This window comes from Caulobacter sp. AP07 (assembly GCF_000281955.1).
In the GTDB taxonomy this organism is placed as follows: domain Bacteria; phylum Pseudomonadota; class Alphaproteobacteria; order Caulobacterales; family Caulobacteraceae; genus Caulobacter.
In genome coordinates this window covers 1-45233 of sequence record NZ_AKKF01000162.1, presented here as the reverse complement: position 1 = coordinate 45233, position 45233 = coordinate 1, and the positions used below count along the sequence as shown (strand labels likewise).

Here is a 45233-nt window from a genome sequence, read left to right as displayed (position 1 = left end):
GCAGCCCGCCGCCATGGCGCGCGACCAGCAGGTCCCACCCGGCGCGATTGAACGGCAGGCCGTGGGCGGTCAGCAGGTCCTCCGCCTCGTCGACATGCGCGGTCGTCACGGGGGTCAGGAACTCGGACTTCAGGATCGCCTGCAGGCCGAAGAACAGCGTGGCGTCATGGGCCCCGCCCCGGCTCTCGACGTAGGAGAACACCCGCGTCGCGCCCGGCGGGTACTGCAGGTGATGGCTGGTCTTGTAGCTGTCGGTGTTGAGGATCGGGTTGATCATGACGGAAGCTCCTTCACGTCGCTAAAGGGCGCTACGGGGTCTGTCCCCTTGGCCCGGGAAAAGGTTGGTCGCGGTCAGGCCGCGCCGAGGAAGTGCTCGAGGATGTGGAAGTGGTCCTCGAACAGGGCGCCGCGCATCCGGCGGGCCTCGGCCACCGGCGTCCAGCGGGCGCGGGCCGCGTCGTCGCCGCCACGCACCGCCGGCAGCGGTCCGGCCGGGAACTCGAAGTGGAAGGCGTGGGTGATGGTGCGGCCGCGCAGCGAACGGTCGGGGTGGTCGAACACCCCCTGGGCCTTCAGCCCGCCGCGCAGCACCGGCGCGGGCAGCTTCAGCCGGGTCTCCTCGCGCAGCTCGCGCAGGGCGGCGTCCAGCACCGTCTCGCGCGGATTGACGAAGCCGCCGGGCAGCGCCCACAGCCCCTTGCCCGGCTGGGCCTTGCGCTTGACCAGCAGCACGTGGCCGGAGTGGACGACCACGGCGTCGGCGGTGACGAAGGTCGGCGCGTAGGGCGCGACGGCCCAGGCGGCCTTGTAGGCCTCGACATGGGCGAACTCGTCGGCCACCCGGCCATAGGCCTCGGTGGTGCGGAAGGCCTGGATCATGCCCAGCACCGGCCCGGGCACATTGGCCTCCAGCAGGCGCAGCGCGCCGGGGTCGTCGGCGAACAGGTGGCGGCGCAGGTCGGTGGCCGACAGCATGGCGGTCTGGTCGACATCGATCAGCGCCCATTGCGGAAAGGCGCGCAGATAGTAGCTGGAGGCGTCCTTCTCGTGGCCGATCAGCGCGACGCTGGCGCTCGCGGCCCCGCCGTCCTGGGCGATGGCGGCGGCGACGCTGTCCTGGACGTCGGCGATCCAGGCGGTCTCGTTATAGAGGTGATCGACCAGCGGGCGGATGATCAGCCGGCCGGCGTCGGGGCCCAGCGCGGCGCGGATCATCACGGCGCGTTCTTCGAAGGTCCAGGGATTGCGGGCGCTGCGGGGGGCCTCGGCCGAGCCGATCAGCACGATCACGCGGGGCGCCTCGTCGAGCGCGCGGCGGATCACCGACAGATGCCCCAGGTGAAAGGGCTCGAACCGCCCGACATAGGCGACATAGGCGTAGCGCGTCATGAGGCTCCCTCATGCTATGAGCGTCCGGTCTCCCCGGACGTGGTCAAGCTAGAGGGACGACGTGGGGAATGCAACCCTGCCGGTCTCGAAAAGCAAAGCCATGATCGCCGTCATCCCGGACAAGCGCGCAGCGCGCCGATCCGGGACCGACGCGTGAACGCCTGCGCTTCCGGCGGTCCCGGATAACGGCTTCGCCGTTTCCGGGATGACAGACTTTCGCGGGCGACCCTGGCGTGATCAGCCCGCCAGCGCCGCCTTGATGGCGTCCAGGCCTTCCTGGGCCTTGGAGCCGTCGGGCGCGCCGCCCTGGGCGAAGTCGGCCTTGCCGCCGGCCCCCTGCCCGCCCATGGCCAGCACGGCGGCCTTGGCCAGGTCGGCGGCGCTGAACTTGCCGGTCAGGTCGGCGGTCACGGCGACGGTGACGGCGGCCTTGCCGTCGGTGGTCCCGACCAGGGCGACGACGCCGCTGGTCAGCTGCTTCTTGAACTCCTCGGCCACGCCGCGCAGCTCCTTGCCGCCGACGCCGTCGAGGACGCGGGCGATCAGGGCCGTGCCGGCCACGTCTTCCGGACCCGAAGCCGCGCCGCCGCCGCCGCCCAGGGCCAGCTGCTTCTTGGCGTCGGCCAGTTCCTTCTCGAGGCGCTTGCGGTCGGCGATCAGGGCGTCGACGCGGGCCCCAACCTCGGCCACCGGGGTCTTGAACTGGTCGGCCAGGGCCTTGGCGACGCCGGCCTGGTCGAGCAGGAAGCGGCGGGCCGCCTCGCCGGTCAGGGCCTCGATGCGGCGGATGCCGGCGGCCACGCCCTGCTCGGAGACGATCTTGAACAAGGCGATATCGCCGGTGCGGGCCACGTGGGTGCCGCCGCACAGCTCGACCGAATAGGCCTTGGCCTCATCGGTCAGCGACTTGCCCAGGGTCAGCACCCGGACGCTGTCGCCGTACTTTTCGCCGAACAGCGCCACGGCGCCGGCCTCGATGGCTTCCTGGGGAGCCATTTCCTGGGTTTCGGCCGGCACGTTCTGGCGGATCACTTCATTGACCTCGGCCTCGATGCGCTCGATTTCGTCGGCGGTCAGCGGGCCGCCGTGGCTGAAGTCGAAGCGCATGCGCTCGCCGTCGACCATCTGGCCCTTCTGGGCGACGTGCGGGCCCAGCACATGGTGCAGGGCGGCGTGCACCAGGTGGGCGGCCGAGTGGTTGGCGCGGGTGGTGGTGCGCTTGGCGGCGTCGACGCTGGCCACGACCTGGTCGCCGACCTTCAGCGGCCCGGCCAGCTCGACGCGGTGGACGTAGAGTTCGCCGGCCTGTTTCTGGGTGTCGAGCACGCGGCTTTCGGCGCCGTTGGCCTCGATCACGCCGGTGTCGCCGGCCTGGCCGCCGCTCTCGGCGTAGAAGCTGGTGCGGTCGAGCAGGACCTCGGCGCTCGCGCCGGCGGCGGCGGAGTCGACTTCCGCGCCGTCGACCAGGATGGCCTTCACCACGCCGGTGGTCTCGGTGTTGTCGTAGCCGACGAAGTTGGTCGGGCCGGTGCGTTCCTTGATCCCGAACCAGGCGGCGGCCGCGCCGGTCTGGCCGGAGCCGGCCCAGTTGGCGCGGGCCATCGTGCGCTGGCGGTCCATGGCCACGTCGAAGCCGTCGGTATCGACGGTGATGCCCCGGGCGCGCACGGCGTCCTGGGTCAGGTCCAGCGGGAAGCCGTAGGTGTCGTAGAGCTTGAAGGCGGTCTCGCCGTCCAGCACGCCGCCGGCCGACAGGTTGGCGGTGGCGTCGTCGAGCAGGCCCATGCCGCGGCCGAGGGTGACGCGGAAGCGTTCCTCCTCCTGGCGCAGGGTCTCGACGATCGAGGCCTCGGCCCGGCGCAGTTCGGGATAGGCCTGGCCCATCTCGGCCACCAGGGTCGGGGCCAGGCGGTGCATCAGGGGCTCGTTGGCGCCCAGCAGATAGGCGTGGCGCATGGCCCGGCGCATGATCCGGCGCAACACATAGCCGCGGCCTTCGTTCGAGGGGGTGACACCGTCGGCCAGCAGGAACGAGGACGAGCGCAGGTGGTCGGCGATCACCCGGTGCGACGGGGCCTGGTCGCCCTCGGCCTTGACCCCGGTCAGTTCGACGCTGGCGGCGATCAGCGCCTTGAACAGGTCGATGTCGTAGTTGTCGTGCACGCCCTGCAGGACGGCGGCGACGCGCTCCAGGCCCATGCCGGTGTCGATCGACGGCTTGGGCAGCGAGACGCGCTCGCCGCCAGCCATCTGTTCGAACTGCATGAACACCAGGTTCCAGATCTCGATGAACCGGTCGCCGTCCTCATCGGGGCTGCCGGGAGGGCCGCCGGGGATGCCTTCGCCGTGGTCGAAGAAGATCTCCGAGCACGGGCCGCAGGGACCGGTGTCGCCCATCGACCAGAAATTGTCGTTGGTCGGGATGCGGATGATGCGGCTGTCGTCCAACCCCGCGATCTTCTTCCACAAGCCGGCCGCCTCGTCGTCGGTGTGGTAGACCGTGACCAGCAGCTTGTCCTTGGGCAGGGCGAAGTCGCGGGTCAGCAGGGTCCAGGCGTGGGTGATCGCCTGTTCCTTGAAATAGTCGCCGAACGAGAAGTTGCCGAGCATCTCGAAGAAGGTGTGGTGGCGGGCGGTGTAGCCGACATTGTCCAGGTCGTTGTGCTTGCCGCCGGCCCGGACGCACTTCTGCGACGAGGTCGCGCGCGGATGCGGCGGGGTCTCGGCGCCCGTGAACACGTTCTTGAACGGCACCATGCCGGCGTTGACGAACAGCAGGGTCGGATCGTTCTGCGGCACCAGCGGCGCCGAGGGCGTGATCGCGTGATCGGCCGCGCCGAAATAATTCAGGAAGGTGCTGCGGATCTCGTTCAGGCTGGGCATCGGCGTCTCGGGTGTTCCGTACTGGGTCCGGGCGGGGTTCCGGTTGAACCGGAAGTCGGCGCTGCATAGCGCGGTTTCAAGCGGAGTGGAAACCAAGTCGGTGTTCGGCGGGGTCTAGGGGCGGCGGTGTTGGGCTGATAAGTCCTCTCCCCGTGGGAGAGGTGTCGCCGCAGGCGACGGAGAGGGGATGGTGGCTGGACGTGGCCGCACCTAGAATCGGCGGCGTGAACTCCCCCCACCGGTCGCTGCGCGACCGCCTCCCCCGGAGGGGGAGGACTTGGGCGGCTGGCTCAGCAGACCCCCTCCGTCACCCCGGACCCTGTCCGGGGTGACACCTCCCCCTGAGGGGGAGGAATAACGAAATCGGACGCCTGGCATGGGGTCCAGGCGTCCGGGGATCGCGGCCGGCCGAGGCGGTGTTACGCGGCGGGCTATGAGGCGGGGTCGCCCGCTGCGGGCGGCGGCCGCGAAACCTGTGTCAGGCGAAGGTCCGGGTGGGACCTGGGCCTATTCCTCGACGTCCTCAGGACCGCCGACCAGCAGTTCTTCCTCGATCTTCTGGGAAGATTTGCGGACGGCCGTCTCGATCTCGGCGGCCAGGTCCTTGTTGGCCTTCAGGAACTCGCGGACATTATCGCGGCCCTGGCCGATGCGCTGGCTGTTGTAGGAGAACCACGAGCCGGCCTTGTCGATCACCCCGGCCTTGACGCCCAGGTCGATGATCTCGCCCAGCTTGGAGATACCCTCGCCGTACATGATGTCGAACTCGACCTCGCGGAACGGCGGGGCGACCTTGTTCTTGACCACCTTGACCCGGACGTTGTTGCCGACGATCTCGTCGCGGTTCTTGATCGAGCCGGTGCGGCGGATGTCGAGGCGAACCGAGGCGTAGAACTTCAGGGCGTTGCCGCCGGTGGTGGTTTCCGGGCTGCCGTACATCACCCCGATCTTGTGGCGGATCTGGTTGATGAAGATGACGATGGTGTTGGTCTTGTTGATCGAGCCGGTCAGCTTGCGCAGCGCCTGGCTCATCAGGCGGGCTTGCAGGCCGGGCAGGCTGTCGCCCATCTCGCCCTCGATTTCGGCCTTGGGCGTCAGGGCCGCCACCGAGTCGACCACCACCACGTCGACAGCGCCCGAGCGCACCAGGGTGTCGGTGATCTCAAGCGCCTGCTCGCCGTTGTCGGGCTGCGACACCAGCAGGTTGTCGAGATTGACCCCCAGCTTGAAGGCGTAGCCCGGATCCAGGGCGTGTTCGGCGTCGACGAAGGCGGCGGTGCCGCCGGCCTTCTGGACCTCGGCCACCACGTGCAGAGCCAGGGTGGTCTTGCCCGAGCTTTCCGGGCCGTAGATCTCGATCACCCGGCCCTTGGGCAGGCCGCCGATGCCCAGGGCGATGTCGAGGCCGAGCGAGCCGGTGGAGACCGACTCCATCTCGACCTTGCCCTTTTCGCCGAGCTTCATCACCGAGCCCTTGCCGAACGCCCGGTCGATCTGCGCCAGCGCCGCTTCGAGAGCCCGCTGCTTGTCGCCGTCTTCTTTGCCCACGAGTTTCAAAGCCGCCTGATTGCTCATTGGAGATCCGCCCTTATCCCATGATTCCGACCGTCAGATCGGAGGTTCGCGACCGGCGCGCCCATCCGTCTGTGGAATGATTAACGAGTACATGTTTTGTTCCAGGTTCACAAGATGTTCTTTTCTTGCCCGCCTGAAGCGTTGAAACGGTTATGACGTCCCGATACGTCAAAACCGGTCGCACCATTTCCCCGGGCCTCGCGGCGCTTTCGCCGCCCGGCTCAACCGGTCCTTAACAACGCCCCGCCATGCTGCCGGCGTCTTGGGGGACTTCCGTCTTGTCGCTAGATCCGCGCCGCCTTCTGGGCCTGGCCTTCGCCAGCGCCGACCTGCTGCTGGAGGTCGAAACCGGCCAGGTGATCCTGGCGCTCGGCGCGGCCCAGCGAATCATGGGCCAGGACGAACGCACCCTGATGGGGCGAGCCTGGCGCGACCTGTTCACGCCCATCGACCGGCCGCTGGTCGATTCGGTGACCACCGCCCTGAGCGACGGCTTCCGGCGCGGCCCCATCACGGTGCGGATGGCCGGCGAGCCGCCGCGCCATGTCAGCCTGACCCTGCGCGCCCTGCCGGAGAACGGCGGCCGGATCTCGGTGTCGGTCACCTCCGCCCCGGCCCCCACGGCCGGGCTGGACGCCGACGGCCTGCGCGGCCGCGAGAACTTCGAGGACATCGCCCGCGGCCTGTTCGAGGCCGCCCGTGTCACCGGCCTGGAGCTGGAACTGGCGATGATCGAGTTCGCCGGCCTGGGATCGGTGCGCGAACAGCTGTCGCCGCGCGAGGTCCAGGCCCTGGACATCCGCCTGGCCGGCGCGGTGCGGGCCGAGTCGCACGCCGGCGGCATGGCCACCCGCCTGTCGCCCGACCGTTTCGCCCTGGTGCGGACCCGCGACGATCACAGCGAGGACATGGCCCAGCGCCTGACCCGGGCCACCGCGATCCAGGCCTCGGCCCACGTGGTGCCGCTGGACGGCGGGACCTCGGCCCGCGGCCTGCGCGCCCTGCGCTACGCCCTGGACGACTTCCTGCGCGAGGGGCTGAAGGACACCCCGCCCCTGACCCTGTCGGAGGCCATGAACCGCTCGGTCAAGCGCACCCTGTCGCGGGCCGGCGCCCTGGGCGTGGCGGTCAGCCAGCGGCGCTTCACCCTGGCCTACCAGCCGGTGGTCGACCTGACGTCGGGCCTGGCCCACCACCACGAGGCCCTGGTGCGCTTCGAGGACGGCGGCAGCCCGTTCCAGCTGATCCGCATGGCCGAGGAGTTCGACCTGATCGAGGAGCTGGACCACGCGATCGCCGAGCAGGCGGTCAAGCGCCTGGCCAGCGACCGCGCGGGGACCCTGAAGCTGGCGGTCAACGTCTCGGGCCGGACGATCGTCAACGAGACCTTCGTCTCGCACATCGCCAGCCTGCTGACCCAGCACGACATGGCCAAGGGCCGGCTGATCTTCGAGATCACCGAGACCAGCGCCATCGACGACCTGCCCCGCGCCAACCGCCATATCCAGGGCCTGCGCGGCCTGGGCTCGCTGGTCTGCCTGGACGATTTCGGGGCTGGGGCCTCGTCCTTCGCCTATCTGCAGGAACTGAGCCTGGACATCGTCAAGATCGACGGCCGCTACGTCCGCGAGCTGGCCGACAACGGCCGCGACGGGGCCATGGTGCGCCGGCTGGTCGAGCTGTGCCGCGACCTGAAGATCCGCACCGTCGCCGAGATGGTCGAGACCGCCGAGGTCGAGGACGTGGTCCGCAGGGCCGGCGTCGACTTCGCCCAGGGCTGGCTGTTCGGCAAGCCGGCGGACCAGCCGCAACCCGCGCTGAAGGTGGCGTCCTCCGTGACGCCGGCCGCGCGGCGGGCGGGGGTTTCGGAGGGCTGGGGGTAGAACCAGAACCCTTCTCCCCTTGCGGGAGAAGGTGTCGGCGTAGCCGACGGATGAGGGGTCTCTCAAACGACAAACGCCGCGACCGGCCTTTCGGCTTGTCGCGGCGTTTTCGTTCTTCAACCCCTCACCCGGCCTCCTTCGGAGGCCACCCTCTCCCGCAAGGGGAGAGGGAAACAGGCTGATTACTTCCCGGCCTTGGTCGCCGCGATGTAGTCGTCGACCACCTTGTCCAGCACGGTCAGCGGGGTCATGCCCGACAGCAGGCCCGCGTCGTGGAACTTGCGGATGTCGAACTTCTTGCCCAGCGCCTTCTTGGCCCGCTCGCGGGCCCGCAGCCAGACGATCTTGCCGATCATGTAGCTGCAGGCCTGGCCCGGCCAGACGACGTAGCGCTCGATCTCCGTGATCGTGCCGCTCTCCTCGTCGCCCATGGTCTCGGCCATGTACTTCACCGCCTGCTCACGGCTCCACTTCTTGTAGTGCATGCCGCTGTCGACCACGAGGCGGACGGCGCGGAACAGGGCGTCATGCAGCATGCCGATGTGGCCCCGCGGATCGGTCTTGTAGATGCCCATCTCGACGGCCAGCTGTTCGGAATAGAGCGCCCAGCCCTCGGTGTAGCCCGAATTGCCGATGGTCTTGCGGATCAGCGGCAGGCCCTGGGCTTCGTTCGACAGCGACAGTTGCAGGTGGTGGCCTGGAACGCCCTCATGCACCGTCAGGGTCGTCAGGGTGTATTTGGCCTGTTCCTTGGTGTCGCGCAGGTTGATCCAGTAGATGCCCGGCCGCTTGCCGTCGAGCGAGGGCGAGTTGTAGTAGCCGCCCGGGGCGCCCGCCTCGATGGCCTTGGGCACGCGACGGATTTCCAGCGGAGCCTTGGGCAGCTGACCGAAATAGGCCGGAAGTTGCTTCTCGATCCACTTGGCCTTCGTGTTGAGGTCGGCGATCAGCTGTTCCTTGGCCGCGTCGGTGTTCTCGTAGATGTCCTTGCCCAGCTCGGCCATTCGCTCGCCGACCGTGCCCTTGGTCATGCCGATGCTCTTGAAGAGCTTGTCGGCCTCGACCGAGATCGACTTCACCAGGTCCAGGCCCAGCTGATGGATCTCGTCGGGCGTGAGGGTGGCGGTCGTGTAGTTCTTCAACGACACGGCGTAGTAGTCGGCCCCGTCCTTCAGACGCCAGACGCCGGCGTCGTGGGTGGCCTTCGGCCGCACGCTTTCCAGCAGGGCGATCTGGCGCTTCAGGGCCGGCAGCACCGAGACCTCGTAGATCTTGGTCGCCTCGCCCGTCCAGTCGCCGGGGATGTTCTTTTCCTTGGTGCGGCGGGCCACCGACAGCACCAGCGGCGCCTCGGCGACGGGCGTGTTGGCGAAGGCCTTCATCTGGACCAGAGCCTTGTCGAGCACGAAGTCCGGCGGGATCACGCCGTCGGCGTAGTCGCGGGCCGCGATCGCCGCTTCCTGGTCCATCAGGCGGGCGAAGGCTTCCATCCGCGCCAGATAGGCGTCGGCGTCGGCCTTGGTCTCGATCGAATGCTGGGTGTCGAGGAAGTCGGGATAGGACTGGTACGAGCCCGTCAGCTGGCTGAGCACGTAGGGCGCGCCCGAACCGCCGCCAGCATAGCTGAACTTTTGATTTCCCTCGTCCTGCACCGCCAGGGTGAACTCGACGGTGTCGTAGTTGACGGCGTCCATGCCGGTCAGTTGCTTGCGGTCGATGGCGCGCAGGTCGGTCAGTTGCTGCTTGGTCTGGACGACGCCGGCGCCGATGGCCGCGAACGAGCGGTCGGCCAGCAGGGCCTTGGTCCAGGCCAGGTCGCCGACGTCGAGGCCCAGGCTGGTGGCCGTCTCGGGCGACTGGCGCAGCTGCTTGGCCATGATGGCGTCGAACAGGGCGGTGAGCTTGGCGACCTCGCCGCCGGCCGGCGCGGCCTGCGCGAGGGCCAGGTTCGGCGCCGCGGCGGCCAGGCCGACGGCGACGGTGGACAGCAGCATCTGACGACGGTTTTGCAAGGTGGGGTCCCCTTCCCTCAATCTGTTGGCGCAAAGGGGTAGAGGCCCTTGCCCGGCGGGGCAACGGCGCTGGGATTAATTTCCCGTCATCTTGCGACGGAGCGCATGTTTCGTGCGGCCGAAAGCCCTAGGCGCTGTGGACAGTTGGCTCAGAGGAGCAATTTCGTGTCTGCGGATATTCTGGCGCCTTGCCCCACCCACAGTCGTCATCCCCCGACTTGTTCGGGGGACCCAAGCAGAGTCTGACGCCATGTCCAGCGCCGCTTGGGTCACCCGCATAAAGCGGGTGATGACGGAATTTTTGAGTTGAAGACGCACTCCCAGGCCTGGGTCAGATAACTGTCCGCAGCGCTCAACGCAGCGTCACGAACAGCTCGTTCTCGATCACCCACTGGCCGGTGACCTTTCGCCAGGTCGCCAGATAGCTCCCGCTCTGGTCGGCGGCGCCGCGCGCCGTCCCGACCCAGGTCCCGTGCTCGGCGGCCCGCGCGCCGTCGGCGTCGAGTTCGATGCGCTGCGGGGTGCGCACATAGGCCACGAAGTCGGGGTCGGCGAACTGACCGGCGAAGGCGGCCAGCACGTCCCGCGCCCCCAGGATCAGCGAACCGTCGCCGGCGATCACCTTGATGTCGGGGCTGAAGAACGGCGCCAGGCGGCGGGCGTCCTTGCCGGCGATCAGCCGGTTGGTCAGCTTGCGGCGGGCGGCGATGGCGTCCTGCGGCGTGGTCATGGATAAACGCTCAGGCTGTATGGCTGTCAGGGCGAAGGCCGGTATAGGCTGACCGCGCCGCCCCTCGCAAACAGGATGCCGATGTCGTCGTTCCCGCCCGTCCTGACCACCCCGCGCCTGAGCCTGTCTCCTCCGGAGCTGTCGGACTTCGAGGACAGCGCCGCGCTGTGGAGCGATCCGCTGGTCACCCGGCACGTCGGCGGCCGCACTTCGACGCCGGAGGAGAGCTGGGCGCGGATGCTGCGGGCTCGGGGCCTGTGGGCGCTGCTGGGCTACGGCTATTGGGCGGTGCGCGAGACCGCCACCGGCCGCTATGTCGGCGAGGTCGGCTTCGCCGACTTCCACCGCGGGCTGGAGCCGTCGATCGACGGAATACCCGAGATGGGCTGGGTGCTGGCGACCTGGTCCCACGGCAAGGGCTTCGCCTCCGAGGCGGTGACCGCCGGCCTGGACTGGGGCGAGGCCCAATGGGGCGCCGATCCGGTGGTCTGCATCATCGACCCCGACAACGCGCCCTCGCTGAAGCTGGCCGGCCGGATGGGATTCCGCGAGGTGACGCGGACCACCTACAAGGACTCGCCGACCGTGCTGCTGCGGCGGGGCTAGCTAGACGGTCCCGGCGGCCGCGCCCTCGGCAAAGCCGCGCAGGCGATTGGCGATGACCTCGCCCACCGCCTCCACCGCCGGACGTCGCGGGAAGTGCGCGCGCCAGGCGATGCGCACCGTCCGCCCGGCTCGCGCGGACAGCGGCCGCAGCACGATCCCCGCGTCCAGCGCCGCCCCGGCCGCCAGCCCGGGAATCAGCGTCGTGCCGTAGCCGGCGGCCACCATGTTGAGCAGCGTCGGCAGGCTGGCCGCGCGCAGCGTGCCGCCCGGCGCCTCGCTCTGCCCGCAGGCCTCCATCGTCTGTTCGCGCAGGCAGTGCCCGTCCGCCAGGACCAGCATGTCCCGCGTCAGGTCCCTCTCCGCCACCACCGCGCACGCGGCGAGCGGGTGATCGGGCGGCAGCGCCGCGAGGAAGGGCTCGGCGAAGAGCGGCTGGCTCACCAGATCCGGCCCGTCCACCTCGGTGGCCAGCAGGGCGGCGTCCAGCTCGTGCGCGCGCAGCCGTCCAAGCAGGGCCGAGGTCTGGTCCTCCCACGGCTCCAGTTCCAGCGCGGGCAGCGCCTCGCGCAGCGGTGCGAAAACCAGCGGCAGCAGGTAGGGCGCCAGCGTCGGAATGATGCCGAGCCGGAACCGCCCCGCCAGCGGGTCGCGCAGGTTCCGCGCCGTGGCCAGGATCGCCTCGGTCGCCATGACCGCGGCGCGGGCGTGGCCAAGCAACTGCTGGCAGGCGAAGGTCGGCGCGACGGTCTTGCTGGTGCGCTCGAACAGCGCCACGCCCATCAGCTCCTCGAGCTTGCGGATCTGCACGGACAGCGTCGGCTGGCTGATGCCGCAGGCCCGCGCGGCGCGGCCGAAATGTTCGTGCTCGGCCACGGCCAGCAGATAGCGAAGGTCCCGGAGGTTCATCTGGTCAGCCGGCTTTCATCATAGGCCAAGCCTATCGCATCTATTGAGTTTTGGCGCTTCTCATTATCGTCGGAATGGGCAAAGACTGAGCGCGGCGATCCAACGGAGAGCGCCGCGAGGGAGAAACGGCAGGACCCAAGCCCCGACCAGAACCTCCAGCGCGCCGGCCACCGGCGACACGAGGGGCTGCGTTGGCTCCGAGCCAGCGCTCCTACCCCACCGCCAGGAAGCGTGCTCTTCTTCCAGAAGTTTCAGGGTCTCCACTCAGGGACCACGTCAATCACGGCAACCACGATCGGAGACGAAGATGGACGGCGATCTTGTCGAACCCACAACCAAGTGCCCGCTGAACCACGGCGTCCGGTTCCACACCAGCTTCGGCGGACGGTCGAACCGCGACTGGTGGCCGAACCAGCTGAACCTGAAGATCCTCCACCAGAACTCGGCGCTCTCCAGCCCGATGTCGCCGGCGTTCAGCTACGCCAAGCAGCTCGAAAAGCTGGATGTTGAGGCCCTGAAGAAGGACCTGCGGGCGCTGCAGACCGATTCCCAGGACTGGTGGCCGGCCGACTATGGCCACTACGGTCCGTTGTTCATCCGCATGGCCTGGCACAGCGCCGGCACCTATCGCATCGGTGACGGTCGCGGCGGGGCGGGCTCGGGCACGCAGCGCTTCGCGCCGCTGAACAGCTGGCCGGACAACGGCAACCTGGACAAGGCGCGCCGCCTGCTGTGGCCGATCAAGCAGAAGTACGGCAACCAGATCTCCTGGGCCGACCTGATGATCCTGGCCGCCGACGTCGGCATGGAGACCATGGGCTTCAAGACCTTCGGCTTCGGCTTCGGCCGCGAGGACGTGTGGGAACCCGAGGAAGATATCCACTGGGGCGCGGAAGACACCTGGCTGGGCGACGCGCGCTACACGGGCGAGCGCCAGCTCGACAAGCCGCTGGGCGCCGTCCAGATGGGCCTGATCTACGTCAATCCCGAAGGGCCGAACGGCAAGCCCGATCCGCTGGCGGCGGCGCACGACATCCGCGAGACCTTCGCGCGCATGGCCATGAACGACGAGGAGACGGTCGCCCTGATCGCCGGCGGCCACACCTTCGGCAAGGCCCACGGCGCGGGCGACGCGGCGCTGGTCGGGGCCGAGCCCGAAGGGGCCGGCATCGTCGAGCAGGGCCTGGGCTGGAAGAACAGCTTCGGCAGCGGCCGGGGCGGCGACGCCATCACCAGCGGCCTGGAAGGCGCCTGGACCCCGAACCCGACCAAATGGGACAATGGCTTCTTCGACACCCTGTTCGGGCACGAATGGGAACTGACCAAGAGCCCGGCCGGCGCCTATCAGTGGACGCCGAAGGATCCCGGGGCCGGCCCCCTGGCGCCCGACGCCCACGACCCGTCCAAGCAGCACGCGCCAATGATGCTGACGACGGACCTCGCCCTGCGGCTCGACCCGATCTACGGGCCGATCTCCAAGCGGTTCCACGAGAATCCGGACCAGCTCAAGGACGCCTTCGCCCGCGCCTGGTTCAAGCTGACCCACCGCGACATGGGCCCGCTGGCCCGCTACCGCGGCCCGCTGGTGCCGAAGGAAGAGCTGATCTGGCAGGATCCGCTGCCGGCCGTCGATCATCCGCTGATCGACGCGGCGGACATCCGCGACCTCAAGGCCAAGGTCCTGGCCTCGGGCCTGACCGTCCCGCAACTGGTCGCGACCGCCTGGGCCTCGGCCTCGACGTTCCGCGGTTCGGACAAGCGTGGCGGGGCGAACGGCGCGCGCATCCGCCTGGCCCCGCAGAAGGACTGGGCGGTCAACCAACCCGCCCAGCTGGCGACCGTGCTGGCCGCCCTCGAAGGCGTCCGGTCGGCGTTCAACGCGGGCCAGACCGGCGGCAAGAAAGTGTCGCTGGCCGACCTGATCGTGCTGGCCGGTTCCGCCGCCGTCGAACAGGCCGCCAAGGCCGGCGGCCATGACGTCGAGGTTGCCTTCACGCCGGGCCGCGCCGACGCCTCGCAGGACCAGACCGACGTGGCGTCCTTCGCGGTGCTCGAACCCACCGCCGACGGGTTCCGCAACTACCTGAACACGGACTCGCCGCTGACGGCCGAGGAGCTGCTGGTCGACCGGGCGCAGTTGCTGACCCTGACCGCGCCGGAGATGACGGTGCTGGTCGGCGGCCTGCGGGTGCTGGGCGCCAACACCGACCAGTCGCCGCACGGGGTCTTCACCCAGCGGCCGGGCGCCCTGACGAACGACTTCTTCGTCAACCTGGTCGACATGCGCACGGCGTGGACGGCGACCTCGGAAGAGGAAGCCGAGTTCGAGGGCCGTGACCGGACGACCGGCCAGTTGAAGTGGACGGCCACGCGCGCCGACCTGATCTTCGGGTCGAACTCCCAGCTGCGCGCCCTGGCGGAGGTCTACGCCCAGTCCGACTCGCAAGGCGCGTTCGTCAACGCCTTCGTGGCGGCCTGGACCAAGGTGATGAACGCGGACCGCTTCGACCTCGCCTGATGGGGATGGAATGACTTTGGGACGCGGCTGAAACCCGGCCGCGTCCCAGCTTCAAGGTCGGGACCAGAACGCGGCGCCGCACGACCGCGATCACTCCGACGCCTTGGGAGGACGCCTGGATGCCCCACGCGGTGGAAGCCGTGTTTCGGGAGGAACTGCGCCGTACCGGCCTGCCTGGCCACGGCGCGCTGCCGCGTCTGCTCGCCCTGTTGCGGGCCGCGCCGGAGACGCATCTCACCCTGGCGGAGGTGGCGGACATGGCCGCCGAGGCGGGGCTGGCGATGACGCAGGCCGAACTGGCCCACCACCTTGAAACCCTCGCCGACCATGGGCTCGTCGGCCGGCTGCCCACGACGACGACCGAGCTGGTCTTCGACACCGTGCCCGAGCCGCATTCCCACCTGATCTATGAAGAGTCGGCGCAGATCGTGGACCTGCACGTCTCAGCCGAAACCCTGCTGGTCATGGTCCGCCAGGCCCTGGACGAGCGGCCGGACAGCGTGGAGATCGTCGTGCGCTTCCGCCGCGATCCGATGGCGGCGGTCGAACCGGCGGCCCGGAGCGCGGTCGGCCGGCGGCGGTCGGATCCGGAGACGTGACCGGCGCGGTGCGCGCCGTGACCCCCACGCCATTGTCGTCGTCCCGCCGGCGTTGCGACCATGGGTCGCGCGTGTCTTTTGCTTCGTCAATTAATTGAGAAGCCGACGAGATCTAGAATAGCAGAGGGCTGGAGATTTTGACGACGAGATGGAAAACGACCGGAGCATCCGCCGTCTGACGGCCCTTGAGCGATCCGCCTCGACGGCCCGGGTCCTCAATCTTCTGGCGGTCCATCGCGGATTCGAGAAGAATGGCGAGGCGCCGGTGACGCCCCTGTTCAGGAACAGGCTGCTCGATCGCAGCATCATCCTGAAGCACCGCCTGAGGCCGGCGGAGTACGTACATTTCTCGACACCTCGCCCCACGGCCACCAAACTCCTGATCCCCATCGACGGAGCGGACCTGCGTGTTGGCGCTCGGACGGTGCTCATCGGCCAGAAGGACTTCGACCAGGTCGTATCGATGGTGTTCGGCGAAGACCTCAAACCGGGCTCCGCCGACCGGCAAGTGCTCGAACTGCTCGACGGCCTGCCCTCGCTGGACCCCTTTCTCCTGCGCGAGCATCTCAAAGCCCACGGCATCGAACCTGATCAGGGTTATTTCGGGATCTCCGCCGCCGACGTGCAGCGGATGTTCGACTTCGTCCGCGACGAGATCATCGCCTTGGTTGAGCTTTCCAGCTCGGAAAACCATGTCGCCCACGCGAATGCGTCTCGCCTGGTGGAAAAGCTGTTGTCCAACACTCCCGACAGCGGCTTCGAACCGCTGAAGACGACCTTGAAACTCAGCGACAAGGAATACAGCGACGGCGTGTTCTCCTGGCGCGGTTTCCTCTACTACAAATGGGTGCTCAGCGATCTGTCCAAGGCCGTGAGCCAGGTCATGGTGGAAATCGCCCAGATTCAGGGGCGCGGCCCCAAGGACATCGAGGCCGCCGCCTACATCCCCGAAGCCAAGAGACGCCTGCAGGCCACCATGAGGCGGACGTGGGCGAACGTTCAGGCGATGCTGGACGTCTATAACCGCGCCTACGCCTCCCTGACCCTGCAGGGCCAACCCGTGGCGTTCCGCGAATTCCTGCTCTCGGCGCCCGGCATGTTCGCCGATCTGGGTGAGCAGCTGGGAGCGATCCAGCACGTCGTCAGCTTCTGGCGCTACCGTTTCCCTTACGGCAAGCCCCGGATAGCTTCACCCGACGAACTCATGGACCTGTTCCTGGACTTCGAAGACAGCATGGCCTTCTCTCAGGAAGAGACGAAGATGGCCTGGGCGGGCTGACGGTCCACGCCCGCCACTCCTAGAGCATCGTGCGGAAAAGCGGACACCGGTTTTCCGCAAAAACGATGCGAAAACAAAAATCTAGAGCTACAGCAAGTCGCGCGATTCCTATATCGCGCGACTTGCTCTAAGCCGCCGCCATCTGCTGCTTGACCCGCTCGGCCAGGGTCTTGATGTCGATCGGCTTGGGCAGGAAGGTGACGCCCGTCTCGCCCTCCAGCAGGTCGCTGAACTCGGCCTCGGCATAGCCGCTGATGAACATCACCGGGGCGTTGCCCAGATAGGGACGGGCCTTCTTGAGCAGGGTCGGGCCGTCGATGCCGGGCATGATCACGTCGCTGATCAGCAGGTCGATGGTCCCGGCGTGCTCCTCGGCGATCAGCAGGGCCTCCTCGCCGTCGCAGGCTTCCAGGACCTCGTAGCCCCGGGCGCGCAGCAAGCGGGCGGCGACGCCGCGCACGGCGTCCTCGTCCTCGACGAACAGGATGCGGCCGGCGCCCGACAGGTCGCGGGGCGGACGCGGCCTGGCCGGTTCGGCGACCGCCAGGGCCGCCGCCGCGGCGGCCTGCTGGGCGGGGGTGGCCTCGTAGACCGGCAGGAAGATGCGGAAGGCCGCGCCCTCGTTCGGACGGCTGTGGACATGGATCCAGCCGTCGCTCTGCTTGACGATGCCGTAGACCGTGGCCAGGCCCAGGCCCGTGCCCTCGCCCACCGGCTTGGTGGTGAAGAACGGGTCGAAAATCTTGCCCATCACCTCGGGCGGGATGCCGGGGCCGTCGTCGCTGACCTCGATGAACGCCTGGTCGCCCAAGGCGCCGGGGAAGCCCAGGCCCTGGGCCTCTTCCTGGGTCAGGCGGGCGACGCGGATGCGCACCACGCCGCCGCCCTTGGCCGCCCGCACCGCGTCGCGGGCGTTGACGGCCAGGTTCATGACGGCGGTCTCGAGCTGGCTCTTGTCCGCCCGCACCTGCGGCAGGTCGCGGCCGTAGTCGGTGACCAGCTTGACGTCCTCGCGCAACAGGCGGCGCAGCAGGACCTCGAATTCGCTGATCAGTTCGCCCAGTTCCAGCACCTCGCGCTGCACGGTCTGCTTGCGGCTGAAAGCCAGCAGCTTGCGCACCAGGTCGGCGGCGCGGACGCCGGTCTGGCGGATCTCGTTGAGGCCCTCATAGGACGGGTCCCCGACCGGGTGGCGGTGCAGCAGTTCGTCCAGGCGCAACTGGATGGCGGTCAGCAGATTGTTGAAGTCGTGGGCCACGCCGCCGGCCAGCTGGCCGATGGCCTGCATCTTTTGAGCCTGGGCGAGCTGCAGCTCCATCTGCTTCTGCTCGGAGACGTCGATCAGATAGGCCACCAGCCGCCCTTCGGCGCGGTAGAGATAGAGGTGGGCGATGCGGGTCGGGTCGCGGGCCAGGCGCACCTCGAACGGCCCCGCCTTGCCCTCGGCCAGGCGGGCGTCGGCGTCAGCCCGCGACGGCGGGTCGATCAGGGCGCCGAACAGCGTGCCGGCCGGCACAGGACCGGCCATGGCGGTCAGGGCCGGATTGGCCTCGAGAACGCGCGAATTGAACGGGTCCAGGCCTTCCAGCAGGGCCGCTCCGAACGGCGAGGCGCCGGAGAAGGCGTCCAGGGTGCGCGGGGCCGGGGCGGCCTCCGCCACGGCCGGGGCCGGGGCGACCGCCGGCGGCGGGGCCGGCGCTTCGATCACCACGGGCAGGCGCACCAGCAGCCGGCCACCGCGCAGGCGGAAGGCCTCGGCGCGATGGGGCTGGCCGGCGAGGATCAGCACCCCGTCGGCGCGCTCGCCGCCACGGGCCTTGACCAGAGCGGCGAACAGGCCGGCCCCGGCCGCGCCCTTGGGCAGGCGGCGGGCGTCGCCCACGGTCTGGGCCCAGGCGTCGTTGGCGGCCAGCACCCGGCCGTCGGCGGCGGTCAGGGCGGCGGGTTCGGACAGGGCGTCGATGAAGGTCTCGGCGCCGTCCAGGTCCTGGTCCTGGGTCGAGGCCGAGGCGCGGATGGCCACCAGGCCCAGGATCGCCACGCCGGCGACGCCGCCCAGCAGCAACAGGCCCGCCAGGGTGGTCGGTCCGGCGCGCAGGGCGGGCGCGGCGGCGAACACGGCGGCCAGCACCAGGAACACCGCCGCGCCCCAGATCAGGAGGTCGGGGCGACGCTTGGCGCCGGGAATATCCTTTACGTCGATGTCTTTCAGGGACGCCTCGGTCATGGGGGACCGATATCCTTCTTCAGCCTTTACGGGACCTTGTCCCCTCGATTCGCGGGACAGGATACTCCTTACGCGCCTTCAGAGCGCGATCCGTGATCGATTGCCGATTCCGTGACGGAATTGAGTCGCGCCGCCTAGGCTTCCCCGCCGCTGACATTGACGCGCAGTTGGGCCAGCAGGTCGCGCAGTTGGTCCACCGCCGCGTCGCCGAGGTCGCCGCGCAGGCGGGCGTCGAAGCGCTCGGCGGTCTGGCGCAACGTCAGGAACCGGGCCCGTCCGGCCGGCGTCAGGGTCACCTGGTGCGAGCGGCGGTCGACCGGGTCGCGAGCCCGGACGATCAGCCCCTGGGCCTCCAGGCCGTTGAGGTGGTGGGTCAGGGTCGGGCCCTGGACGCCGACCGCCTGGGCCAGCTCGGACTGGCTTCGCTCGCCGCCGGGCATCAGCGACAGCAGGACCAGCCAGGTCGGCTGCGACCCGCCGGCCTCGACCATGGCGTCGTCGAACGCACGGGCGACCACCTTCGAGGTCTGGAACAGCACGAAGCCGATCGGGGGTTTGGCAGGTTTCACGACCCGATACATAGACATCGAATGATTCGATGTCTATGTATTTCGCCGCGCCAGAACGGCGCGTCGCCCTTCGCGAAAGGACCCCGCCATGACCATCGGATTGATCCTGCTGCTGTCGCTCCACGTGCTGGCCGCCATCTTCTGGGCGGGCACGACCTTCGTGCTGGCCCGGACGGGCGGAGCCGGGATCGAGGCCTTGCGCCGGCCGCAGACCGGGGCCGCGGTCGTCGCCGTCCTGACCGGCGCGGGCCTGGGCGCCTGGGTGCATGGCGGCGCCTTCGGACGCACCGAGCAGGTGCTGATGATCGCGGTCGTCGCCTCCCTGGCCGCCCTGATCGTCCAACTGCTGGACCGCGCCCATCCCGCCCGCAGCCAGCGCATCGCCGCCGGTCTGCTGATGATCGCCGTCGTCGGGATGGTGGCGGCGCGCTACGTGGCGTGACCGGCCTCAGCCGGCTCAGCCGCGCGCCTTGGCCTTCTTGTTGTTCATCACGAAGCCGATGACCTTGGCCACCGCCTCGAAATGGTCGGCCGGGATCTGCTCGTCCACCTCGACCGAGGCGTAGAGGGCGCGGGCCAGGGGCGGGTCTTCCAGCACGTAGACCCCGGCCTCCTCGGCCACGGCGCGGATCCGCAGGGCCAGGGCGTCGACGCCCTTGGCCACGCAGACCGGCGCGGCGTTCTCGCCCTGCTCGTACTTCAGCGCCACGGCGTAGTGGGTCGGGTTCATGACGACCACGGTCGCCTTGGGTACGGCCTGCATCATCCGCTGGCGCGAGCGCTGCATGCGCATCTGCTTCTGCTTGCCCTTGACGTGAGGGTCGCCCTCGGACTGCTTCATCTCGTCCTTGACGTCCTGCAGGCTCATCCGCATGCGCTTGTTGAAGCGCATGCGCTGCCAGAACCAGTCGAAGCCGGCGGTGCAGATCAGGAAGATCAGCACCGCCCAGAACAGCTTGACGCACAGCTTCATCGCCAGCGGAATGATCGCCCCGACATCCATGCCCACCAGGTTGACGAACTCGAAGGCGTGCGGCTTGACCACGAACCAGGCGATGACGCCGGTGACGATGAACTTCAGGGCCGACTTGGCGAACTGCACGAAGCCGTCGGGACCGAAGATCCGGCCCAGGCCCTTGATGATGTCCAGCTTCTTGAGGTCGGGCTTGATCTTGTCGGCCGACAGGATGAAGCCCGACTGACCGACATTGGCGGCGGCGCCCAGCAGGCCGGACACCACCATGACCATGATCACGGCCGGCAGGGCGGCCATGATCGCGGTCTTGGCGATCGCCCGGATGCCGCCCTCGACGTCCATGGTGCCGGCATGGGCCAGGAAGGGGGTCAGGGCGCCGACCAGATCGCGGGTCAGCCAGCCGCCGGCGATCACCACCACCCCGAAGGCGCCCGACAGCGAGGCCAGTTGCGAGATGTCGGCCGACTTGGGGACGTCGCCCTTGGCGCGGGCGTCCGACAGCTTCTTGGCTGTTGGTTCTTCTGTCTTTGAAGCGTCGTCCTGATCATCAGCCATGCCGACGTCCCCCTAGTTGAACACCGCCAGGAGGTCGCGGTAGCGATCACTCCAGACCATGGCGATGCCGCCGAGCGAGAGGCCCAGCAGGGAGAGGCCCAGGATGACGCTGAGCGGCGAGGTGACGAAGAAGATCTGGAACGACGGCATCACCCGGCCGACCAGGCCGGTGGCCAGGTTGAAGACGATCGAGAACACCAGCACCGGCGCGGCCAGCTGGATGCCCAGCTTGAACGACTCGGCCACCGTGCGCACCGCCAGGGCGGCGGCGTCGTTGACCGGCACGGCGCGGGTGAACGGGAAGATGTCGTAGGACTTGACGATCGCCCCGATGAACAGGTGATGCAGGTCGGTGACCATGACCAGGGTCAGGCCCAGCATCGACAGGAAGGTGGCCACCGCCGTGCTGCTGGGCGCGCCAGCCGGGTTGGCGGTCTGGGCGAAGGACAGGGTGGTCTGGATCGAGATGATTTCGCCGGCCGTGGTCAGCGAGCTCATGAACATCTTCAGCACCGCGCCGATCATCAGGCCGATCAGCACCTCGTGCAGCACCGCGCCGGCGAGGGCGCCGACGCCGACCGGGACGGCGGTGATGCTCTTGGAAACCAGCGGGGCCAGCAGCATGGCCATCAGCACGGCGAAGGACAGGCGGATGCGCGGCGGCACGACGGTCTCGCCGATGCCGGGGATCAACATGACCATCGCCCCGACCCGGGCGAAGACCAGGCCGCCGACATAGACCTGAAGAACCGTGGCGTAGCTGTCCAAGTCCCCTGCCCCTACATCCCGGCGATCTTGGCGGCGATCTCGCGCATGAAGCCCGACATCAGCGCGCCCATCAGCGGCAGGAACAGCAGCAGCGAAATGAAGATCGCCACGATCTTGGGGGCGTAGACCAGCGTGGCTTCCTGGATCTGGGTCAGGGCCTGGAACAGGCCGATGGCCACCCCGACCACCAGGCCGACGATCAGGATCGGCGCGCAGAGCTGCAGGGTGAGCCAGATCGCGTCGCGTCCGACATCCAGGACTTCGGCTCCGGTCATCGGAGAGCCTCTCATGACGCGCGCACGCGGGGTGGGAACTGATGGTCCGCACCATCGCCCGTCATGGTTAACAGCGGGTTAGGGAGAGTTAATGAGAGCTGTGGAGAAGCGTGGCGAATGGTCGCCGCCCCTTCTCCCCTTGCGGGAGAAGGTGGCCTCCGAAGGAGGTCGGATGAGGGGTCGCACAAGCCTATCCGACCAACCTTCGACGCTAACCGGCAATCGCTCGTCGACCCCTCATCCGTCGGCTTCGCCGACACCTTCTCCCGCAAGGGGAGAAGGAACGGTTTCCTTACTTCGGCTTCCGCGCCGCCTGGACCTCGATCTCGACCAGCATGCCCGGCGCCACCAGCGACGACACCTGGCTGGTGATGCGCGACGGCTTGTTGGGCTGGGCCGCGGTGCCGAAGAAGGTCTTGTAGGCCTCCATCATGCCGGCGAAATCCATCTTGCCGCCCTTGGCCGGGTCGCCGACCAGCAGGACTCGCATCATCACCACGTCGCCCATGGTCGCGCCCTGGCTCTTCAGCGCTTCCTCGATGCGGCCCAGCACGCCCATCGTCTGGGTCTTGGTGTCGCCGAAGGTGGCGGTCAGGGCCGGATCGCCCTTGTCGACGATCATCGGCGGGGTCATGCCGCTGACATAGATGGTGTCGTAGCCGGCCGGCACGGTCACCACGCTGGAGATCGCCGCGGTGGGCGCGCCGCCGCGGACGATCTCGGCGGCGTTGGCGGCGCCGGCCCCAAGGGTCAGCAAGCTGGTCAGGGCGGCGGCGGCGAGGATCAGGCGCTTCATGGGTCGTCTCCTTGAGGGCTTTGTTCTAGTGGGCCTGCAGGTTGCGAGGCTTCTTGGCGGCGTTGATCTTGGCGCGGGCGGCGACGACGTCGGCGGTGGTCACCGGCGTGCCCTTGTTGCCCCAGGACGTGCGGACATAGGTCAGCAGCGACGCCAGGTCGGCGTCGTTGAGGTCATCCTTGAACGCCGGCATGCCCGCCCGACCGGCCAGGACGGTGGTCATCATCGGCAGGGGGGCGCCCTGCACGAAGGGGTCGCCGGCCAGGGCCGGGAAGGCCCCCTTCACACCCTTGCCACTGGTCTGGTGGCAGGCGGAGCAATTGTCATTGAACAGCGACTGGGGCGTTGCGGCCTGAACCGACACGGCGAAGGCGGACGCGGCCAACAGGCCGCAAGCGAAGACGATCGAACGGCTCATGGAATCTCCCGAAACACTTCTTTCCCAGGCATAGCCCAGCCTCACGCGGCGCGCACCCGGGCGTGGATCTTGCCGATCTGCTGCCAGGCCGACTCGATGGCCCCGGCCTGCCAGCCGCCCAGATAGCTGAGGTGCTCGCCGGCCAGGTAGACCCGGCCGTCGGGCTCGCACAACACCGGATAGGCTTCCTTGCGCCCCTCCTCGCCCCACTCGGCCCAGCCGCCCAGATTGAACTCGGCCAGGTGCCAGCTGAACGAGAAGGCGGTCTCGAAGTTCTCGGCGTATTCCGGGAACACCTTCTGGCCGGCGGCCACGGCGAAGGCCGCGCGCTCGGCCGGGGGCTTGGCGCTGATCTTGGCCGCCTCGCCGCCGAACGCGTAGTAGCCCAGCAGCACGCCCTTCTGGCTCTGCCAACCGGTGGACGGCAGGGTGATGGTGTTGATGCCCGGCATGTCGTTGTAGATGTGACCGCCGTAGATGTGGTGGTTCTCTTCCCAGAACCGGGTCTTCATCTGCAGGCCGATCTTGTTGACCGGCGCGTAGGCCACGCCCGACATCGCCGCCTTGAACGGCTTGGAGAAGTCGGCGTCGATGCCCTTCAGCACGCTGAGCGGGATGGTGCAGACGCAGTAGTCGGCGGTGATGGTGTCCTGCTCGCCGAACTTGTCGGTGTAGGTGACGGTCACGCCCTTGGGGCTCTGCTTGATCTTCTGGACCACGCAGGAATAGCGGATCAGGCTGCCGACGCGCTTCTCGAAGCCCTTGGCGATCTGGTCCATGCCGCCGATCGGCTGCAGCATGGTGCGCTGCTGCTCGTAGCCGCTGACCGAGGTCAGCACGTGCCAGGCGCCCGAGTGCAGCACGTCGGTCAGGCTGTAGGGGACCGACGGCTTGCCCGGCCCCGGATCGACCCCCGCCCCCGGATGCACCGCGAAGCCGCGGCCTTCCGTGCCAGTGTAGGTCAGGTCGGTGGCCGAAAGCCGGCCCTCGTTGATCATATAGGCCACGAACAGGTCGCGGTCCTCCGCCGTCAGGGGCGCGTCGAGCTGGCCCTTCGAGGCGGCCTTGGCGATCATCTCGGCGGCGTAGCCGCGGGCGTCGGCGGCGATCTCGCCCTTGCGGATCGGCTTGCCCTTCAGCGGGCCCGAGCCCTTCTCGAAATAGACATAGGCCGCGTCGTTGTCGTTGACGAAGCTCTCCAGCAGCACGCCGAACTGCTTGGTGTAGTGCAGGGTCGAACGGTGGTGGTACGGGATCCGCCACGGGCCGTGGTTGATATAGAGGCCCTCGTCGAAGTCGCAGGTCTGGGCGTTGCCGTTGAGGTCGGTGTGCTGGAAGCCCTTGCGGGCCGTCTGGCAGCGGCCGCCGGCGAAGGACCGGGCCTCGATGACCTGCACCTCGTAGCCGGCCTTGGTCAGTTCGTAGGCCGCCGTCATGCCCGCCAGGCCGGCGCCCAGCACCACGACCTTGGTCCCCTTGCCGCCGCCTTCGAGGGTGGGGGGCGCGGCCATCGCCGAGGAGAAGCCGAAGCCCAGGGCGTCCATGCCCGCCATCGCCAAGGACACGCCGCCGAAAGCCGCCAGGCCTTCGAAAAACCGCCGCCGCGTCAGTACGCCACCCGACGCCGCCGCCGATTGATCACTCATACGACCCCCGAATTTTCCGCCGCGATATCCGCCCAGGAACCAAGCGTCCGCGTGCTGATATGTCAGGCCACGGCAGGGGTGGAACAATGCGAAAAACTCGCCAGCCTTATGAGAAGGCCCGGTATGCCGTACCCATGGGCGCCCATGATGCCGCTTGTATGAAGAGCAGGCGAGGTGAAATTTTACGGCGGAAAAGTGCGTTCCCGGCGGCGGAAAATGAAATTGACGAAAACGCAAAAAGAGCCGGGCGCGAGGCCCGGCTCTTTCTCAGGCGAAGTCCTTCCGACAGGGATCAGAAGGCGACGGTCACCCGGCCGTAGTAGTAGCCGCCGTTGATGCCGAACGGCGAGTAGGTGGGGTACTGCCCCACGCAACCACCGCCGGAGGCGATGCAGGCGCTCTGGAACGCGGCCGAGAACTTGTCCGGATACTCGTTGAACAGATTGTTGGCGCCGATCGTCGCGGTGACGCCGGCTGGCAGCTTGTAGGAGACCTCCAGATCGGTGATCGCCGCCGCGCCGATCTTGGTGTTGAGCAGCGGACCGGTGCCGGGATCCGACAGCGACGAGGATTCGCCGTAGAGGGTCTCGGTCAGGTTCACGGTCAGCGGGCCGTAGCTATAGAGCGCGTTCAGGCCGACCTTGTACTTGGGCGAGGCTTTTTCGAGCAGCGAGGCGGCGTTGCCGGCGAACAGCACCTGGCCGTTCGGGAACGGCGTGCTGGGCGTCGACAGCGAGGCCGGCGGCGCCTTCACCTTGGTGATCTTGGTGGTGTTGTAGTTGCCGCTCAGGGTCCAGTCGATGCGGCCGTAGGCGCCCAGGTCGGTCGGGTACGAGACCACGACGTCCACGCCCTGGGTGCGGGTGTCCAGCCCGTTGGAGAAGATGTTGATCCCGGTGCTGGTCACCGTCGGGTCCAGGCTGTTGCCGTTGGCGATGATCGCCGCCGTGACCTGCGGCGAGGTCACCACCCCGTTGCGCAGGCCGTAGACCGAGCTGGAGCCGAAGATCCGGTCGCGCAGTTCGATGCGGTAGGCGTCGATCGTCGCGGTCATCTTCGGAATCGGATGCAGCACGGCGCCGATGCTGTAGTTGCGCGACTTCTCCGGCTTCAGCTTGCCGATGCCCAGAAGGGCGGCGGCGGCTGAGTTCGGCGCCAGTTGGACGAAGGCCGAGGTCGGCGAGACGTTGGTGGCCGAATAGTAGGATTCCGCCAGGGTCGGGGCGCGGAAGCCGGTGCTGGCCGTGCCGCGGATGGCGATCATGTCGTTGAAGTCGTAGCGGCTGGTCAGCTTGAAGACGGTGGTGTCGCCAAAGTCGCTGAAGTGCTCGAAGCGCGCCGCGGCGTCGATCTTCCAGGCGATGACCGGTGAGACCGCCAGGTCGGTATAGGCCGCCCAGTTGGTGCGGCTGTGGCCGCCGGCGTCGGTCTTGGAGAAGCCCGGATAGGATTGCGAGCCTTCCTTGTAGGTCGAGGCCGCGTCGCCCTGGCCGATCGCGTAGGTGTCACGCCGTTGTTCGAAGCCGAAGGCCACGTCCAGCGGGGTGGCCAGGCCGACCTCGAAGTCCTTCCGCAGGTCGAGGTTGTTGGTCCACTGGGTGGTCAGCCAACTGCCGGCGTGGAACGAGGTCGGGGTGAAGCCCTTGGTCGTCAGGGTCGAGGTGTCGGCATAGAGGCTGGCGTTGGCCGAGTCCTCGACGCGGACCTCGATGGAGTCCTTGCCGTAGGTGGCGCTGAGGTCGACGTCCCAGCCCAGCACCGCGCCCGAGACGCCCAGCGTCATGGCGTAGTCGTCCTCGATGATCCGCTCGCGGGGGCTGAAGCCCAGCGGGAAGGGCCGGTCGGCCGCGCCCTGCTTGCCCTGGACGCGGTTGTAGCGGCGGTAGTTCTCGTAGGCCGAGGCGTCCTTGTGGCCGTAGGTGCCGAACGAATAGACCTCGAAGTCGGCCGGCAGGGTGATGGCGGCGTTGTAGCCCAGGTTGCTGAGCCGGTACTCGGCGTCGCCCGAAATCAGGTTGAGGTTCGGGTAGCCCGGGATCTTGCTCTCAACGGCGTTGTTGGCCGCCGAATAGCTGGGGCTGGCCGGATTGTAGAGGCGCTGGTCGGGCAGGCCGCGGTTGCTGAAGCCGTGGTACTTGGTCTCGGCCGTCAGGTTCAGGTAGCTGTTCTCGGTCGGCGCCATGCCGAGATTGACCGACAGCCCGGCGGTCTTGCCGCCGCCGTCGAAATATTCACCGCCGGTGGCCGAGATCGTGCCGCCCGAGGCGCCCTTCTTGAGGATGACGTTGATGACGCCGGCGATGGCGTCGGTGCCGTACTGGGCCGCGGCGCCGTCCGTCAGCACTTCGATCCGACCGATCGAGGCCATGGGGATGAAGTTGAGGTCGGCCGCGGCCGCGCCTTGATAGGACCCCGACAGGACCGCGAGGTTGCCGGTGGTGTGGCGGCGCTTGCCGTTGATCAGCACCAGGGCGTGGTTGGGGCTGAGGCCCCGCAGACGGGCCGAAAGGGTCAGGTTGGCGGCGTCCCCGCCGAAGGCCTGGGCGTTGAACGACGGCACCAGATTCGCCAGGCCCAGACGCAGGTCGGTCTGGCCGGTGCGCTGGAGCGTTGTGGAATCGACCACCTGCACGGGCGCGGGGCTGTCGATGACCTTCAGGCCGGTCTGACGGGTGCCGGTGACGATCACCGCTTCCAGCTCGGCGGCCTCGGTCGGTTCGGGAACATCGGCGGCGAATGCATTCGCGCTGCACGCCAAAGCGATGCTGACGGTTGAAATCCCTGCAAGCAGAACATTCCGTGAGCGATTATTCATTTAGTATCCCCTCGTAGCGCTTCAACGCGCGATTGTTCTCTCCTCCATGGCGTTTCCCGGTAAGCGTGTTCTTGTTTTTACACTAGAATACAGACGCAACTCACGGCGACAGCCGCATACGAACAGTTCGTCAGCCCTGAAATTTCTGCAACAGCTTCGATCGCCGTGAGATCGCAAGGCGGTGATTGGGGCCCCAGGCGCCCCTTTGCACGGCGCCCGCCCGCATTTTTGGGCAGAATGCTGATCACCGAGGCGGCGCCGAAACGCCACAATCCCTCCCCGGTGGGTCCCAAAAATTTGGCCGGCCGTCCCAGGGACGACCGGCCGGATGTCTTCGAGGGTGAAAATCCCGGCTGCGGGATTCGACCTACTTCGCCGGAGCGGCGCCCGCCGGCTGGGTCATGGCCGTGGCCGCCAGCAGCATCCACGAGGTGTGGGGGATCCACTGCTCGATCCATCGCCAGTTCTGCTCGTCGGGGCCGGCGGCGAAGGCGATTCCCCGGCCGGAATCGCTGTCGGGAGCGCCGGTGATCCCGTTGGAAATCCCGCCCGCCACCATGTCGCCGGCGCTGTCGGCGTGCGGCGGGTTCCTGGCCCCGAAGCCGTAGAGCAGGCTCAGGTCGTAGGGGTTGCGCCCCAGGGTCCAGTCGATATTGGCCTGGGCGAAGGTCGCCAGGTCGGGGGCGACGCCGAAGGTCCCGCCGGCTTGCGGATCGGTCGCCCGGCCGCCGACCACCGCCGCGTAGGACAGCGAGGCCAGCCGCGCGCTCTCGCCCTGCCACCAGTAGCCGGTCTCGTTGACGTGCGGCATGAAGAAGCCCTCCTGCCGCCCGCCGACCGGCTTGCCGGCCTTGGACATCCGGAAGGTCTGGCGCGGATAGTCGTAGGGGTTGGCGACCTTGGCGTTGAGGGCCAGTTGCGCGGCCAGGCTCCTGGCGATCACCGCCTTGGCCGCGGCCACGCGGGCGGCGTCGGGCTCGATGTCCAGGTACTCACCCAGGGCCAGCACCGGGAAGCCGGCGTCGGCCCCGTGGTAGAACGGCCGGTCGCCGTCGTCGCTGCGGAACCAACCCTCGGGGGTCAGGCGGCCTTCCAGAGCCTTGGCGCGCCGGCGGGCGGCGTCCAGATAGGCCGGCTTGCCGGTCGAGCGGAAGAGCTCGGTGGCGGCCAGCAGCAGGGCGTAGTCGTCGATGATGTTCTCGCGGCCGTCATCGACATAGCGACGGTTGTTGGCCTGGAGATGGGCGAAGGCCCGTTCGGCGTCGGCTTCGTACTGTTCGGCCGGGAACACGCCGTTCACGCCGCTGGCCTTGGACAGCCGCGCGGCGCGGGCCAGGGCGGCGACCGCCACCGCCCCGCCCTCGCGGGCCGCGGCCTGGTAGTCCTCGGTGTAGACCCCCTCGACCCCGACATAGCCGGTGACCACCCGCTCGGCGCCGGGCGTCGCCCAGCGGTCGAAGACGGTCATGTAGAAGTAGCCCTCGGGCGACAGCAGCCGGTGCAGGTAGTCGGCGCCCCACAGCGCCTCCTCGATCAGCTGCTGTTCCAGCCCGGCCTTGCGGAACCGCTCGGGCGCCATGTCGTGGGCCTTGGCCAGCGACCAGGCGGTGAATGAGGTCTGCTGGGGATTGAAGAAGTTGGCGTAGGACAGGTGCGACAGGTATTTGCCGTTGTCGCCGCCGGCGTCCTTCCAGCCGCCCCAGACGTCGACGACGCGGTCCGTGCCATAGACGCGGATCTTGTGGTCGGCCGGTTTGGTGTGGCGGCTGAGCTTGAAGTAGTTGACCAGGGCCGAGGCGGTGGCGGCGAACAGCGCGTCGTCGGCCACCTTGACTGGGGCCGAGGTCGCCGTGTCGCCGCCGATGGCGACCTTCAGCTGATAGGTCCCGTCGGTCTCCAGGCCAGAGAAATCGGCCTGGTAATATTGCTTGCCCGCGCCCCACTCGCCGAAAGCCGGCAGCGGCGTCAGGGCGCCGGTCAGGCCGGGCGCGCCGTCCTTGAGCACGGTGAAGCCGCCGGGCGAGGCCGGACCTGAGTATTCGACCACCGCGACCTTGGGTCCGTCGCGCTCCAGGGCGACCTGGTTGAGGTGAACCTTGAGATCGGCGCCCCAGGCGCCGCCGGCCAGGGCCGAGCCCGCCATCAAGGCGACCGTCAAGGCCGCGAACCGTTTCTTCTTGGCGAGCATCACGCTTCCCCCAAACCAGAATGACTGACTATTGAACGACGAGGCTTCGGCCGGCCCGCTTGCCGTCGGCGGTGCGGGCCCGCACCTCCACCCGGCCCGAGACGGGCGCGTCCGGGACGTAGAGCCGCCAGGCGCCGCCCTCGACGCGGTACTCGATCGGCAGGCCCGGAAATTCGACGTTGGCGCGCAGCTTGCCGCCCTCGACCACCGCCCCGACGCTCGGCACGCGATAGGCGACGCCCGCCGCGTCCAGCCGGGCCAGCTCCCGTCCGCCCAGCAGGTTGGCGAAGGCGTTCCAGTCGGCGTCGCGCCTGGCGCGCTGCGCCGCGTCGAAGGCGCCGGTGGCGCGGCTGTAGCCGGCGCCGGGCGCGTAGGGCTCTTCCCAGTCGGCGACGTGCCAGGCGCGCTCGGCCAGGGCCAGCATCCGGGGATAGAGCATGTAGTCGACCTGGGCGTCGGAGCGGATGGTCTCGCTCCACAGCTGGCCCTGCAGGCCCGCGAAGCGGACGCCGGGCTTCAGCGGATGCTCGTCCTTGGAGGCCTGGTCCTTGCCGTGCAGGTCGGTCCACAGCTCGGCGTGGGCCGGCAGGTTCTCGGGCATGAAGTCGAAGACCTTGCGTGTGCCGGTGGCGCGCGAGGGCCAGTCGTAACCGCGCTCCTTGGGATCGGCGGCGTAGGGGCTGTCGAAGTACAGGACCTCGGGGGTGGAGATCACCACCTCCCAGCCCTGATTGGCCTGGAGATGGGCGCTGGCCGGCCCCTCCCCGCCCAGCGCGCCCCAGTTGTTGGAGTGCACCTGGCCGGGCATGCGCTCGGCCTTGGCGTGGCTCATGCCGTCGCTCCAGCCGGCCGGGACGACGCCCTTGGCCGCCAGCATGGCCGAGACCCGCTCGATGAAATGACCGCCCAGGTCGGCCGGCGCGACGCCGGCCTTCTTCTCGTAGGCCGCGCAGGCCGGCGAGTCAGTCCAGGCGCCGGGCGTCTCGTCGGCCCCGATATGGTAGCGGGTCAGGGGCTGGCCGGCGGCGGCGTGCAGCCGGGCCATCTCGTCCACCACCTTGCCGAGGAAGGCGTAGCTGCTGTCGAGGCAGACATTGATGGTGTTGTCGCTGTAGTGCTGGATGCTGCTGTAGACGCTTTTGTTGGCCGCCTCGCTGAGCAGGTAGCGGCCGGCCTCGGCCTCCGGGCGGCCGGCGGCGCGCAGACGGGCGGCGCGAGCCTCCATCGCCTTGATCGCCGCCCGCGAATGGCCCGGCATGTCGAAGGACGGGATCACCTGGATGTGGCGGGCCTGGGCCGCCCGGACGATCTCGATGTAGTCGGCCCGCGAATAGAAGCCGTTGACCGGCGTGCTCGGATCGGGACCCGAGCCCAGTTGCGGGATCAGGCAGGTGCGCTCGGCCAGGTCGTGGCAGCGGCGCGAGCCGACCTGCGTCAGCTCCGGCAACCCCATGATCTCGACCCGCCAGCCTTCGTCGTCGGCCAGGTGCAGGTGCAGGCGGTTGAGCTTGTAGGCCGCCATCTGGTCGAGGATGGCCAGGACCTCGGCCTTGGAATGGAAGTTGCGGGCCACGTCGATATGCAGGCCCCGGAAGGCGAAGCGCGGGGCGTCGTCGATGGTCAGCACCGGAACCGAGCGGCGGGCGTCGACCAGGGCGGTCAGCGAGGCCAGGCCGTTGGCCGCGCCCTCGGCGTCGGACGCCGTGACCTGGATCGCCTGGACCGTGGTCGTCAGGCGGTAGGCGCCGGGCGACAGCGCCTCGGCCGCCGCGACCGTGATCTTCAGCGGCGCGCCGCCCTTGGCCTGACCTACCCCGACCTTGGCCAGGCGCGACAGGGCGGCCGCGAGCTCCGCGCGTTTCGCGCCCGCCAGCGACACGGCCACGCCGCGCGACAGGTCCAGGCTCGCGCCGTTCGGATCGAGCCTGGCGTCCAGTGGAGTCGGCAGGATCGCGCCGCGCGGGATCGGCTGCACGCTTGCTCCGGTGGCGGCGTTGACCTGGTAGAGGCGCGGGGCGGTGGCCCACACCGTCGCGTCGGCCGCCGAACCACCGGCCAGGCGGGCCTCGTCGGTGAACGCCGCGACGAAGGCCAGGCTCTCCAGGCCCGTCTCCGGGTCGATCACCGGCCGGGTGCTGGCGATGGTCCGCGCGGCCAGGCCGTCGGCCGCCACATAGTGGTTGGGCATCGGATAGAGCTCGGACAGCTGATGGCCGTCGAGGCGCAGGGCGATGCGGATCGGCTGGCCCGGCGCGAAGCCGGCGAAGGCCGCCGTCGGCGTCAGGCGATAGAGGTCGCCGTTGATGTGGGTGAGCGCGAAGAGATCGCCGCCGGCGTTCTGGATCTTGTCGACGCTGCTGAAATACAGCGACCAGCCGGCCGCCGGGGCCTCGGGCGCCGACAGGGTCAGCTCGGCCAGCATGCAGGATGGGGCGGGCGCGCAGGCCGTGGCGGCGGGCCGGTTGTCGAGCACCGTGTAGCCGACCTTCAGGGTCGCGGCGAACCGGTCGAGTTGCGCCTGGGTCGGCTGGGCCAAGGCCCCGCCCGCGCCCAGCAGCATCGCCAAGGCCGCGCCCGCGCCCAGCCAGGTCCGCGTCTGTCGTTTCCTCACGTCGGGCCCTTTCGTCGGTGGCTCCGGCAGGTTCTGGAAAAGGTGGGAGGACGGCCCACAAGAACGCCGTCCTCCCGGTTCTGACGATTAAGGGAGGAACGTCAGAAGGTGTAGCCCAGGCGCACCCCCCAGGTGCGCGGCGGGTCGTAGGAGCCGCGGATCGCGCCGCGATTGAAGCCGCCGTAGTTCTTGGTGTCCTTGTTGGTCAGGTTCTCGCCGAACAGCTCGACATAGTACCGGTCCTCGGGGGCCTTGATCTTCAGGCTGGCGTTGATCTTGGCGAAGGCGTGCTGCGAGTTGTCGAAGTGCTTCAGGTCCAGGTTCTGGACGTCCATCCACATGCGGTCCTGCCAGTGGACCTGGACATAGGGCAGCAAGTCGTAGCCGTTCTTCAGGCCGATGGTGTGCTCATAGGTCACCGACATCGAGTACTTCGGGGCGAAGGGCAGCTGGTTGCCGACGATGGTGTCTTGGCCAGGCGCGCCGCAGTGGGCCACGCCCAGGATCTCGCGCTCGGCGCAGGCGAAGCCGTCGGAGAAGGTTCCGCCGTTCTTGATCTTGGTGTCCAGCCAGGCGCCGTAGCCCGACAGGCGGCCGTTGGCCCAGGGGATGATGTCGAACTCGACCTCCAGACCCTGGATCCGGGCGCTGTTGAGGTTGTCGGTGGTCCAGGCCAGCACCGGGTCGCCGAAGTGGGGGCTGATCGGGTTGGTGTCGACGCCGACCACCTTCTCGCCGGTGTTCTGCATGTCGGTGTAGTCGCTGTAGAAGCCGGTGATCGACAGGCGGGCGCGGCCTTCCAGCAGGGTGGCCTTGTAGCCCAGCTCGTAGGTCTTCACCGTCTCGGGATCATAGGTGAGAAGGTTCATGCAACCGTTGTTGCAGAAGTCGAACATCTCATACATGCCGCCCATCTTGTAGCCGGTGGCGACCGAGGCGAACCACATGGTGTTGTCGTCGGGATAGTACTGGGCGCCCAGGCGATAGGTGCCTTGCTTCCATTTCATGGCCACGTTGTTGGGCTCGCCGCCCGGCATGACCGTGCCCAGGGGCGCGTCGCCGCCCATGTCGAAGTTCAGGTCCGGCGCCTGATGGCCGCGGATGCTGTCGGGCGTGTGGTGACCGTTGTACCAGGCGCTGGAGCCCTCCCAGAAGGCGTAGGTCATCCCGCCCTGGTCGGTCTTCCTGTCCCAGCTGTAGCGATAGCCGGCCGTCAGGTTCAGCTTTTCGAGCACGCGATAGTCGAACTGGCCGAACAGGGCCTTGGACTCGGTGGTGCGCTTGTTCTGGTCGAACACCCAGGTGTCGGGCAGGCCGTCCGGCTGAAAGCCCAGCGCCGGATCGTACGACGACGCCGTGGCCTGGTCCGACCAGCTCTTGTTGGCCAGCGTCTCGATGTCGTACCGGATCTTCTTGTTTTCCTTGAGGTAGTAAGCCCCGAGGACGTACTGGAACTTGGAAGAACCGGTCGACTTCAGCTGCACCTCGTGGGTGGTGGTGCGATACTTGCTGCCCTTGGTGGCCCAGCTCTCGTCCCAGATCGGGTAATAGCCGGTCAGCACGGCTTCGGGCGAGTGCAGCGAGGGATCGCCGATCGAGGCCCAGGCCGAGGGCGGATGAGCGCCGCCGTCGATGTCGGCGATCTGGTCGCGCCTCTGGTCCTGGTAGGCGGCGCGGTACTCCAGCATCGCCTTGTCGGTCAGCTCGTAGCCGACCTTCAGCTGATAGTCGTCGACCGTCATGTCCCGCTTGCCGGGCACGTTGATCTTGGCGTAGCGCAGCGGATGGTCGCAGGCCGCCGGGGTGCCAGCCGCCTGCTGGCAGTCGACATAGTCGATGTCGCCCGCGCCCTGGTCCGAGAACCGTGAGACCGTGCCGGTCAGCTCCAGCTTCTCGATCGGCCGCCAGCGGCTGATCAGGCGCACGGCCCACTGGTCGGCGTTGTTGTAGTAGTCCTTGGGCTTGACCAGGTGGTTGCGGCGCTGGTCGACGTCCGGGATCCCGTCCTTGTGGATGCCGTAGGCCGGCTCCTCCAGGTCGGTGAAGTCCTGCACCTGGGTGATGTAGCCGTCGTGCTTCTCGACCATGAAGGCCGCGCGCACGGCGAACTTGTCGCTGATCCCCCAGTTGACGCTGCCGCGCAGCTGCTTGGCGTTGTAGTTGCCAAGCTCGCCCTCGACCTTGCCGAAGAAGTCGCCGAACGCCGGCTTGGCGGGGATGATGTTGATCGCGCCGGCCGGCGAGTTCATGCCGAACAGCGTGCCCTGCGGCCCGCGCAGCACCTCGACGCGCTCGACGTCGAACATCAGCGCCAGGGCGCCCTGCGAGCGGGGGGAGTAGAAGCCGTCCTGGTGGATGGCGACCGCGCCCTCGCCCACTTCGGTGAAGTCGGTCGAGGTGACGCCGCGGATGGTGGCGGCCGTGCCGCTGTCCTGGCCGGTGCTCAGCTGCACGTTGGGCATGGTGGCCGACAGGTCGCGGGCCGATTTGATCCCCTGGCGGTCCAGGCTGTCCTGGGTGAAGGCCGAGATCGCCAGCGGCGTCTGCATCAGCTTGGTTTCACGCTTCGAAGCGGTGACCACCAGCTCTTCCAGCACCCCGACCTCGGAGGCGGCGGCGGCGACCTGTTGGGCCATGGCGACGGCCGGCAGGGCCGTGGCGGCCAGGGCCGAGCCCATCAGCAAAGCGGTGCGTCGACCGATGTGGCGACGACGTGCGACTTGAGTCACGAAATTCCCCCTTCTTCTTGTTTTTACAAGCGCTTGAACCTCGACGGATCTTCCGTCCGGCTCACCCTTCAAGCGCTCGCAGCCAATCTTTCGTCCGGGATCGACGCCGTGCGCCGCCCTTCGACACTGGGACGATAGGCGCCGGATTTGGGGGGTGTCAATATATACTTCTATTGGATGTTTTTAATGTAACGTGCTGATCGAGACGGCGGCGCCCGAGGATAAAACGCGATCAGAGGGTGTTAGCGCGACCACTCGGGCGGCCGCCCAGGAAGGTCTCGACCTCCAGCCGGCCCTGGCGCTCCTGCAGCAGCACATCGAAGCTGGGCGACAGCATCTCGTGGATCGGCAGCACCGCCGCCCCAAGGATCGAGCTGTCCTCCTGACGCTCGGACAGGGTGATGCGCGCGCCCCCGTCCCCCGCCCCGCCGCGCACCGAATGGCGCAGCGGCATGGCCAGGGCCACCAGCCTTTCGACCAGGGCCCGCGGAGCCGAACCGCCGATGACGATGGTCGAGGGGTCGAGCATGTTCTCGATGATGCAGATGGCGTTGCGCAGGTGGCCGGCGGCCTGCCGGCACCAGTCCATCAGCCGCTCGTCCTCGGCGTCCAGCAGGGCGAGGATCTGGCCGGCGGTCAGCTCGACGTCGGGGTCGCCGCTGACGGATTCCGACAGCGAGTGCAGCGAGACGTAGCGCTCCAGGCAGCCGTGGTTGCCGCAGTAGCAGGCCTTGCCGTGCGGCACGATCGGGATGTGGCCGATCTCGGTGGCGTTGCCGTTGGCGCCCTTGTAGGCGGCCTTGTCGACGACCAGCGCCCCGCCCAGGCCGACGCCGAAATGCAGGTAGAAGAAGCCCGTCAGGCCTTGCGCCACGCCGAACAGCGACTCGCCCAGCGCCCCGGCGGCGCTGTCGATGTTGTAGAACACGTGCAGGCCGGTGGCCTTTTGCAGGTCCTCCAGGATCGACAGGTCGGTCCAACCCTCGAAGGCGGTGGGCCCGGTGAAGCTGAGGCCGGGCACGTCGAACGGCCCCGGCAGGGCCACGCCCACGCCCCAGATGCGCTTGGCGTCGGCCGAGCAGGCCTGCAGTTCGCGCACCAGCTGGACCATGGTCGCCAGGGTGGCCGCCTGGTCGCGGGCGTCGATCTCGACCTCGCGGCGGTGCAGCACCTCGCCGACCAGGTTGACCAGGGCCGCCGAGGCCCGGCGCGGCTCCAGGCTGACGCCGATCGAATCGCCGCCGCGCGGGTCCAGGGTGAAGGCCATGGGCGGCTGGCCGCGGGCCTTCTCGCCCTTCAGTCGCTTGGAGACGACCAGGCCGATCTCCTCCAGGTCCTGGGTGATGTTGGCCACCGTCTGGGGGCTGAGCGCCACCAGGTCGATGATCTCCTTGCGCGAGACCTCGCCACGACGGCGGATGACGTCCAGCACGATGCGCCGGTTGTAGGGCGCGCTGGACTGCTGGGTGGCGCCGCGGGTGGCCATGCGGGCTTTCAAACTCCAGATTTCGGAGGCGACTCCTGCCACTCGGATGGCGTGTCCACAAGGGCCGCGCCCTCTCGGCCAATTTCTTCCATCCATTGGTTTTATTAATTGACACGCGCCGGACGCCCTCGCATCCTTGCCGTCGAACATGGGGTCCGCCGACACGAAGCGGGCCCGGGCATACGATCTGGGGCGGAGACGTGGCGCGGCGATCCAAGGCGGATCGGCAGGCGCCGACCCGTTCCCGGGCATGGGACGAATGAGCAAACCTCCGATGGATCACCAAAACACCGCCCCGCCCAGCCTGGCGATCATCGGCGACGTCGCCGTCGACCTGGTGCTGGGCCCCGTCGACGGCTGGCCGGCCATCGGCACCGAGACGATCATGCGGCGCAGCGAACTGCGGGCCGGCGGCTCGGGCGGCAACACCGCCCTGGCCATGCGCCACCTGGGCGCGCCGTGCCGCCTGCTGTCGCAGGTCGGCGCCGACACCTTCGGCGGCTGGCTGGCGGGCGAGTTCTCCGGCGTCGACGCCCAGCTGGGCGTGGCCCAGGCGGCGACCACCGTGTCGACCGGCGTCATCCACACCTGCGGCGAGCGGACCTTCTTCACCACCAAGGGCCATCTGGAAGAGCAGAGCTGGGCGCAGATCCGCCCCCTGGTGGGCGCGGCTCCGGCTCCCGGCTCCATCGCCCTGCTGACCGGCGCCTTCCTGCTGCCGAAGATGCGCGAGGCCTATGGCCAGGTGATCGGCGACCTGGCCGATCTGGGCTACCAGATCGCCATCGACACCGGCTGGCCGCCCGAGGGCTGGACCCCGGCGATCCGCGCCGCGACGCTGGGCTGGCTCAGCCGCTGCGATCACATCCTGCTCAACGAGATCGAGGTCACCGGCCTGGCCGAGGCCGACGACCTGGACACCGCCCTGCGCCGCCTGACCCCGCTGCTGCGGCCCGAAGCCGTGCTGGTCGCCAAGACCGGAGCCAAGGGGGCCGTAGCCCACTACGGCGGCGCGCGGTTCGCCGCCGCCGCGCCCCAGGTCGAGGTGTTCGACACCATCGGGGCCGGCGATTCGTTCAACGCCGGCTACCTGGCGGCGCGCCTTTCGGGGCTGGGGATCCAGGACGCCCTGGCCGGCGGCTGCCGTGCCGCCTCGGCGATCATCAACCACTTCCCGCGCCGCGCCATCGCGCCGGGACAACTGGCCGACCTGGTCGCTCCAGCCCACGCCGGGCGGAACTAGAACTAGAACTAGAACTAGAAGAAAAAGGACGGGGGAAACGACGATGAAAAACCGGGCTCTGGTGGTCGGCTACATTCTGGTCGTCTGGTTCGTGATCTCCTTCGTGACCAACATCATCGGCCCGTTGATGCCGCTGATCATCTCCGACTTCCGCCTCAGCCTGACCCTGGCCGGCTTCCTGCCGTTCTCGTTCTTCCTGGCCTATGGCGTGGTGTCGATCCCGGCCGGAATGATGATCGAGACCTTCGGGCCCAAGCCCGTGCTGCTGGCCGCCTTCCTGCTGAACCTGGCCGGAGCCCTGGCCTTCTCGCGCTTCCCGACCTACGGCGTGGCGGTGGGGGCGCTGTTCGTGATCGGCCTGGGCATGGCCATGCTGCAGGTGGTGATCAATCCGCTGATGCGGGTGGCCGGCGGCGAGCAGCATTTCGCCTTCTATTCGGTGATGGGCCAGCTGGTGTTCGGCCTGGCCTCGTTCGTCAGCCCGCTGGTGTTCGCCGGCCTGATGACCGGCCGGGGCGCCAGGGACCTGCTGGCCGCCCTGCCCTTCGCCGCCCAGCCCCAGTGGATCGCGCTCTACTGGCTGTTCGCGGTGATCTTCGGCGCGGTGATCCTGGTCACCCTTTGCATGAAAATCCCGGCGATCGAGCTGAAGGACGAGGAGAAGGCCGGGGCCTTCGACGCCTACGTCACCCTGCTCAAGACCCCGCACGTGATCCTGTTCTTCCTGGGGATCGCCGCCTATGTCGGCACCGAACAGAGCCTGGCCAACTGGATGAGCCAGTTCCTGGCGACCTATCACGGCGTTTCGCCGACCGCCGAGGGCGCCCACAGCGTCGGTAATTTCTGGGGCCTGATGTCGGTGGGCTGCCTGGTCGGCCTGGGGGCGCTGAAGCTGTTCGACGCCAAGGCGGTGCTGGTGGCGATCTGCGCCCTGGCCATGGTCTGCGTCGGCGCGGCGCTGTTCGGCGACCGTCAGGTGTCGCTGATCGCCTTCCCGACCTGCGGCTTCTTCCTGTCGGCGATGTTCTCGATCGTCTTCTCGCTGGCGCTCAACTCCGTGCCGAAGAACCACGGGGCGCTGTCGGGCATCCTGTGCTCGGGCATCCTGGGCGGAGCCGTCGTGCCGCTGATCGTCGGGGCGCTGGGCGAACACATCGGCCTGCGGGCGGCGATGCTGGCGGTGTTCGTGACGCTGGGCTTCCTGATGAGCATCGGGTTCTGGGCGCGGCCGCTGGTGCGCAACGAGACGATCACCTGGCGGAAGAAGGTGGCGGCTTAATCTGGAGACCCTCTCCCCCTGGGAGAGGGTTTCTCGTTCCTAACACCCAGGCCCAGGCCCCAGCGGCAGACACCGCCCATCGACATCCGCCGGCACGGCCACGCCCGTCACCGCGGCGATCGTCGGGGCGATGTCCACGGTCTCGATCGGCAGCACCCGCTCACGCGCCCCCGCGCCCTTCCACCAGAACACGATCGGCACCCGCCGGTCGTAGTTCCACGGGCTGCCGTGGCTGGCCACATAGCTGGCGCCGGCCGAGGCCGGGGTCAGGTAGGGCTGGAAGGCCACCAGGATGTCGCCGATCCGGCCGGGATAGGCGCTGCGACGCATGCGTTCGGCGACGCTGATCTCGTCCGGCGGCGTACCCTTGGGCGGCGGCGCGGCGGTGGCCAGGGCGCCCGCGTCATAGGCCTCGAACACCTCCGGCCGCTTGGCCAGGATCGCCAGCGCCGCGGCGGTGATCCGCGCGTGATCGACTGCCGACGGCGCCTTGCCGTCCGAACCGACCACATAGAGCGACTCGATGCCGCCCGCCTGGACCAGGGGATCGTGGCCCAGCCCCAGTTGCGCGCGGACGGCGGCGTTGAGGTCCTTCAGCCAGGCGATCGGCGACACCCGGCCGGCGTCGTAGCCCTGTTCGCGCAACCGCTCGGGGAAGTCCGAGCCGCCATGGTCGGCGGCCAGCACCACCAGCACCTGACCCTTCACCTTGGACAGGCCGTCGAAAAAGTCGCCCAGTCGGGCGTCGAGCTGGCCCAGTTGGTCGCACATCTCCGGCCCGCGCGTGCCGAACCGGTGGCCGACGAAGTCGGTGCCCGACAGGCTGACGGTCAGCATGTCGACCGCGTCGCCGTCGCCCAGATGGAATTCCTCGCGCAGGGCCTGGGCGGCCTCCAGGGTCACCCGGTCGGTATAGGGGCTGGTCGCCAGGTTTCGGGCCGCGCCGGCCGCGTCGGTCGCCTTGGGTAGCGGCAGGGCCGCGCGCCACTGGCGGTCGCCGGTGACATAGTCGGCCTCCTTGGCCGCGCAGGCCTTGTCGGCGTAGGTCCAGGCGGTCGGCGCTTTCTTGAGGTCCGCCGCCAGCCTGAGGTTCAGCGCCGCCACCGGCGCCAGCCGCGCCTTGGCGTCCTGCCCCGGCTCGACCCAGGTGGTGAAGCCAAAGCCCTGCTGCAGCCAGAACACGCCGTCGCCGTGATGGCCGGCCATGGCGATCGCCCCGCGATCCTTGCCCGACACCGCGTAGACCTTGCTCTTCGGCGAGGCGGCCTTCAGCCAGTCGCCATAGGTCTGGGCCTCCAGCCGCTTGGGGCTCACCCCCTTGGCGGCGGGGTCGTGGGCCAGGGTCACCGACGGGTCGTCCAGGCAATAGGTCTTCTGGCCGGTGGCCAGGTCGTAGAAGTCGTTGGCGACGATGCCGGTCTTGTTGGGATACTTGCCGGTCAGCAGGGTGGAGTGGCCCGGGCAGGTCTCGGTCATGCCGTGCGACTGGTAGCCGCTGGGATAGACCACGCCTTCACGCGCCATTCGCCCCAGCCCGCCCTTGAAGCCGCCCCGGTACTGTTCGAACAGGCTGGCGCTGAACTGGTCGATCGAGATGACGACCACCAGCTTGGGCTCGGGCTTGGCGATGGTCGCGGCTTGGGCGGGACCGGCGAGGGCGAACAGGGCGGCGGTCAGGGCCGGGCCGGCGACGGCTTTGGTGAAGCTAGACATGGCGCGCACCATGCATTGTCACAAAACCGTCGCAAGTCGGAATTGGCCGAACGCCGATGTTTCCGGCCGGATGTCCTGATGGCGCTCAGGCCTCCGTGTGGCTGACGAACTCCACCAGCCGGCCGTCGGGGTCGTGGGCGAAACCGGCGTAGTAGTAGGGATGGATGTGCGGCAGGACGGCGGGCGCCCGCTCCTGCACGCCGCCGTGGCCGCCGGCCATGGCGTAGGCCCGATCGACCGCGGCCCGGTCGTCGGTCACGAAGGCGTAGTGGACGTCGACCGAGGGATCGCCCTCGACGATCCAGAAGTCGAGCCGGCCTCCGGAGCCGAAGCCCTTCTTCGGTCCATCGACCAGCAGGCTGTAGCCGGCCGGCTCCAGGACCTGCCGGTAGAAGCCGACGCAATCGGCCAGACGACGGGTGCGGATTTCCAGATGATCAAGCAAGGGACCTAGACCTTTCAACGGAGAACGCCTCAGCGACGCCGTGAGGTTTAGCCGCGCCGGCGCGTCTGCTGGCCGCGAAGAACGGGCATGGAACGCGGAAATTCCGCGTTCTGGCGCGGCATCCGGAATGCTAGCGTCACGGCATGAAGCTTGATCGTTTCGACCGCCAGCTCCTCAACCTCGTCCAGGACGACGCGGGGCAGACTTCCGAACAGCTGGCCCAGCAGGTCGCCCTGTCCCCGTCGGCCGTGCAGCGCCGGCTGCGCAAGCTGAAGGACGCCGGGGTCATCGTCCGCCACACCGCCATCCTCGAGCCGCGCAAGGTGGGTCGGCCGACCTTCTTCATCGTCTCACTGGAGGTCGAGCGCGACCGCCCCGAACTGCTGGCCCAGCTGCGAACCTGGCTGGCGGCCCAGGAGCATGTGCAGCAGGCCTTCTACGTCACCGGCGAGGCCGACTTCATCCTGGTGGTCACCGCGCCCGACACCGAGACCTACGACGCCCTGATGGCCCGCCTGGCGGTGGAGAACCCCAACGTCCGCAAGTTCACCACCAATGTCGCCCTGGGCGTGGTCAAGCGCGGCCTGACCATCCCGGTGCCGCTGGACGAGATGGACTAGGGCGGAAGGCGGAAGCCGACAACGCCGACCATGGGTGGAAAACAGTCCTGGCGCCCGTGTCGAGACTCCGCCGCCCACATGCGCTCTATTGCTGTTCATAGCGGAGACGTTTGGAGGGCGGCATGATCCACGGTTTGAGGACAGCCATCGCGGCGGTGACGCTTTTGCTCGGCGGTCCGCCACTGGCCGCCGCTGCGCAGCAGTCCCCCGCCATCGTCGCTGAGAGTCGGGATGGTCAGCGGGATTTTGACTGGGAGATCGGTGAATGGACGACACGCCTGTCTCGTCTCCAGCGCCCTCTGAGTGGTTCCAGCACCTGGGTCAAGTACGAGGGCGTGACTGTCGTGCGCCCTGTACTGGACGGCAGCGCCAATCTGGTCGAACTGAAGGTCGAAGGACCGGCCGGACGGATCGAGGGCTTGTCCTTGCGCCTGTACGATCCGGACGCCCGGCAGTGGAGCCTCAACTTCGCCGGCGGCGGGGTGCTGACCCGGCCGGTGTATGGCAAGTTCAGGGACGGTCGCGGCGTATTCTACGGGCAGGACACGCTGGGCGCCCGGGCCATCCTGGTGCGCTTCATTATCTCTGACGTGACCGCCAACTCCGCTCGCTTTGAGCAAGCGTTTTCCGATGACGGCGGGATCACCTGGGAAGTGAATTGGATCGCCGTCGACACCCGCCGCGGAACCTCGGCTTGAACGGCTGAAACCCTCGCACAACGGCCAGGCAAGCGTCATCGCTTCAACCCCGCCGCCAGCGCCTTGGCCGCCTGCGCCGGCGAGACTTTCCCGTCGTCGCGATCGACCGAGAAGTTCGCCGCCCGCATCGCCTCCACCGTGATCGCCCCATCCAGCCCCGCCAGCGCCTTGCGCAGCCGCGCGTCCTCGGCCCGGCCCGGGGCGATCAGCAGCACGGCGTCATAGGGCGGCAGCGCGCCCTTCGGGTCGCCCAGCACCACCAGGCCGTCGGCGGCGATGCGGCCGTCGCTGGAGAAGGCCGAGATCACGTCGGCCTCGCCCGAGCCGAGGGCGCGGTACATGAAGGTCGGCTGGAACTGGCGCCGGGCCTTGAAGCGCAGGCCGTACGTGCGCTCGACGCTGGTCCATTCGGGACGCGAGAAGAACTCCAGGTCGCCGCCCATGGTCAGGTCCGGGGCCTTGGCGGCCAGGTCGGCCAGGGTGGTGATCCCCAGGGCCTGGGCGCGGTCGCGGCGCATGGCCAGGGCGTAGGCGTTCTCGAAGCCCAACGGGGCCAGCAGCACGACGCCGTCGCGGCGCTTCAGCTCGGTCCGCAGCCCGTCCAGCACCGCCGTCCGGCCGGGATTGTCGCTCCGCCCCAGGACGTTGGCCCACAGGGTGCCGGAATAGTCGACATAGGCGTCGATCTCGCCGGCGGCCAGGGCGCGATAGGCGACGGCCGAGCCGAGGTTGATCTTGCGGGTCACCCGCGCCCCCTGCCCTTCCAGCCGGTCGGCCATCAGTTCGGCCAGGATGTACTGCTCGGAAAAGTTCTTGGCCCCGATCACGTAAGACGACGGACGCGGCGCCAGGCTTCCCGCCAACGGCGCGACGGCGATCGCCAGGCCGATGGCGAGACCCGCCAGGCCCGCGCCCCAGACCCGCCGGTCGCGCCGCTCGGCCCCGCGCTCGACCAAGCCCAGCAGCTGGTCGACCACCAGGGCCAGGGCCGCTGAGGCGACGCAGCCGGTCAGCACCATCGCCCAGTTCTCGGTCTGCAGGCCGGAGAAGATGTAGTCGCCCAGCGAGGTCTGGCCGACGGGCGTGGAGAGCGTGGCCGCGCCGATGGTCCACACCGCCGCCGTGCGCACCCCGGCCATGATCACCGGCAGGGCCAGGGGCAGTTCGACCCGCCACAGCCGCTGGCGATCGGTCATGCCGACGCCGCGCGCCGCCTCGACCACCGCCGGCTCGACGCCGGTCAGGCCGGCCACGGTGTTGCGCAGGATCGGCAGCATCGAATAGAGCGTCAGGGCCAGCAGCGACGGCAGGAAGCCCAGGGCCGAGAAGCCATGGCCGAACGCGGCCTTGGCCAGGTTCGAGAGCAGCAGCAGCAGCGGATAGAACAGGGCCAGCAAGGCCAGGCTGGGGATGGTCTGCACCAACCCGGCCAGGGCCAGGGCCGGCCAGCGCAGGCGCGGGCTGCGGGCGGCCAGCACGCCCAGCGGCAGGGCGATCAGCAGACCCAGCGCCAGGGCCGCCGCCGACAGCGCCACATGCCAGGCCAGGCGCTCGGATAGCAGGGACAGCAGGCCGCTATTCACCGGCGACCTCCCGCATGCGGGCGGCCTGGCGACGTGGGGCCTGCATCAGGGCCTCGACCGCCGGATCGGGATGGCCGGCCAGCAGGGCGCGCGGCGTGTCGTCGGCGATCACCTCGCCCGCGGCCATCACCACGATGCGGTCGGCCAGCAGCACGGCCTCGGCGATGTCGTGGGTGACCATCACCGTGGTCAGGGACAGCTGGTCGTGCAGGCGGCGCACGTCGTCGGCCAGGGCGACGCGGGTCACCGAATCCAGCGCCCCGAACGGCTCGTCCATCAGCAGGATCGAAGGTCGCGCCGCCAGGGCCCGGGCCACGCCCACCCGCTGGCGCTGGCCGCCGGACAGGTTGGCCGGCCGTCGCGTGGCCAGGTCGCGGGGCAGCGCCACCAGGTCGAGCAGCTCGGCGGTGCGCGCCGTGATCTCGCCGGCGGCCCAGCCCAGCAGGGTCGGAACCACGCCGATGTTCTCGCCCACCGTCAGGTGCGGAAACAGGCCGATCTCCTGGAACACATAGCCGATGCGGCGGCGCAGGGTCGGGCCGTCCAGGTCGGCGGTCGGCGCGCCGTCGATCCGCACCTGGCCGCCGGTGGGCGTGACCAGGCCGTTGAGGGTCTTGAGCAGGGTGGTCTTGCCGGCTCCCGAGCCGCCGACCAGGGCCACGAACTGGGCCTTGGGAATCGACAGGCTGGTCGGCTGGAGGACCGCCTGGCCGTCATAGGCCTTGCGGACCTGTTCCAGGACGATGGCGTCGGTCATGCGGCTCCAGATCGGCGTGGGCGAGACAAGCGGCGCCCCAGGGACCTGCTGTCGCAGGGGCGTCCTGTCACAGTCAGCCAGAACGCGCGGCGTGGGAAGCCTATTGCGACAGCTGATTCCCCGCGCGCGGTTCGCCGCGACGAGGCCGGCTCCCGGAGACCGATCATGACCACCACCCTCGCCGCTCGCCCGTTCGAAGCCCGCATCACGCCCGCCGACAAGCGCGCCCGCGCCTTGGTCAGCCGCCTGCACTGGGCCGTCTTCGCGATGGTGCTGCTGAACGCCGTGGTCTGGGGCGGCATGATCGCCGCCCTGCGCGGCGTGCTCGACCCGCACGGGCTGGTGGACCAGGTCTGGGCCTGGAGCGCGACCTGGCTGGCGACGCTGCCTCATGTGAGCATCACGATTTCGCACTGAGGCGCCTTTCCTCACGACACGGCTTCGCCGCCTCACGCG

35 protein-coding genes are annotated in these 45233 nt (G+C 68.7%); 11 read left to right on the top strand and 24 right to left on the bottom strand.

The features are described 5' to 3' along the window. From PMI01_RS13845 to recA, 4 genes are all read right to left on the bottom strand, one after another. On the bottom strand, positions 1–277 hold a 277-nt coding region (locus PMI01_RS13845; RefSeq protein ID WP_007669662.1), incomplete at its 3' end, for a nicotinamide phosphoribosyltransferase domain-containing protein. 74 nt (positions 278–351) lie between these two features. After that, positions 352–1389, bottom strand: coding sequence for a bifunctional nicotinamide-nucleotide adenylyltransferase/Nudix hydroxylase (locus tag PMI01_RS13840; protein ID WP_007669660.1), 1038 nt, complete (start codon positions 1387–1389; stop codon positions 352–354). 237 nt (positions 1390–1626) lie between these two features. Further along, positions 1627–4272 carry an alanine--tRNA ligase gene (gene alaS / locus PMI01_RS13835; RefSeq protein ID WP_007669657.1) on the bottom strand — a complete coding sequence of 882 codons (2646 nt, stop codon included), beginning with the start codon at positions 4270–4272 and terminating at the stop codon, positions 1627–1629. Positions 4273–4779: 507 nt separating this feature from the next. Further along, entirely contained in the window at positions 4780–5847 is a 1068-nt protein-coding gene (gene recA, locus PMI01_RS13830; RefSeq protein WP_007669656.1) for a recombinase RecA, read from the bottom strand. Between the two features lie 248 nt (positions 5848–6095). Between recA and PMI01_RS13825 the strand changes: the two genes are divergently transcribed. After that, on the top strand, positions 6096–7730 hold the full coding sequence (locus PMI01_RS13825; protein ID WP_007669655.1) for an EAL domain-containing protein: 1635 nt from the start codon (positions 6096–6098) through the stop codon (positions 7728–7730). Between the two features lie 182 nt (positions 7731–7912). On the opposite strand, the gene PMI01_RS13820 is transcribed toward PMI01_RS13825, so the two are convergent. Then, a complete protein-coding gene (locus PMI01_RS13820) occupies positions 7913–9742 on the bottom strand; it encodes a DUF885 domain-containing protein (protein ID WP_035036195.1) in 1830 nt (609 codons plus the stop codon). Between the two features lie 352 nt (positions 9743–10094). Further along, positions 10095–10472, bottom strand: coding sequence for a YybH family protein (locus PMI01_RS13815; protein WP_007669653.1), 378 nt, complete (start codon positions 10470–10472; stop codon positions 10095–10097). Positions 10473–10553: 81 nt separating this feature from the next. Here PMI01_RS13815 and PMI01_RS13810 point away from each other — a divergent pair, with 81 nt between their 5' ends. Further along, positions 10554–11078, top strand: a complete 525-nt coding sequence (locus tag PMI01_RS13810) for a GNAT family N-acetyltransferase (protein WP_007669651.1) — start codon at positions 10554–10556, stop codon at positions 11076–11078. On the opposite strand, the gene PMI01_RS13805 is transcribed toward PMI01_RS13810, so the two are convergent. Next, the gene (locus tag PMI01_RS13805; protein WP_007669650.1) at positions 11079–11984 is read right to left on the bottom strand and encodes a LysR substrate-binding domain-containing protein; all 906 of its coding nucleotides are present in this window, start codon (positions 11982–11984) and stop codon (positions 11079–11081) included. Between the two features lie 307 nt (positions 11985–12291). Between PMI01_RS13805 and katG the strand changes: the two genes are divergently transcribed. The 3 genes from katG (at position 12292) to PMI01_RS13790 (ending at position 16380) form a co-directional block, all read left to right on the top strand. Beyond that, a complete protein-coding gene (katG, locus tag PMI01_RS13800; RefSeq protein WP_007669647.1) occupies positions 12292–14502 on the top strand; it encodes a catalase/peroxidase HPI in 2211 nt (736 codons plus the stop codon). A gap of 119 nt (positions 14503–14621) precedes the next feature. Next, a complete protein-coding gene (locus PMI01_RS13795; RefSeq protein ID WP_007669644.1) occupies positions 14622–15101 on the top strand; it encodes a transcriptional repressor in 480 nt (159 codons plus the stop codon). 148 nt (positions 15102–15249) lie between these two features. Further along, a complete protein-coding gene (locus PMI01_RS13790; protein ID WP_007669641.1) occupies positions 15250–16380 on the top strand; it encodes a hypothetical protein in 1131 nt (376 codons plus the stop codon). Positions 16381–16507: 127 nt separating this feature from the next. On the opposite strand, the gene cckA is transcribed toward PMI01_RS13790, so the two are convergent. Further along, on the bottom strand, positions 16508–18607 hold the full coding sequence (gene cckA, locus PMI01_RS13785) for a cell cycle histidine kinase CckA (protein WP_007669636.1): 2100 nt from the start codon (positions 18605–18607) through the stop codon (positions 16508–16510). Between the two features lie 134 nt (positions 18608–18741). Further along, the gene (locus PMI01_RS13780; protein ID WP_238537060.1) at positions 18742–19176 is read right to left on the bottom strand and encodes a MarR family winged helix-turn-helix transcriptional regulator; all 435 of its coding nucleotides are present in this window, start codon (positions 19174–19176) and stop codon (positions 18742–18744) included. An 88-nt stretch (positions 19177–19264) separates the two neighbouring features. On the opposite strand from PMI01_RS13780, the gene PMI01_RS13775 reads away from it, so the two are divergent. Next, on the top strand, positions 19265–19618 hold the full coding sequence (locus tag PMI01_RS13775; RefSeq protein ID WP_007669630.1) for a hypothetical protein: 354 nt from the start codon (positions 19265–19267) through the stop codon (positions 19616–19618). A 15-nt stretch (positions 19619–19633) separates the two neighbouring features. On the opposite strand, the gene flhB is transcribed toward PMI01_RS13775, so the two are convergent. The 11 genes from flhB to PMI01_RS13720 form a co-directional block, all read right to left on the bottom strand. Further along, positions 19634–20707 carry a flagellar biosynthesis protein FlhB gene (gene flhB, locus PMI01_RS13770; RefSeq protein WP_007669627.1) on the bottom strand — a complete coding sequence of 358 codons (1074 nt, stop codon included), beginning with the start codon at positions 20705–20707 and terminating at the stop codon, positions 19634–19636. A gap of 12 nt (positions 20708–20719) precedes the next feature. Beyond that, positions 20720–21475 (bottom strand): flagellar biosynthetic protein FliR, encoded by a 756-nt coding sequence (gene fliR, locus PMI01_RS13765; protein WP_007669624.1) that lies wholly within the window; start codon positions 21473–21475, stop codon positions 20720–20722. An 11-nt stretch (positions 21476–21486) separates the two neighbouring features. Beyond that, the gene (fliQ, locus tag PMI01_RS13760; protein ID WP_007669621.1) at positions 21487–21750 is read right to left on the bottom strand and encodes a flagellar biosynthesis protein FliQ; all 264 of its coding nucleotides are present in this window, start codon (positions 21748–21750) and stop codon (positions 21487–21489) included. A 292-nt stretch (positions 21751–22042) separates the two neighbouring features. Further along, on the bottom strand, positions 22043–22546 hold the full coding sequence (locus tag PMI01_RS13755; RefSeq protein ID WP_007669618.1) for a RidA family protein: 504 nt from the start codon (positions 22544–22546) through the stop codon (positions 22043–22045). 25 nt (positions 22547–22571) lie between these two features. After that, positions 22572–22964: a c-type cytochrome gene (locus PMI01_RS13750; protein ID WP_007669616.1), complete on the bottom strand. Its 393-nt coding sequence runs from the start codon at positions 22962–22964 to the stop codon at positions 22572–22574. A 41-nt stretch (positions 22965–23005) separates the two neighbouring features. Then, positions 23006–24610, bottom strand: a complete 1605-nt coding sequence (locus tag PMI01_RS13745) for a flavin monoamine oxidase family protein (RefSeq protein ID WP_035036187.1) — start codon at positions 24608–24610, stop codon at positions 23006–23008. 292 nt (positions 24611–24902) lie between these two features. Further along, positions 24903–27368, bottom strand: a complete 2466-nt coding sequence (locus PMI01_RS13740; RefSeq protein WP_238537059.1) for a TonB-dependent receptor plug domain-containing protein — start codon at positions 27366–27368, stop codon at positions 24903–24905. A gap of 424 nt (positions 27369–27792) precedes the next feature. Then, on the bottom strand, positions 27793–29613 hold the full coding sequence (locus PMI01_RS13735) for a glycoside hydrolase family 9 protein (RefSeq protein WP_007669609.1): 1821 nt from the start codon (positions 29611–29613) through the stop codon (positions 27793–27795). A gap of 28 nt (positions 29614–29641) precedes the next feature. Further along, positions 29642–32224 carry a family 20 glycosylhydrolase gene (locus tag PMI01_RS13730; RefSeq protein ID WP_007669606.1) on the bottom strand — a complete coding sequence of 861 codons (2583 nt, stop codon included), beginning with the start codon at positions 32222–32224 and terminating at the stop codon, positions 29642–29644. A gap of 101 nt (positions 32225–32325) precedes the next feature. Further along, positions 32326–34953 carry a TonB-dependent receptor gene (locus PMI01_RS13725; RefSeq protein WP_238537058.1) on the bottom strand — a complete coding sequence of 876 codons (2628 nt, stop codon included), beginning with the start codon at positions 34951–34953 and terminating at the stop codon, positions 32326–32328. 232 nt (positions 34954–35185) lie between these two features. Then, a complete protein-coding gene (locus PMI01_RS13720; protein WP_007669599.1) occupies positions 35186–36439 on the bottom strand; it encodes an ROK family transcriptional regulator in 1254 nt (417 codons plus the stop codon). A 274-nt stretch (positions 36440–36713) separates the two neighbouring features. Here PMI01_RS13720 and PMI01_RS13715 point away from each other — a divergent pair, with 274 nt between their 5' ends. Continuing rightward, positions 36714–37682, top strand: a complete 969-nt coding sequence (locus PMI01_RS13715; RefSeq protein ID WP_007669596.1) for a carbohydrate kinase family protein — start codon at positions 36714–36716, stop codon at positions 37680–37682. Between the two features lie 43 nt (positions 37683–37725). Further along, the gene (locus PMI01_RS13710) at positions 37726–38961 is read left to right on the top strand and encodes an MFS transporter (protein WP_007669595.1); all 1236 of its coding nucleotides are present in this window, start codon (positions 37726–37728) and stop codon (positions 38959–38961) included. 39 nt (positions 38962–39000) lie between these two features. Here the strand turns inward: PMI01_RS13710 and PMI01_RS13705 are convergent, their stop codons facing one another. Beyond that, a complete protein-coding gene (locus PMI01_RS13705) occupies positions 39001–40674 on the bottom strand; it encodes an alkaline phosphatase PhoY (protein WP_157223778.1) in 1674 nt (557 codons plus the stop codon). 85 nt (positions 40675–40759) lie between these two features. Then, positions 40760–41119, bottom strand: coding sequence for a hypothetical protein (locus tag PMI01_RS13700; protein ID WP_035036184.1), 360 nt, complete (start codon positions 41117–41119; stop codon positions 40760–40762). A gap of 143 nt (positions 41120–41262) precedes the next feature. Between PMI01_RS13700 and PMI01_RS13695 the strand changes: the two genes are divergently transcribed. After that, complete coding sequence (locus PMI01_RS13695; RefSeq protein ID WP_007669588.1) at positions 41263–41739, top strand: Lrp/AsnC family transcriptional regulator; 477 nt, start codon at positions 41263–41265, stop codon at positions 41737–41739. 122 nt (positions 41740–41861) lie between these two features. Then, positions 41862–42437, top strand: a complete 576-nt coding sequence (locus tag PMI01_RS13690; RefSeq protein WP_007669586.1) for a hypothetical protein — start codon at positions 41862–41864, stop codon at positions 42435–42437. 35 nt (positions 42438–42472) lie between these two features. Here PMI01_RS13690 and PMI01_RS13685 read toward each other — a convergent pair whose 3' ends face one another. Beyond that, positions 42473–44020: a glycine betaine ABC transporter substrate-binding protein gene (locus tag PMI01_RS13685; protein ID WP_007669584.1), complete on the bottom strand. Its 1548-nt coding sequence runs from the start codon at positions 44018–44020 to the stop codon at positions 42473–42475. Further along, complete coding sequence (locus tag PMI01_RS13680) at positions 44013–44777, bottom strand: ATP-binding cassette domain-containing protein (protein ID WP_007669582.1); 765 nt, start codon at positions 44775–44777, stop codon at positions 44013–44015. The genes PMI01_RS13685 and PMI01_RS13680 overlap by 8 nt, the downstream gene beginning before the upstream one ends. 165 nt (positions 44778–44942) lie before the next feature. On the opposite strand from PMI01_RS13680, the gene PMI01_RS13675 reads away from it, so the two are divergent. Then, complete coding sequence (locus PMI01_RS13675) at positions 44943–45194, top strand: hypothetical protein (RefSeq protein ID WP_007669580.1); 252 nt, start codon at positions 44943–44945, stop codon at positions 45192–45194. The last annotated feature ends 39 nt before the right edge of the window (positions 45195–45233 follow it).

Bases quoted from the DNA above. Each gene is read 5' to 3' on its own strand.
- PMI01_RS13675 (WP_007669580.1), top strand. From the start codon at position 44,943: ATGACCACCACCCTCGCCGCTCGCCCGTTCGAAGCCCGCATCACGCCC.
- PMI01_RS13690 (WP_007669586.1), top strand. From the start codon at position 41,862: ATGATCCACGGTTTGAGGACAGCCATCGCGGCGGTGACGCTTTTGCTC.
- cckA (WP_007669636.1), bottom strand. From the start codon at position 18,607: ATGACCGAGGCGTCCCTGAAAGACATCGACGTAAAGGATATTCCCGGC.
- PMI01_RS13805 (WP_007669650.1), bottom strand. From the start codon at position 11,984: ATGAACCTCCGGGACCTTCGCTATCTGCTGGCCGTGGCCGAGCACGAA.
- PMI01_RS13695 (WP_007669588.1), top strand. From the start codon at position 41,263: ATGAAGCTTGATCGTTTCGACCGCCAGCTCCTCAACCTCGTCCAGGAC.
- PMI01_RS13680 (WP_007669582.1), bottom strand. From the start codon at position 44,777: ATGACCGACGCCATCGTCCTGGAACAGGTCCGCAAGGCCTATGACGGC.
- PMI01_RS13755 (WP_007669618.1), bottom strand. From the start codon at position 22,546: ATGAAGCGCCTGATCCTCGCCGCCGCCGCCCTGACCAGCTTGCTGACC.
- fliQ (WP_007669621.1), bottom strand. From the start codon at position 21,750: ATGACCGGAGCCGAAGTCCTGGATGTCGGACGCGACGCGATCTGGCTC.
- PMI01_RS13825 (WP_007669655.1), top strand. From the start codon at position 6,096: ATGCTGCCGGCGTCTTGGGGGACTTCCGTCTTGTCGCTAGATCCGCGC.
- PMI01_RS13815 (WP_007669653.1), bottom strand. From the start codon at position 10,472: ATGACCACGCCGCAGGACGCCATCGCCGCCCGCCGCAAGCTGACCAAC.
- katG (WP_007669647.1), top strand. From the start codon at position 12,292: ATGGACGGCGATCTTGTCGAACCCACAACCAAGTGCCCGCTGAACCAC.
- PMI01_RS13715 (WP_007669596.1), top strand. From the start codon at position 36,714: ATGGATCACCAAAACACCGCCCCGCCCAGCCTGGCGATCATCGGCGAC.
- PMI01_RS13775 (WP_007669630.1), top strand. From the start codon at position 19,265: ATGACCATCGGATTGATCCTGCTGCTGTCGCTCCACGTGCTGGCCGCC.
- PMI01_RS13745 (WP_035036187.1), bottom strand. From the start codon at position 24,610: ATGAGTGATCAATCGGCGGCGGCGTCGGGTGGCGTACTGACGCGGCGG.
- PMI01_RS13705 (WP_157223778.1), bottom strand. From the start codon at position 40,674: ATGTCTAGCTTCACCAAAGCCGTCGCCGGCCCGGCCCTGACCGCCGCC.
- recA (WP_007669656.1), bottom strand. From the start codon at position 5,847: ATGAGCAATCAGGCGGCTTTGAAACTCGTGGGCAAAGAAGACGGCGAC.
- PMI01_RS13790 (WP_007669641.1), top strand. From the start codon at position 15,250: ATGGAAAACGACCGGAGCATCCGCCGTCTGACGGCCCTTGAGCGATCC.
- PMI01_RS13750 (WP_007669616.1), bottom strand. From the start codon at position 22,964: ATGAGCCGTTCGATCGTCTTCGCTTGCGGCCTGTTGGCCGCGTCCGCC.
- flhB (WP_007669627.1), bottom strand. From the start codon at position 20,707: ATGGCTGATGATCAGGACGACGCTTCAAAGACAGAAGAACCAACAGCC.
- PMI01_RS13840 (WP_007669660.1), bottom strand. From the start codon at position 1,389: ATGACGCGCTACGCCTATGTCGCCTATGTCGGGCGGTTCGAGCCCTTT.
- alaS (WP_007669657.1), bottom strand. From the start codon at position 4,272: ATGCCCAGCCTGAACGAGATCCGCAGCACCTTCCTGAATTATTTCGGC.
- PMI01_RS13735 (WP_007669609.1), bottom strand. From the start codon at position 29,613: ATGCTCGCCAAGAAGAAACGGTTCGCGGCCTTGACGGTCGCCTTGATG.
- PMI01_RS13810 (WP_007669651.1), top strand. From the start codon at position 10,554: ATGTCGTCGTTCCCGCCCGTCCTGACCACCCCGCGCCTGAGCCTGTCT.
- PMI01_RS13795 (WP_007669644.1), top strand. From the start codon at position 14,622: ATGCCCCACGCGGTGGAAGCCGTGTTTCGGGAGGAACTGCGCCGTACC.
- PMI01_RS13710 (WP_007669595.1), top strand. From the start codon at position 37,726: ATGAAAAACCGGGCTCTGGTGGTCGGCTACATTCTGGTCGTCTGGTTC.
- PMI01_RS13720 (WP_007669599.1), bottom strand. From the start codon at position 36,439: ATGGCCACCCGCGGCGCCACCCAGCAGTCCAGCGCGCCCTACAACCGG.